Origin of the sequence: Colwellia sp. BRX8-7 (assembly GCF_014077275.1) — a bacterium.
GTDB lineage: Bacteria > Pseudomonadota > Gammaproteobacteria > Enterobacterales > Alteromonadaceae > Colwellia_A.
The window spans coordinates 57,672-115,342 of sequence record NZ_JACGVP010000012.1 but is presented as its reverse complement, the minus strand read 5'-3'; the positions used below and the strand labels follow the sequence as shown (position 1 = coordinate 115,342).

The 57,671-nt window shown below is 38.9% G+C and carries 35 protein-coding genes (2 of these 35 cut by a window edge); 8 read left to right on the top strand and 27 right to left on the bottom strand.

Annotated elements, in window-relative coordinates; translation table 11 throughout:
• The 7 genes from H4J57_RS13115 to H4J57_RS13085 all read right to left on the bottom strand — a co-directional run.
• Nucleotides 1–210 carry the 5' end (the start) of an exo 1,3/1,4-beta-D-glucan glucohydrolase gene (locus H4J57_RS13115; RefSeq protein WP_182243258.1) on the bottom strand. It extends 2,367 nt beyond the left edge of the window, so the window shows 210 of its 2,577 coding nt (coding positions 1–210); it begins with the start codon at nucleotides 208–210; its stop codon lies off the left edge, out of view.
• A 14-nt stretch (nucleotides 211–224) separates the two neighbouring features.
• Nucleotides 225–1,496: a sugar MFS transporter gene (locus H4J57_RS13110; RefSeq protein ID WP_182243257.1), complete on the bottom strand. Its 1,272-nt coding sequence runs from the start codon at nucleotides 1,494–1,496 to the stop codon at nucleotides 225–227.
• Between the two features lie 393 nt (nucleotides 1,497–1,889).
• Complete coding sequence (locus H4J57_RS13105; protein WP_182214931.1) at nucleotides 1,890–2,402, bottom strand: tyrosine-protein phosphatase; 513 nt, start codon at nucleotides 2,400–2,402, stop codon at nucleotides 1,890–1,892.
• Between the two features lie 48 nt (nucleotides 2,403–2,450).
• Entirely contained in the window at nucleotides 2,451–4,073 is a 1,623-nt protein-coding gene (locus tag H4J57_RS13100; RefSeq protein WP_259366858.1) for a glycoside hydrolase family 30 beta sandwich domain-containing protein, read from the bottom strand.
• 156 nt (nucleotides 4,074–4,229) lie between these two features.
• Entirely contained in the window at nucleotides 4,230–4,997 is a 768-nt protein-coding gene (locus tag H4J57_RS13095) for a sugar-binding protein (RefSeq protein WP_182243254.1), read from the bottom strand.
• A gap of 200 nt (nucleotides 4,998–5,197) precedes the next feature.
• The gene (locus tag H4J57_RS13090; RefSeq protein ID WP_182214926.1) at nucleotides 5,198–6,019 is read right to left on the bottom strand and encodes a LytTR family DNA-binding domain-containing protein; all 822 of its coding nucleotides are present in this window, start codon (nucleotides 6,017–6,019) and stop codon (nucleotides 5,198–5,200) included.
• A 15-nt stretch (nucleotides 6,020–6,034) separates the two neighbouring features.
• Nucleotides 6,035–7,201 (bottom strand): sensor histidine kinase, encoded by a 1,167-nt coding sequence (locus H4J57_RS13085; protein WP_182214924.1) that lies wholly within the window; start codon nucleotides 7,199–7,201, stop codon nucleotides 6,035–6,037.
• A 409-nt stretch (nucleotides 7,202–7,610) separates the two neighbouring features.
• Between H4J57_RS13085 and H4J57_RS13080 the strand changes: the two genes are divergently transcribed.
• Complete coding sequence (locus H4J57_RS13080) at nucleotides 7,611–9,521, top strand: methyl-accepting chemotaxis protein (protein ID WP_182243252.1); 1,911 nt, start codon at nucleotides 7,611–7,613, stop codon at nucleotides 9,519–9,521.
• Between the two features lie 153 nt (nucleotides 9,522–9,674).
• Here H4J57_RS13080 and H4J57_RS13075 read toward each other — a convergent pair whose 3' ends face one another.
• The 7 genes from H4J57_RS13075 to H4J57_RS13045 all read right to left on the bottom strand — a co-directional run bounded on the left by H4J57_RS13075 (nucleotide 9,675) and on the right by H4J57_RS13045 (nucleotide 23,939).
• Complete coding sequence (locus H4J57_RS13075) at nucleotides 9,675–10,667, bottom strand: glycosyl hydrolase family 17 protein (RefSeq protein WP_220465246.1); 993 nt, start codon at nucleotides 10,665–10,667, stop codon at nucleotides 9,675–9,677.
• Nucleotides 10,660–11,547 carry a glycosyl hydrolase family 17 protein gene (locus tag H4J57_RS13070; protein WP_182243250.1) on the bottom strand — a complete coding sequence of 296 codons (888 nt, stop codon included), beginning with the start codon at nucleotides 11,545–11,547 and terminating at the stop codon, nucleotides 10,660–10,662. Before H4J57_RS13070 ends, H4J57_RS13075 begins: the two co-directional genes overlap by 8 nt.
• 93 nt (nucleotides 11,548–11,640) lie before the next feature.
• Nucleotides 11,641–15,087 carry a hypothetical protein gene (locus H4J57_RS13065; protein WP_182243248.1) on the bottom strand — a complete coding sequence of 1,149 codons (3,447 nt, stop codon included), beginning with the start codon at nucleotides 15,085–15,087 and terminating at the stop codon, nucleotides 11,641–11,643.
• A 99-nt stretch (nucleotides 15,088–15,186) separates the two neighbouring features.
• On the bottom strand, nucleotides 15,187–16,599 hold the full coding sequence (locus tag H4J57_RS13060; RefSeq protein WP_182243247.1) for a malectin domain-containing carbohydrate-binding protein: 1,413 nt from the start codon (nucleotides 16,597–16,599) through the stop codon (nucleotides 15,187–15,189).
• 156 nt (nucleotides 16,600–16,755) lie between these two features.
• Nucleotides 16,756–18,084: a glycoside-pentoside-hexuronide (GPH):cation symporter gene (locus tag H4J57_RS13055; protein ID WP_182221601.1), complete on the bottom strand. Its 1,329-nt coding sequence runs from the start codon at nucleotides 18,082–18,084 to the stop codon at nucleotides 16,756–16,758.
• A gap of 124 nt (nucleotides 18,085–18,208) precedes the next feature.
• On the bottom strand, nucleotides 18,209–21,193 hold the full coding sequence (locus tag H4J57_RS13050) for a TonB-dependent receptor (RefSeq protein WP_182243245.1): 2,985 nt from the start codon (nucleotides 21,191–21,193) through the stop codon (nucleotides 18,209–18,211).
• A 76-nt stretch (nucleotides 21,194–21,269) separates the two neighbouring features.
• Complete coding sequence (locus tag H4J57_RS13045; protein WP_182214912.1) at nucleotides 21,270–23,939, bottom strand: glycoside hydrolase family 16 protein; 2,670 nt, start codon at nucleotides 23,937–23,939, stop codon at nucleotides 21,270–21,272.
• Between the two features lie 897 nt (nucleotides 23,940–24,836).
• Between H4J57_RS13045 and H4J57_RS13040 the strand changes: the two genes are divergently transcribed.
• Nucleotides 24,837–26,990 carry a putative Ig domain-containing protein gene (locus tag H4J57_RS13040; RefSeq protein ID WP_182243243.1) on the top strand — a complete coding sequence of 718 codons (2,154 nt, stop codon included), beginning with the start codon at nucleotides 24,837–24,839 and terminating at the stop codon, nucleotides 26,988–26,990.
• Between the two features lie 901 nt (nucleotides 26,991–27,891).
• On the opposite strand, the gene H4J57_RS13035 is transcribed toward H4J57_RS13040, so the two are convergent.
• Together H4J57_RS13035 and H4J57_RS13030 are read right to left on the bottom strand one after the other, a co-directional pair.
• The gene (locus H4J57_RS13035) at nucleotides 27,892–28,653 is read right to left on the bottom strand and encodes an ABC transporter permease (protein WP_070374125.1); all 762 of its coding nucleotides are present in this window, start codon (nucleotides 28,651–28,653) and stop codon (nucleotides 27,892–27,894) included.
• Nucleotides 28,650–29,576 carry an ABC transporter ATP-binding protein gene (locus H4J57_RS13030; protein ID WP_182214908.1) on the bottom strand — a complete coding sequence of 309 codons (927 nt, stop codon included), beginning with the start codon at nucleotides 29,574–29,576 and terminating at the stop codon, nucleotides 28,650–28,652. Before H4J57_RS13030 ends, H4J57_RS13035 begins: the two co-directional genes overlap by 4 nt.
• Before the next feature lie 341 nt (nucleotides 29,577–29,917).
• Here H4J57_RS13030 and H4J57_RS13025 point away from each other — a divergent pair, with 341 nt between their 5' ends.
• Nucleotides 29,918–31,834: a S9 family peptidase gene (locus H4J57_RS13025; RefSeq protein WP_182243241.1), complete on the top strand. Its 1,917-nt coding sequence runs from the start codon at nucleotides 29,918–29,920 to the stop codon at nucleotides 31,832–31,834.
• A 130-nt stretch (nucleotides 31,835–31,964) separates the two neighbouring features.
• Here H4J57_RS13025 and katG read toward each other — a convergent pair whose 3' ends face one another.
• Nucleotides 31,965–34,187, bottom strand: a complete 2,223-nt coding sequence (gene katG / locus H4J57_RS13020) for a catalase/peroxidase HPI (RefSeq protein WP_182243239.1) — start codon at nucleotides 34,185–34,187, stop codon at nucleotides 31,965–31,967.
• 231 nt (nucleotides 34,188–34,418) lie between these two features.
• Here katG and H4J57_RS20105 point away from each other — a divergent pair, with 231 nt between their 5' ends.
• The 3 genes from H4J57_RS20105 (at nucleotide 34,419) to H4J57_RS13010 (ending at nucleotide 36,137) form a co-directional block, all read left to right on the top strand.
• The gene (locus tag H4J57_RS20105; RefSeq protein ID WP_259366857.1) at nucleotides 34,419–34,556 is read left to right on the top strand and encodes a hypothetical protein; all 138 of its coding nucleotides are present in this window, start codon (nucleotides 34,419–34,421) and stop codon (nucleotides 34,554–34,556) included.
• 26 nt (nucleotides 34,557–34,582) lie between these two features.
• Complete coding sequence (locus H4J57_RS20100) at nucleotides 34,583–34,861, top strand: LysR substrate-binding domain-containing protein (protein WP_259366856.1); 279 nt, start codon at nucleotides 34,583–34,585, stop codon at nucleotides 34,859–34,861.
• A 97-nt stretch (nucleotides 34,862–34,958) separates the two neighbouring features.
• Nucleotides 34,959–36,137 (top strand): multidrug effflux MFS transporter, encoded by a 1,179-nt coding sequence (locus tag H4J57_RS13010; RefSeq protein WP_182243237.1) that lies wholly within the window; start codon nucleotides 34,959–34,961, stop codon nucleotides 36,135–36,137.
• 215 nt (nucleotides 36,138–36,352) lie between these two features.
• Here the strand turns inward: H4J57_RS13010 and H4J57_RS13005 are convergent, their stop codons facing one another.
• The 6 genes from H4J57_RS13005 to H4J57_RS12980 form a co-directional block, all read right to left on the bottom strand.
• Entirely contained in the window at nucleotides 36,353–39,958 is a 3,606-nt protein-coding gene (locus H4J57_RS13005) for a response regulator (protein WP_182243235.1), read from the bottom strand.
• Between the two features lie 347 nt (nucleotides 39,959–40,305).
• The gene (locus H4J57_RS13000; RefSeq protein ID WP_182243233.1) at nucleotides 40,306–40,884 is read right to left on the bottom strand and encodes a DNA-J related domain-containing protein; all 579 of its coding nucleotides are present in this window, start codon (nucleotides 40,882–40,884) and stop codon (nucleotides 40,306–40,308) included.
• Between the two features lie 404 nt (nucleotides 40,885–41,288).
• A complete protein-coding gene (locus H4J57_RS12995) occupies nucleotides 41,289–42,236 on the bottom strand; it encodes a class I SAM-dependent methyltransferase (RefSeq protein ID WP_182243231.1) in 948 nt (315 codons plus the stop codon).
• A 237-nt stretch (nucleotides 42,237–42,473) separates the two neighbouring features.
• Nucleotides 42,474–43,931: a glycoside hydrolase family 16 protein gene (locus H4J57_RS12990; RefSeq protein ID WP_259366855.1), complete on the bottom strand. Its 1,458-nt coding sequence runs from the start codon at nucleotides 43,929–43,931 to the stop codon at nucleotides 42,474–42,476.
• A 68-nt stretch (nucleotides 43,932–43,999) separates the two neighbouring features.
• Nucleotides 44,000–47,251, bottom strand: coding sequence for a di-heme oxidoredictase family protein (locus H4J57_RS12985; RefSeq protein ID WP_182243230.1), 3,252 nt, complete (start codon nucleotides 47,249–47,251; stop codon nucleotides 44,000–44,002).
• Between the two features lie 467 nt (nucleotides 47,252–47,718).
• Nucleotides 47,719–49,227 (bottom strand): MFS transporter, encoded by a 1,509-nt coding sequence (locus H4J57_RS12980; RefSeq protein ID WP_182214893.1) that lies wholly within the window; start codon nucleotides 49,225–49,227, stop codon nucleotides 47,719–47,721.
• 536 nt (nucleotides 49,228–49,763) lie between these two features.
• On the opposite strand from H4J57_RS12980, the gene H4J57_RS12975 reads away from it, so the two are divergent.
• Nucleotides 49,764–51,590 (top strand): glycoside hydrolase family 3 protein, encoded by a 1,827-nt coding sequence (locus H4J57_RS12975; RefSeq protein ID WP_182243228.1) that lies wholly within the window; start codon nucleotides 49,764–49,766, stop codon nucleotides 51,588–51,590.
• 67 nt (nucleotides 51,591–51,657) lie between these two features.
• On the opposite strand, the gene H4J57_RS12970 is transcribed toward H4J57_RS12975, so the two are convergent.
• The 3 genes from H4J57_RS12970 to mgtE all read right to left on the bottom strand — a co-directional run bounded on the left by H4J57_RS12970 (nucleotide 51,658) and on the right by mgtE (nucleotide 56,122).
• Entirely contained in the window at nucleotides 51,658–53,397 is a 1,740-nt protein-coding gene (locus H4J57_RS12970) for a nitrilase-related carbon-nitrogen hydrolase (protein WP_182243226.1), read from the bottom strand.
• A 178-nt stretch (nucleotides 53,398–53,575) separates the two neighbouring features.
• Complete coding sequence (locus H4J57_RS12965; protein ID WP_182243224.1) at nucleotides 53,576–54,418, bottom strand: phospholipase A; 843 nt, start codon at nucleotides 54,416–54,418, stop codon at nucleotides 53,576–53,578.
• A gap of 348 nt (nucleotides 54,419–54,766) precedes the next feature.
• Nucleotides 54,767–56,122 carry a magnesium transporter gene (gene mgtE, locus H4J57_RS12960; RefSeq protein WP_182243222.1) on the bottom strand — a complete coding sequence of 452 codons (1,356 nt, stop codon included), beginning with the start codon at nucleotides 56,120–56,122 and terminating at the stop codon, nucleotides 54,767–54,769.
• A 725-nt stretch (nucleotides 56,123–56,847) separates the two neighbouring features.
• Here mgtE and H4J57_RS12955 point away from each other — a divergent pair.
• A complete protein-coding gene (locus H4J57_RS12955) occupies nucleotides 56,848–57,549 on the top strand; it encodes a hypothetical protein (protein ID WP_182243220.1) in 702 nt (233 codons plus the stop codon).
• 25 nt (nucleotides 57,550–57,574) lie between these two features.
• On the opposite strand, the gene H4J57_RS12950 is transcribed toward H4J57_RS12955, so the two are convergent.
• Nucleotides 57,575–57,671: the end of an alpha/beta fold hydrolase gene (locus H4J57_RS12950; RefSeq protein ID WP_220465247.1), read on the bottom strand. It continues 860 nt past the right edge of the window; the window shows 97 of its 957 coding nt (coding positions 861–957); the start codon falls outside the window, past its right edge; the stop codon is at nucleotides 57,575–57,577.

Sequence of the window (57,671 nt, the reverse complement as noted above, 5' to 3'; positions counted from 1 at the left end):
AGCGAGTAAGTCAGCTACTCTTTGCTCGACTTGCGCATCTTTTTTAACGTCACTTTCAAGTTGAGGCCAAATCTTATCAGCTTTATTGCTATCAATAGCTTGTGTCTCTTGCCCCGTTAACGTCGAATTTTCAGCAGGGCTGCAACCAAAGATTAATAACGAAAGCGTGATAAGAAACCAATTTTTTTTGTTAAATTTTAAGTATTTCATTGCGTTCATATTCATTATTTTTCTGTGACTACCTTGCTACCCTTCAAACCGTAAAAGACGATATAGACGTAACAAAACAAAGGTAGGATAAAAGCAAACTGCACACTGACACTATCCGCTAACAGGCCTTGTAATACGGGGAGGATTGCGCCACCGACAATAGCTAAGCAAAGGATGCCAGCTCCCTGACTGGTGTGCTTTTTAAGCCCACTTAACGCCAAACTAAAAATCGTTGGAAACATAATAGAGTTAAATAACCCTACTAATAAAATTGCCCACATCGCTATGGTGCCAGAGCTTAAAATAGTGATGGCAATTAAAATCACTGAACAAAGCGCATTAAAGGCTAAGGTTTTACCCGCATCTATTTTTTGCATAACTGCAGCGCCAATAAAGCGCCCAACCATAGCTCCGCCCCAATAATAAGTAAGGTACTTTGCCGCTTGAGTTTCTTCTAAACCGGCGATATCAGTTTCGCCTAAAAAGCTCACCAAAAAGCTGCCAATTGACACTTCAGCGCCAACATAAACAAAAATACCGATAGCACCTAAAACTAGATGGCGATAATGCCATGCCGACCCTTCAATTTTTTCGCCATCAACCACCTCAGCACTTTCAATATGTGGAAGTTTTAAGAAAGCAAAAATAGCAGCAAGGACTAACAAGGCCGCCATCAGTCCTAAATAAGGCAGTTGTACCGATTCAGCACTATTTGCTGACATTGAATCAGTGACTTCGTTTAAAATTAATAACGCGCCAAAATAAGGTGCGATAGTTGTGCCTAAAGAATTAAACGCTTGGGTCATGGTTAATCGTGACGAAGCGGTTTCTTTCTTACCCAGTAAGGTCACATAAGGATTTGCAGAAACTTGCAAAACGGTAATGCCACTAGCTAAAACGAATAAAGCCGCCAAAAAAACAGGATAACTATGTAAAGAAGCGGCGGGATAAAACATTAAACAACCCAAAGCCGCAATCACTAAACCGACCACAATACCTTTTTGATAGCCCATTTTTTCGACAAACCACCCTGCAGGCAGAGAAACCAAAAAGTAAGCACCAAAAAAGCAAAATTGCACTAGCATAGACTGTGCATAACTTAACGAAAAAATGGCCTTTAAATGGGGGATCAAAATGTCATTTAAACAGGTAATAAATCCCCACATAAAAAACAATGATGTCAGTGAAATTAACGCAAAGCGAGTAGAGTTATCTCCACCAAATCCATTAGATGAATTCGCTTGTGAGGTTTTGCTTTGATCTAAAGTAAAAGATGTTCCAGCCATTGTGGTGAGGTCCTATTGCTTAAAAATAAACACAAAGAATTTAGCTACTTCAAGTAGCAAGTTTATTCTTTATATCGCTTAAAATTGGTGTTGTTAATAACAAACCTATATCAGGCTTTATTATTTATCTATTTTTATTATAATTTGGCAGTAAAACCGCGAGACCACGGCTTACTGTCATTAATTTATCTTGAGTGATACAACAAATAGTTGCAATTTAAATGAGGTGTAGTGGGTAATCAATGCGTTAAAAGCGAATTTAAATAACACCGTAAGTTGAATTAACCCGATAGCAGACAAAATTAAATCGTTAAAGGGTTTAACTAATTACCTCTGAACTAAGTTAACATGAAATCAGTACTCTTCTGGCTGCAAAGTGGCTTTATATTGTTATCAAAACAGTGTCTCGGCTTTTGTTAACTGACGATTCAAATAATCTCGTTGTTTTTTAATTTTCAAAGCTTTAGGTTTCACTTTTTGTACTTCTGTAACAATTTTATCGACTGGCCAACCTAGTGCTAATAGTAAAAGAGCAATAACAGTTCCCGTTCGGCCTGTGCCGCCTTTACAATGAATAGCCACCGTACCTTTATTCTTCAATTCATCGACTATGGTCGTTTTATTTATTGCCCATTGCGCTTCAAAAGCAGTACTCGGCGCTTCATCATCAATAATTGGCAATTGTAGCCAACTAAGCTGATACTGGCGACAGAGTTCAGGTAAAGAAAGTACCTTGTTACTTGCCATTTCTTCATCAAACATTAATGTGATCAGCATTGAAACACCCTCTTGCTTCAACTGCTTAAGTGATTGTTCAAGGCTAACTAATTTAGTGCCAGGACAAGGGGTAAATATCAGCTTAGCACCGTTATCCAGCGCTATAACTTCAAAGGGATGTTTATTCACTTAATCTTTACTCTTATTAATTATATGGCTTGTTAAAACGATTAAAAACTAAAGCTTAACACGTACTGTTTGCACGGCATTAGCGGCAATAGTTACTTGCGCATATTGACTACCAATTTGTAATGAATAATTTATTGGTGCTTTAGTGGTATTAAGTAACTGTACACTGACCAAACCATTGTCATTAATCGCAGCGCTGGCGTGTAAAGCATCTTTGTCTAAGCCTTCTAACTGCTGATTAACCTGTAATGCCGTATCACCTGGTCGAATGGTTTTACTAAATTGTGCTAATACATAATAAATCGGGGTGTAATAAACCTCACCTGTCTCAGTATCAATCATGATAGGTGCACCACAAAAGTTACCTACGTGATTAGGCCCACCATGCTTATCGAGTACGATATTCCAATCTATCCAGCCCTCTAACCAATGATCTAAACTAACAATAATATTACGTGCATAACGATGAACGGGGGTGTATATAGGATGATCCTCAGGTTTAGGTGCCCAAGTTGCGGTGTACGCCCAGTCGGTCGCATTTTCGTTCCACCAAAAATCATCATTATTGAACCAGTTACTTTCTTTAAAGCGGACAGGATCTAAGATACCTGCTGGTGCATCTTTACCTAGATCATCAATCGTGCCTTCGGTATGTATAATTGAAAACTCTGGAAATTTTTCATGAACCCGGTCAAACACATCTTCATTAACTTGATTACTGCTTTCGTACCAATGAACGGCTGTACCATAAACATACTCAGACGTTTCTTTATCCCCGAGTATTTCATCAGTCCAATGCTCCATTTCATCACGATTTTGGTCATAAATAAGTAATTTAACCGCTTTGTGCGCACTCGCTTTTAATTTTGGTCCTAAATGGTCCTTAATAAAAGTATTTTGGCTTTTAGGCGTAAAATGCATACTTTCCCATTGACCACTGTTGCCATGCGGTTCATTTACTGGCGTTAGTGCCCAGAGTTCAATACCTTCTTGATGATATGCATCGAGGTACTTAATAAGATAGTCTGCATAAGTAGCGACGTACTGTGGTTTTAATTCGCCGCCCGTGCCTTGGTGATTATTTTCAGGTGTTGGCTTAACATAATAGTCTTCAATCGTTTTCATCCAAGGTGGCGCAGTCCATGCGGAAGCGACAATTTTTAAATCTTTATCGACTTGCTGATTTTTTATCGCGTAAGCTTCTTTTATCATTGGCAACAAATCAAATTGCTCATCTTTAATACCAGGGTAATCTTGAGCGCTAAAACCATCGCTATCTAGCGCGATACTGAATGATGTTAAGTTAGTGTCATCTTTACGTTCTGCATATGAATAGCGACCGTCCACGGCAAAGTCTGTTGCGCCAATATGCGTGCGTGCTATTGAAAAATTAGCGCCCTTTTCGCCATAAATATTTTCCATCACCTCTGCTCGCTTATCTTTAGTTAAGTGTGCAAGCACAAAAGCGGAAGATTCAGTGAACGATGTACCAATACCAACAATCTTTTGTTTTTTAATATCTGGCCTTACAACAATAACCTTGCCCGTAGCTGTACCTTGTTGAAAGGTTAAATTCTGCTGTGGCGCTATTTTATCACCGGCTTCGCTAGTCAGTAATATTTCTTGGGTCATTGAAAGCTGGTAATTAATATCGGTGGTGTCTTTATTCATTTGAGTTGCCTGATTTACCGGTGCACAACTCATTATGGTGAGAGAAGTGATTGTTATAACAAATAACTTATGGATGAATTTTTTTTCAATATTGTTCATTTTATAATGCTCATGTCTAGGAGAGGGAAAAGAAAAACTTAACGCTTATCTAAGCGATTATTTAGCCAAGATAAGCTTACCGAACATACCCGCATCTATCCAACCACGATCGGGCGCTCCACCCTCTGCAGACTCAGAGCCAATAAAATTTTCACGTAGTTCACTGCCGTCGTTATCACAATAAGCCACCATGAGTCCCATCACTTTGCCAGCAAACAAGGCGACTGGTTTGTTAATACTGCTTGAGTCTGTTGTGGTATCTTGATATTCATCGTTATAAATATCGATGCTTAGTTCCCAAATAACCGTATTGCCTTGTTGTTTCCAGTTGCTTTGAACATGATGTGAATAGTTCTGCGGCTTTTTGTTGGTACCTATATCTATGGCTTGGTTATCAAGAGACATGTGGTAGGCAAGTGCATTATGGTTATATTGGTGATCACCGCCAGAGAAATCTTCATCTATAAAAATCTCTAAGCAATCGTCATCCCAATATTGGCTCAAGGGGTCGCGATGGGTATCAATGAGAATGTCATCAATAATTTCAGCCATAATATATAATTTAGCTTGCGTCCAAACCACCTTGTATCGGCCTTGAAAGTCTTCTTTTGAAAATTCTGGACCTAACCAACGTTGATCTAAATTTTGCCACGGTGCCAATTGCCAAACACTTTCATTGGCAATACCATCAACACTTGGTGCTTTTTCAGCATGTGGTGCATAATAATTAAGTCGATTAGCCGCGTGACTATCGGCTGCATAGCAAGGCACTATTAATGCCATAGAAAAAATGGACGCAATAATTATCTGTTTAATACTTAACATTTAATATCCCTTAATTAACAATGACTGTTTACCCAAGTGAGTAACATCTACAGTTATATCAATCATCTAATGAGCGGCTTTTTATAACAACCGTATTACGATAAAGGGGATTTTAGAAGCGGTAGGCTGGTCAATATAAGGCAATAACAAGATCACTTAGATAAAAAATGGCATATTGACCACGAGTCGTCGTCAATATACTACATGTCAGTTAAAAAACTCTTGATCACTTCTCGATAATTACGGCTCACTTTAACTTGGTCATATTCACCTAATTTAAGAAAAAACTCACCTTTAGTATGCGGGATCACTTTTTGAATATAATTAAGATTAACAATCGTTGAACGGTGCACACGTTTAAACATTTCAGAGTCTAAATCTTCTAGCAAATTTTTCAAGGTGCAGCGTTTAATATGAGTAACGCCTTGCGCATGAACACAAACATAATCTCCTGCTGCGTCAACCCATTCAATATCGGTTTGTTTTAACAAGGTTATATCGTCTCGGTCTTTAATGACGATTTTACGCTCAACTTTGTCGGTATTAAGCTTAGGAAGGCTGATACTCTGCGAAGAAGCATTATCAGGATTTTCCATTTCATTGATTGAGTCTATCGCACTAATAATGCGAGATTTATTTAAAGTGTCTTCATCACTTTCACAACGAACCAACGCACGCTGAATGGCCCGCTGAATTCGTTCGTCATCAATAGGTTTAAGAATATAGTCAACGGCATGCACATCAAACGCATCTAAAGCATATTGCTCAAATGCGGTCGTGAAAACCACCATAGGAACAATATCAGATTGTAATTTTTTAATAACGCCAAAACCATCAACACCTGGCATCTGTATATCTAAAAAGAGTAAATCAGGTGCTAAGGCCATCGTCGCTTCAATCGCTTCACGGCCATTTTTACATTCTGCAATAATTTCTATTTCAGGAATTTTATTTAACTTTGCACGCAAGAGATTAAGCGCTAAAGGCTCATCATCAACAATAATTGTTCTTAACTTATTCATAAATTTAACTCACCGTCATTGAGTTTGGTACTGGCTAGCAGGTGTTATTTCATCAAGCGTTTCAAAAGGCAGCTTAATGATAGTTTTTAAACCACCTGATGGGATAATATTAAGGTTAAATACGTAGTCATCTGTATATAACACTTTAAGTCTTTCATCGATATTACGCAAGCCGACACCTCGACTCCTTTTTCCTTTCATTTTACTACCGTCAACCGCGGTTCCAGAACCGGTATCACTTAACTCTAACACCAACATTTTATCAACAACGTCAGCCCATAGACTAATAGTGCCACCCTCTTCATTTTGCGCGATAACATGTTTCATTGAGTTTTCAATAATAGGTTGTATTAATAAACTCGGTATTAAAGCTAACTTTGCTTTATCAGAAATTTTAAAATCTAATTTAAGTCGCTCGCCAAAACGGGTTTTCTCTATTTCTAAATATAAATTAAGTGCGATAATTTCAAATTCTAACGCAATTTTAGTATCAGGGTTATTGTCTAATGAATAACGTAAAAACTTACTTAATTGAACGGTCATCCGCTGAGCTTTCTCTGGAGCTTCACATTCGATTAGAGAATTAATGGCATTGAGGGTATTACAAAGAAAATGAGGGTTGAGTTGGTAACGTAACATTTTTATTTTTGCATCTCGGGCTACCGATTGCGCGTTCACTCTTTTTAATTGCTCTTCTTTAGCTTCCGCTGCCTTTGAAAGCAACATTTTATGCTCAAATTGCAACAATTGATAATAGCGAATACCATGAAAAAAACCGGTCCAACAAAAGAAAATAAAAATACTACTAAAATACCAGCCGCCAAACTCGTCCCAATTACCGGCAGAGCTGGTCAGTTCTATATAAAGTTTGACTCGAATAAGTGTCCAAATAAAGGAAATACAAATCACTGAAACGATGGTTATCAGTACGCGGGTAAAAATAGGTGAGTGCCAACACCTCATGAAAATCCAATACAGTGGCAATGAACAAAATATCCCCACAACAGACTGCCAAAAAGTGTGATTAAGGTGCTCGACATCGATTTGGACATACCAAAGTGTCAGTGATATCAGGCTAATTAATGAAACGAAAGACCAAAAGCAGATTTGTAAAACCCAAAATAGATACTCTGGCTTTTTTGAAATAAATTTATTGAAACGTAATAGTGGGTTGTCAGACATATTTGCTCCGAAATCATCTGATATTATACTACCCCTTCCGCCACTGATGGTCGAATAAAAATTTCCTTACTATCGTTGCTAAAGACCGTTTCATCTCATTAAGGTAAAAATAGCTTAACTTAACTTAACTTACTGAGTAGGTAAGTCAGTAAGTTAATCGATAGTTCATTGTCATCAAAAAGTATTTTTGGTATTTAAATAAAGTGATTTTATATTTAATCAGCTGAAATAATTAGCTATCTTGAAAGAAAGTTAAATTGTTGTGGTTTTAAATGGTGCGACTACATGGATATGTTAAGCTCAAGCAAATTGAGAGCGAATCTATTTTAAAACCCTTATAAAAAGGATTTTATGGACAAATCGCCGTAACCGAAAAGTTTGTGGAAAACTTGCAAATAGGATCTATTTAATGAGATTTTTAACCACCCTTTCTATCCGATCTAAGTTAGTCATTGCCATGTTAATGGCCGTTATCATATCTACCAGCATTGTTGGCTTTGTCGGCCACTCAAAAGCCAAAGAACTGCTTATATCCAGACTCCAACAATCAGATTTACCTAATCTCCTGCTGCGCGTTCGTAATGCAGTCGACGGTGAAATTTCTGAAATGAAAGTGTTAACAAAATCTATTGCCACTAACCCTTTTCTACTTGATTGGATAGAGTCTGGTGCCAGCAAAGATAATGAAGCTAACGTTATTAGCATGCTGAGTAACATCGCTAAAGATAACAATTTAAGTAATGCCTCCTTCGCCGATCGAAAAACAGCTAAATATTGGAACCAAGATGGCTTTCTACGTGTTCTCAAAGATGACAGTCTTGATGGTTGGTTTTTTGCATTTACCAATGGTAATAAAGAAGAGTCGGCAAGTACCTACGCTTATCCGAATGGTAATGTAGATGTTTTTATCAACTATCAACAACTTAATGGACGAGGTGTTTCTGGATTATCTAAATCATTTAATGACATGGTTAGTTACCTAAACAGCTTTAAAATTGAAGAGTCAGGTTTAGTGTATCTTGTTGATCATTCGGGGTTGGTAAAAATTCATCAAGATAAAGCAAAAAGTGAAAAGGCGAACCTAACTGATATATATAAAGATATAAATTTTCAAACGCTGTTATCAAAAGAACAATTTTCTTTTCAAGAAACAGAAAGTTTAATCGTGGCGACAAGCTATATCTCAAGCTTGGGTTGGTATGTTGTTGCAGAAGTGCCAAAGGCTGAATTGTACTTAGCGTTGAACGAATCACGAAATTATATGCTAATTTGGTTTGTCATTATTGTCGTAGTGTTTATTTTTATCAGTATCATTTTTGCAAAAAGTTTAACGCAACCTATCAATGACCTAGCTGGATTATTTAAAGCATTGGGTGATGGTGAAGGCGACCTTAGTTACCGACTAAGTGAAAGCGGCAGCGAAGAAGTCTCACGTTTGGCCCATGGTTTTAATACTTTTATCAGTAAAATACACTCGGTAGTTAATGATGTCGCTAAAACATCAAAAGATGTCCGCCAAGCATCGTTAGATGTTTCCCAAGATGCAGAGCAGTCAAAACTCGATGCTGAAGGTCAGCGTGACATCGCCACACAAGTTGCAACGGCTATTAGTGAAATGGGTTCAACCATTACAGAAATTGCAGCAAACGCCGCACATGCGGCTGACTCGACGAGCGAAGCGATAACCCAAGCTAAAAATGCACAAGTTGTTGTTAAAGAATCAACTGAGAATATTTACCAGATGGCACAAAAGATGGATTCTGTGTCTGTTACCATTGAATCTTTAGCGAATAAAAGCAACGCTATTAGCAGTGTGCTTGATGTTATACGAGGAATTTCAGAGCAAACAAATTTACTGGCATTAAATGCCGCGATTGAGGCTGCTCGTGCAGGCGAACAAGGTCGTGGTTTTGCGGTGGTCGCTGATGAAGTTCGTAACTTAGCGAAGCGCACCAGTGAGTCCACTGATGAAATTAATAAAATGATCAACCTTTTGCAATCAGAGTCTCAGCGAGCCGTTGATAGCGTGAGGGAAAGCAAAGTGACCGCCGAAGTTGGCGCAACGGATGCTCAACAGACAACAGAGGCACTTGAGGAAATTGTTGCTAATATTCAGCTCATTTCAGATCTAAATACTCAGGTGGCCACAGCAACAGAAGAGCAAGCAGCCGTTGTCGGTGAAATTAATATTCACGTTCATACGATAAGCGATAGCACAGAAAACAGTGCGCAAATATCAACCCGTATAGCCTCTTCAAGTGAATCACTCACTGCAATGGCGATGAACCTTGATAGCTTGGTCAAACGCTTTAAAATATAAGGGAAAGGTTAATGGCTGGGTGAATAAGGGATTTTCAATCATTTAGTCTTTAATTTGACCAATAAAATAAAACCCAACGACTTTGACCGAGCAATATTTGCTGACAAAATCCTTGGGTTATTACTTTTATTGACAGTTAAACTTTAACGAAAACTAAGCAACAGCATTGTTTTTGTTAATGTTTATAACCTCGTTTGGATAAATATTTTTCATCACTAACTTAGGCGTACGGTCGACTTTAAAGAGTCCCCAATGTTTTTCAGGTTCTAATTTATCAGGAGATCCTTTCCATGGTTCATCAAAGGCTTCAAAGACAAAGGTCAGTATTTTTTCTTCTGTCGTCCAAGCAAGTAGTTGCTGATAATATTCTGCCTGTAGTACTTCGTTAGCATTCCAAGGCTCTATGCCCCGTCCATTTGATGCCGTTGTCCAACCCGCTTCGGTAATTATCACCGGTTTGTCAGGATAATGATGGGCAACACTGTAATAATTTTGTTTGGTATATTCGAGTGCATCTTCCATCGTTCTATATTCCCAGGCAGGGTAAGTATGAATGGAAATAAAATCTAGTTCAGCAACCAAGGGCTCAAGTTTGTATGTCCAAGGGACATAGTTTTCACAAAAAGTTACCGGTTGATGAATTTCTTTTTTAATTTGTTTTACATAGTTTACTAAACTATCAACAGGTACCATATGGTCTGTCCATTCGACACTCGCTTCATTGCCGACAGAAACTGAAAATACGATATCATCATACTTTTTGGTAAGTGCGATCATACTATGAATTTCATCACAATTTTTCTGACGATTAGCATTAATAACTTCTTGGCTAAAATCAGCCCCCCAAGGACAGTTAGGGTTACTCATTTCTGCTGCCATATCGACGCCTAGCATTACTTTGAAATGCAGTTTTTCAGTTTTAATAACATCAAGAACAAGTTCGGCGTGTGGTCCACAATCGTAAAGTCGCAGGTAACTCCAATTTTTTTTCAAAATAAGTAAGTCTTCTTTAACTTCATTATAACTTGGGTAAAGACCTTCTCTTGGATTTTGCCCGTCACGATAGCCAGAATAACAAATAGCATTTTCATGAACTAATTTCATCGAACTAATTGTTGCTACTTTATCACTGTGTTTTTTAAACATACTTTAATTTCCCGTTTTTATCCCAAAGTCCCCAATGCGCGCCAACACCGCCTTCATCTTTAACTTTCCAAACCTCATCAAATGATGAAAAATAGAAGACCGCTATATTCTCTTCTTCTGCCCACTGATAAGTACCTAAAAAGTACTTAATGGCGTTTTCATAAGATGGCACAGCACCCCACTCTGCTGGACCTTCATTCGGCCAGCCAGTTTCAGTGATAATAACTTTTTTACCCTTGCCAGCTTTAATAGCACGGCGATACATGTCTTTCATGTAAAGAATGGAGTACTCAAGGGCACAGCCTTCCCAAAAAGGATAACAATTCGCTAAGATCAAGTCGCAGGCGTCGGTAACCTTGGGATGTTCTTCAAATTCATAGTAAGCGTCAACATAGCCTACTTCGATACCCGGTAATGCTGCTTTTACACGATTAATGTAAGCGATTAATTGTCCTTCACTTAAGTCTTCACGCAGTAGGACTTCATTGCCAACGGCAACAATATCGGCATAACCTTGTTGTGCAACCGCTATCAGGTTGTTGATTTCTTTCTCATTATTTTCTAAATCATCATCTAGCCACGCACCGACTAAGGTTTTTAAACCTTGCTGCTTTGCTATCTTGGGGATATTTTCATTACCATCAGTACAAGAAAAAGAACGGATCCAGTTAATACTAGGAGAAATAATCGCCATACGTGCCGATATCTGTGCCTCGCTTATCTTAGTGCCAGGCCCTTGGCCTTCAGTATAAGGGCTAAAGGAAATACCATGAATTTTATTATCAAGTACCCCATTAACAGCACTTTGTAAGTCGTCTCTAGAAGAATGACCAAGATTCATTCCAGCCAATGACATATGCTTATTGTATTTACTCGACATGCTCGTCTCCGATAACCATCGTTATATATAATTGACGGGGTATTGATACCCCGTCTTTAATCAAACAACCAAAAAAATCATGCTAAATAATGATTAATAGAATAAATTATCAGTTGATATCGTTAAGGTTAATTGCTGTATTTGACCGCTTCTAAGAAACAGATCAGTGCTCTCTTTAGCAGGTAAACTCAACGCTGAAAATGTGTGCTGTTTACCGTCTTTATAAGTCACCATTAACGAAGGTTCAACTTCATCGTTAAGCTGGTAAACAATTGGAACCTGACACCAAGTAAAGGCGAGTCCCATTGCTGGCACCGTTATTTCTTGCCAATTTTTGTTAACATCTAGGTAGCGAAATGGCTTGGCTTGTTGAATAAATTCACATGATTGCAATAAGCTTGGTTCAAACGAGACAACGCCTGCGTTAACGCGAAGACCTAACTCGCCAAAACGTGAAAGTATTTCTTCTTTCACTTGTCCGGTCATACCCGGTTGTTGCGCACCCGAATGTTTAGGGGTATGAGAGTATGGGTCCATTGGAAATGCCCCATATTCAAGTGGCGTTTTGTTAAAACCAATACCGTCACGAACTCGATAGTATAAACTGGCAATTTGTCGCCTTACCTCGTCACTTTCACCTTGATCAACACAGTTAAAAAAGTTTTCTTCTACCGCTAACATCAGCTTAGAAACCATGTGCCAATAGATACAGCCCAATCCTTCAAAACCAAACATACCACCAGAGCGGCCAGTAAAAGCTTGATGATTAAAGGTTTGCTCATAAAGATCAAAAATCGCTGTTTTATCAGTTGTCAGTGCCTGAGGATATTCTTGACTAAGCTCTGTTAATTTATCTTGTAGAACATTGCTATTAGTAATATCAGCATTGAAGCGATATTGACCATCAATATCTTGCAAAATGATACGTTCATCAGCTTGTTTAAGCATCTGTTGCAGCGAAGTGTTTTCTTGTACCTGCTGGGCATCAACACAATTTTTTTCTAAAAAGCTTGGTAGCTTTCTATCGGGGTAAAGCATAAAACTTTTTTGATCGGGGCGATAAACATCACTCGCAAAAAGCGCTTCGAGTACATCAACCACTTGTTTTGGTTTAAGTGCACCAGAACTTAAGGCAGCAACCTGTCCTTCGAGCATTGGGTACAGATTTTTAACCTTGGAGGTCTTATTTTCTAGGCTCAATAAATTATAAGCGTTATATAATCCGTCGGCGCGTTCATTGGTCTCAATCGTATGTTCAATCGCTTGTAGGGCATCACTTAACATCGCACTGATCTGACTAATCTGCTGATGCGTCTTACCACTAAAACCTTCTTGGCTATAGATAGCTTGACGGTAATGGCTTGCTGCCATGCCTAGTTCTGCAGTACTTTGATAGCGTACCTCAGCAGTTACTGGCTCAGGGGTTAACGTTGAAACTAAATGTGTTAATGCGTTTGCCGTATCAGTCAACCATAAGTTAACTTCAATAGACAACTCAACATCTTGTGTTTCATTAGCAATTAACTCTTGGAAAAAACAAACATAACGACGCAAGTAACATAAGGTCACCATAGATAAACCTTGCCCAACTAAAGCATTGTTTGCATCATTCCACTCGGGTCTTTGGGTATTTAACCAAATGCCGCCATCAACCACTAAATTACCCAATTTAGACAATAAGGGCACTAATAATTTTTCCAACAAGTTAACTTGATAAACATCCCCCTTGTCGTCAAGGACCAGTTTGCCATCAGCCCCCATTGTTTTAACACGTTGCTCAATGTTAAGCGCGAGCGACTCATCATAGGTGACGGTGCTTTTAGCATCTTTAACCAAGTCATCAAATGACTTAATGCGATAAGGCACATTGGCATAACTGAAAAGTGTTTGGCGCAGCATCGCAGTCAATTTTTCTGGGTGAAATTGCTTCGACAGCTCAAGCATCTTTTGTAAGTAAATTATTTGATGATCACCCCAATAGCCAATATAGCTCCACGGGTCATCAGGTTCTTCTACTTCCCAGTCGATGCCTTCTTTGGTAATTCTATAAGGATTATAACCATCCATCGTCGAAGCATTAACAAACTTGGCAACAACACTTTCAATAAATTGCGGGTAGCTATACGTCAATGCCTCCCAGTTTTGAAAAATATCTCGCCAATTTCCTTGGTAAGTTAACAAACGCTTATTGTTTTCATCCACTAATTTAATAGCGAACTGGTTCCATGGACGACTCGGATCGCCATGACGACGACCAAATGATATAGGTAAATATTCAGAAGCTAAGCGCTCAAGTTGGCTATCGCCAGACGTTTTAATTTCTGTCAGTAATTCCACAAAATCTAACTTTTCCGGCAAGCTGTCTAACAGCGCTTGATTGCGTTGATAAACCTTATGGTTAAATAAATTAATCGTCTTGGTAAAGTCATCTGCAGAGATCTGATACTGATCGTCAAAAATACCACCACGCAAGGCATTAAATAAAACATTAGCATAGTGATGCTCGGCAACACTCTCTTCACCCGTTAATTGAAAACCATCAACAGAAGCCATAATACGTGCTAGTTCATCAGAGCCATTCGCTATAGAATCGTTGATATTTTCGTCGAGTTTATTTCGTTCGCCTAGCTGACGACGCAAGACAACAGATTGACTTTGAGTCTGCTCAATATTAGCAATAAATTGCCATTTTTTATCACTGTGCGGCTTAAGTTCAAGGGTAGTATTCACTAAATATGCGCCACGAATACCTCGCTTTGTTGTTTCCTGTTCAACCTGTTCGCCACGTCGAAAAGCACTTAACTGCTCAGATGAGAGTAAGATATTAGTGTTATCTAAACCAAGGCAAAAAACCGTATTGGCTTTTAATGACTCACAAGGCTCTGCTCTATCGGTGATGCCCGAAAACAAAGTAAAAAAGGCAAGACCTGAACTTTCATCTAACTCGGTCCACTTATAGGCATCCACTAAATTGCTTGAATTTGTTTGCGTAAAGCGCGGTGTACCTGCAGGTAAAACATTCTGAAAACCATCAATAATTTCAACACTTAAAGGTTTATCTGATAAGTTCTCTAATTCACACTTCCTTACAAAACCATAAGTGTCGCTCGTTGCCCAGGTATAGCGAAAGGCTAACTGCAAATCATTATGAATTTCTTCAAAACACAGTTTATTGCCTAAAACGTTCTTGTATAAGTTTCTGGTGATATTAAAACGAAGTTCATGCTCACGATTAAAGGGTTCCCAATCAACCTTTTCACTACCCGTATTAACACGTAGTAGGGTTTTACACCCCGTATTTAACTCACTTTCATGAATTTTGTCTACGGTAATATAAGGAAATAAAGGCGTCTCTGGCGATACACGCCCCGCGGTTAATCCACCCGTTGATGAAACGAATAGCCAATGGTCACTATTAGAAATAACGCTAACAAAAAAAGGAGCCATCTTATTAACATTGTTAATGGCATAAAAACGTTCGTCAGCGATAGTGACAAATTCACCGGTCACTTGATTGTTGTGGGTATTACATATTTTCATTTTTAATTCCTACCTAAACTCAAGGTACTTTACTGTTCTAAATAATTGAATAAATTGATAGATAAACGTTTAAATTCATCTATTTCTAAAATTTACGGTTTACTGATTTAAGGGTTTAAATATTCTGACAAAGTCAACTTCCATTGATACCGGAAAAATACTGTCATCTATCGGGCCACCTGCTTTGCCCCACATACCACCAATCGCGAGATTTAAAATAACGTGGTAAGGATGATCGTAAGGCCAAGCGCGCCAGCCGCTAGATTCATTGCTATAAAAGAAATAAGGCACATTATCAAACAATACGGTAATACTCTCTGGCGTCCACTCAACGGAGTAAAGATGAAAGGCTTTTTCAACATCTTGACCTTCGATACTGCCCTTTCGTTGTTCCCAATTCGCCCAATAATAAGCTTTATTATGTACGGTGCCATGAATGGTTTGCATGTCGTAACCAACGTGTTCCATGATGTCTATTTCACCCGAGTTGGGCCAAGCATCACAGGTTGCACTGCCTTGCCAATCGTCGTTTTCTTGACAGGTGCTTGAATATTTAAAAGGATTACTAGGCAACATCCAAATAGCTGACCAAGTGCCTTGCCCTGCCGGTAACTTAGCTCGAACGTCGACACGTCCGTAAAGAAAGTCGCCTTTACCTTGTGAGTGAATACGGCCAGAGGTATATTTTGCATCATCTAAATTTTCTTTGTAGGCGGTGATCACTAAATTACCGTCTTTTACATGGACATTTTTGAGGTTATCGGTATAAGTTTGATCTTCACTGTTCACCTTACGAGCAGGCCAAATATCATAACTCCATTTATTTGGATCTGGCTTACCTTGATAATTAAATTCATCACTCCAAACTAATTGCCATTGCTTTGACTCAATTTCTTTTTTACGGACAATTAGGGCACTAAGGATTGGCTGCCCGTTGATCGCTTCAAAGTTTATATCTAGCTGTCCATCGGTCACTTCAACATTATAAACAGCTCGTGCTAAGGCCGAGATATGCTTACCATCTCGAGCAAGCCTGACATTTAAATCGCTAATAACCAGCTTGTCCTCAGCAAAAACATTGAAGACTCGGGCATCCATAGCAGTATCTTCAGGTTCAGCAAATTTAAAAATGATATCGTATTGGCCATTTTCCATGGGTTGCTTAATGCCAATATTACCAAAGCGAAAAGATTGATAAATAAAACTATCTTGTGAGCCTTTGATATTTTCAATCGTACCTATATCACCGGAAATTATCGATTGATCTGCTTGATAGCTTATACCGTCAACACCAACATATTCACTGCCACCAACATTAATTGCCCAAACTACCGTGTTATTTTTTTCACTATGATCACTTTGCTTGTCGCCCTGATGAGCAGAAGCTAAATGAGCATCATCGGACTGATAACTTTCATCGTCGCTTATCAGTGCTCGGCCAATAAGTAATACAGGGATCAAGATTAAAACCAAGACCAGCAATGATTTTTTGTTACTTTGTTTATTCTTCATGGTATTGAAGCTCCAAATTCATAACGCCATCTCAGCTACGTAGCATTATTTATTAGCAATATTGAGAGCAACAATAAGGGAACTAGAATGTATCGCAATCAAAACAAGGCAAGATGGACTAGCCTTGCGGTAAAAACGACACTTCTGACATAGCGGCTAAGCCCCGTGAGTCTTTAAGGCTAAATGTATTTGTTCAACTTTTTCTTTGTTAAGCACATACTTTCGCATGACCCAAGCAACAAGTATTGAACCTAATGCAGGGTAAACAGTGAATGATAGTAAAATACCCTCTTTAGCTGTTTCTGTTTGTTCAACGTCTGCTTGATAGCCATAATAAGCCAGTAACCAACCGGCGAAAGCGCCACCAAAAGCGACACCTAATTTGATAAAAAACACCACCGAAGAATAGACCATGCCGGTTATGCGAACACCCGTTTTCCAATGACCATAATCAATGGTGTCAGCCATCTTTGCCCACAACAAAGGCGTTGCCATTTGTAAAAAGAAGCTCCATAAAAAAAACAAAGCAAAGGCTGTGGTCACTTGATCTTTGGGGACAAAATAACTGATCACACAGATAAAAGCGGCGATGAGCTGTAAACTAATATAAGCCTTAATCTTGCAGACTCTTTTCGCAAGAGCTTGAGCACAAGCGCAGCCTAAAATACTACCAATCATGCCCAGCGACATAAATAAAGTAATTTGCGCTTCGAGACCGAGCACATATTTCACATAATATATCGCTAATGTGGCTCTTAATACTTGGCCTGTTAATAAAAATAAACCTGCCAGCGACAATATTCGCCATTGATCATTTTGCCACAGTGCTTTTAAATCGTCGAAAAAGGATGTTTGCTGATTTTCAGGTACGCAAACACGTTCTTTAGTACCACTAAAACATAATAGAAACATCGCCACGCCTAAAAGGCTCATCGCGACCATAGTTAGCTGATACCCTTTGGCTTTATCACCATCACCAAAATACTCAACTAAAGGCAAAGTGCCTGCGGCAACAATTAATCCACCGAGCATCCCTAAAACGAATCGATAAGTTTGCACTGATACGCGTTCAGCAGGCTGCGTCGTTAAAACACCACCTAACGCAGAATATGGGATATTAATTGCGGTATAGACCATCATTAACAAGGTATAAGTAACAAAGGCATATATAACCTTAGCGTTACCCGTCAAGTCTGGCGTAGTAAATGCCATAATAGAAATAATGCCAAACGGCACAGCGAGCCAAAGTAGATAAGGTCGAAATTGTCCAAAACGTGTTCTAGTACGGTCAGCAAGTGCCCCCATCAGCGGATCAGTTATCGCGTCAAATAAACGCACCACTAAAAACATAGTGCCAACAACAGCTGGCGAAATACCCACCACATCAGTATAAAAAATTAACAGAAACATCATTACCGTTTGGAAAATAATATTACTGGCGGTATCCCCCAAGCCATAAGCAATTTTTTCGCGAATTGTTAACATAAAACGTCTCTTTTGATTATTGACTCGACTAACGAGCTTATAGATATAAGGTTATAAAATAAAAAAAAGGCCTATATCGCAAAACAATATAGGCCTATTAGTTGAAACTCACTAGATTACAGGTTTACTTAAAGCTGTAACGAACACCTACAGTATATCTAGTACCGTATTGTCTAGCGGATAAAAACTGCTCTTCGTAACGACCAAAAGATTGCTCGGTTTCGTTATTCAGATTTAACCCTTCAACAAATACCGTAAAGTTTTCATCAATGTCGTAGTTAATACTCATATCTACTTGACCAAACTCTTTAGCAAATTGTGGTGGCGCATCAGAAGAACCTTGAGCTTGTCCTACACCAATAAGGTATTCGTCACGCCAAGCGTAAGTGACTTTTACTGACAAACCTTCTTTTTCATAAAACAATTGAAAGTTAGCCGAATCACTTAAACCGGTTAGTGGTGTTTGCGGTTCTAAATCAGCAACACTATCAACTTTAGTTATGTCATCAACATCAAATTTAACATCACCATCAACAAACGTCGCATTAGCACCGAAACCAAAACCACTCTCGCCAAAAAAATGTTGAACAGCGACTTCTATGCCGTCAACCATCTTGTCATCAGGGGCATTGAATGGACGGGTAATATCCCATTGCATTAAAGGATCATCACCTGCTGGTTCAATAAAGCCTTGAGCGTTTAATGTCGCTCCGTTAGCTTGCATTTGTGCAAAAATTTCATCACTGGTTGGCGTGCCACCGAGGTCAGATACCGCTTGATTCCAACGTGGTCCCTGATAAATGTCACGCATATCATCAACTGATGTCGTTATTGTTTGGCTACTAATAAAGTTCTTTACATCTTTTCTAAAGTAACCAATAGCAGCATAACTGCCTTCTGCGTAATAATATTCTAAAGAAATATCAAGGTTAGTAGACTCATAAGGGTCAAGATTAGTGTTACCTTCACCACCTATACGAGAGTTAGGACGCGTACTTGCCCCTAATGAACGGCCACCAGCTAAGCTGCCTAAAGGAGCACGAGCTATCGTTTTCCCCCATGATGCACGGGCAACAAGTTCCTCGCTAAGATCAATTTTGGCGTCAATCATAGGTAAAAAGACATCATGCTCACCTTCAAGCGATAAAATAGTATTTTCACCTGGTTGATATTGAGTAAGCCACTCACTGCCACCTTTCCACCAAACTTCGGTAGGTATAGGTTGCAAGACATTACTAGTTACATCGGTTTGCTCATATCTAAAACCAACATTCACCTGCACGGGTAATTCAGCAACTTCAAATTCAAATAAAGACGACGCATAAACACTCGTTGTATCTTCATCTACTGAAGATTGTGATTGAACACTACCAGGGCGGTAAGCATCGGTACTAAAAAAGTCGTCGCCTAATACATCACTGTTTAAATAAGACGTTGAACGAGCAACCGCTTCATCAAAGTCAAAACTATAATAGTATCCAGCACCCATAGGGTTGTCGCCATTTGAAAATTCATCCAAAAAGCCATCGGTTGTATTGTACTCAAACATGCCATCAGGAAATGCCGCTGAATAATTGGGGTTAAACAAGAAACCACCAATCAAACCACTCCATGAACGTGAGCCACCCATGGTTTGCTCAGTACGAGCAACACCAAACTTAGCTGACTTTAATGGCGAGTCATCTGGATTTTCCCATGAACCATCGATTTGCAGTTGATCAATTTCAGACTTTCCAGGAGTATGCTCAAATTGGCTAAAATGTGAATCCATTTCACTAGGTGCAAGCGTTGTAGAGCCATTTTTCCAGAAGATTGTCCCTTGTGGAATATCACCTTGTCTGAAGTCATAATGTTTATTAACTAATTGATCTGAACCAAAAACTAATGATCCCGTGCCATTCATGCCTTTATCTTTGCCATTATCAGCTTTATTTTCTGAACTATGGTAATCGACTGAAAAAACAAAGTCATCTGACGGTCGCCATTCAACATTAAAACCTAATGAGCTTTCATTCGTTTCAGTTGTATTTCGATTGGCCGTATAAGAACCATCGTTACCAGACAAGTCGGCAAAAATAACTGTACCATTTTCATCTAATTCGTAAGCATCAATGTTGCCACCAAAATCGTGCCATTGACCCCAACCAATAGAATTAGTGCCCGTGGTTGACTCTCCCATCGTATAATCAAGTGTCATAATCACACTTTCAATAGGCGCATATTGAAAAGTAACATTGGCATTAGTTCTTTCACGCTCAACATTAGCAATACCATAGTTCATATCACGAGGGAAAAAAGCACCCGCTGCCGCATTTGCATCACGATTATCAATGACTTTGTCATCATCTAAAGTCGGAAGCTGTGCGTCTGGCTGAAACTGCCAACCTTGAATATTTGCCGATTGTTGTTGAAAGTCACGTTGTTGATGAGAGAACGACAAAGCAAAACCAAAGGTGTCATCAGCAAAAGTATTACTGTATAAGCCTGAAAATTCTGGTGTTACATCATCACCTTCAACATTAGACGAGTCATAAATGCCTTTTCCTGAAAGAACAAATTTCTCACCTGGGCTAGCAAAAGGCTTCATGGTAATAATATTAACTGTCGCGCCAAGACCACCACTTGGGTTTTCTGCACGCGCAGTTTTATGTACTTCGATAGCACTAACACCATCAGAAGATAAATTTTCTAAACTGTATGAACGTGAATTACCCGTACCCGGCATTTGACGACCGTTAAGTGTAATTAGGTTAAACTCTGGACCAAAACCACGCACGGTGATCTGGCTGCCTTCGCCATTAGAACGACTGACCGAAACACCGGTAATACGTTGTAATGACTCGGCTAAGTTAGTGTCTGGAAATTTACCCATATCTTCAGCAGATATGACGTCGACAACGCCAGAAGCGTTTCTTTTTACTGACATAGAGCGAGACAAACTGCTCATGATACCAGTTACTTGAATAACTTCTATCGCAGCGTCTTTTTCACTATTATTGACTTTATCTGTTACTGCTTCTTCGGCATAAAGCTGACTGCTCAAACCGGTTGCTAAAACCGCTGATATACAAACGGCTAGGCGCTTTTTATTAAAAATTGAATGTTTCATGGTTACCCTACTTTCTTAAAATTAGTTTTAATGACGGCGGCTGTTTAAAGCCGCTCAACCTTTGCTAATATCGTGGTTACAGTGCCGTTATCATCACATTGTCAAGACGAAAAACAGCCCCTTCTCCAGTTCCCCAAGCAGGGAAAATCATTAATACATCTATCTGACTAATATCCAAACCCGCATCAAATAATGTTTGTAGTGGGAATGTGTAGGTTTGCCATTCACCCGTAGTCGGTGCTTTTCCTTCTGTGCTGCCTGTTAAAGGAAGCTCTGCAAAAGTTTCGGCTTTATTTGACTCGATTTTAAACATCCAAACACTTGCCGCATCATTTGGTGGTGTAACAACTTTAACATCAAATTTCACCACACCGTTGGCTAAGATAGCTGATGCATCAACAAAAACGCCATCTTCAGCATCAAGCCCAACAACCGTTGGCTGTGAACCAATAACATATTCAGCCGTTACGCCATGCGCGGTATCATCGTTTTCAAGTGTTGGTGTTGTGCCACCACAACAATCCCACATTGACCAACCTGTAGCAGGTGCATCAGCAAATAAAACATCATTGTTGACAGTTGTTGCTGTTGGGTCATAAATTTTAACGTTATCTAAACGGTAAATAGCACCTTCGCCAGCACCCCATGCAGGGAAAACCATTAAGACATCAATCGCACTGACATCTAAACCAGCATTTGCTAAGTCAGATAAGTTAAAAGTATAGGTTTGCCATTGGTCTAGAGCAGGTGAAACACCTTCAACAGAGTCAGTTAACGGAAGTTCTGCGAAGGTCGCATTATTGTCTGCTTCAACTTTAAACATCCAAGCCGCATCACCAGGCATAGCCGTTACTTTCATTTCAAATTGAATTACACCGTTAGAAAGAATCGCAGAGGCATCAAATGGCGCAGGTGAATCTGTGTTATCAGCTCTTGAAATAAAGCCCATTACAGTTGGCTGACCACCGATAGAAAATTCAGCTACGTTACCGTGAGCATCATCGTCTAACTCAACAGTAGGCATAGAACCGCCACAACAATCCCACATTGGCCAGCTTGGATTTTCGTCATCGGTAAAGACCACTAATTCAGGCGCTCCACCAACGTCACCTTCAATCGCGATATTAGTAATTAAGTATTCAGCACCTTCGCCTGTTTGCCAAGCTGGGAATATCATCACAACATCAATTGCACTAAGATCTAGACCTGCGTCTTGTAAGACTGATAATGGGAATGTATAAGTTTGCCATTGACCAACAACAGGATCTGCACCTTCATTACTGGTGTTAAGCGCAACATCGCCAGTATTAGGTCCGCCGTCACCGGCTTCGACTTTTAATAACCAAGTAGTCGCAGAAGATGGCGGGGTAACCACTTTCATTTCAAATGACAAAGTACCATTTAAATCAACTAATGGTGATGCATCAAAAGGGCTAGACTCACCAGAAAAATCATCGCCAAAATGTCCGCCTCGCGTTGAAAAACCTAATACGGTGCCATTGTTATCATTAATATTAAATTGAACAGCATCGCCTTTATCGGCATCAGCGATAATTGCAGGAGAAGTACCACCACAGCAATCCCAAGCAATCCAGTTAGCATTTAAAGTACCGTTAAAAATATCTAGGTTTTTAGCAACACCATCACTTGGAGGCAATGGAACTGGCGCTTTACCTTCTATTAGACCATCTTCTAAACTATCGTAACCAGGTCTTACTGTTTCACAGCCTTTACCGGTATCAATATTTTGCTGACATTGGTAAACACGTACATAGTCAATTTCAAATTTGTTATCTGCACCAAAAGCTGTTGCATCAACACCTAAGTTATTAACATTTTCAGGCCAAGTGCCACCAACAGCAAAGTTAAGTACTAAATAAAATTCTTTGTCGTAAGGAGCCTTGCTCCAATAGGTTTTTAATTCACCCGATAATTGGTCGTAGTATTCAGTAAACCAACCTCGATGTGCTAAGCCTACTGCTTCATCTTTAGAGTTGTAGCGAATTTTGGATTGTCGCTGTGTTGCATATAAATGGTCATCCATGTACCAACGAATTTCACCTTCTTGCCACTCAATGGCGTAAGTGTGGAAATCATCAGCTGGGTTAGCGCCACTTGCTAGGCTATAAGCTTGTCCTGATTGAGAATTGTTAGGCCAGCTCTTACCATAATGAAGTGTTCCGTAAACATGGTTTTCTGCGGTACCGTCTTCTCTCGCGACACCTAAGTTAACTGATTCAAAGATATCAATTTCACCCGAACGTGGCCATTCGCCATATTCTTCATCGGTAGGCATCATCCAAAATGCGGGCCAGCTTCCTTGTCCTGAAGGCGCTTTAGCACGCATTTCCATACGTCCATATTTAAAATCGGCTTTGTAACGCGTCATCATGCGTGCCGATGTGTAAGGTAAAGCGGCGCCCTCGGCTGCGGGTAAGGCTACAATGTTTAATATACCATCTTGTATATATGAGTTTTCAGCGCTGTCGGTGTAACATTGTTTCTCTTGGTTACCACCACCGTCACAGTTAACTTCATGCGTCCAGTTTTGACTGTTTATTGTGCTTGCATCAAACTCATCATTCCACACCATTTTCCAATCAGAGACAGGTTGTTGTGGATCAATAATATCTGGTTTAGTTTCGGTGGCTGCACCACCACAGCCAGCAAGTCCTAACGTAACCGTTAGCCCTATTAACGCGGCCAAGCCTTGTGTTTTAAATTTAACACTGCTTTTAGTTTTCATGTCTTCTCCCCTAGAGATATCCAAATCAAATATTTATAATCATTTTTATAATGTCTATACGCTACTTTTATCTACAAAGTTCACGTGAATACAAATACAATCGTAAACAAAATACTGTTATTAACTGCATATCTTTTAGCACAACGATTTACTAATTAGCATTTAAATACGGTCAGATGGGATAGTGCAAAGTTGAAATGGACAAAACAGGGTCAAACGACGTTTTTTGATGATCTTTTTGGCTTTTATAATTACCGCTTTACTTGGGTTTTGTATTAAGAGGCTGATACAACTTTAAAGCAAGGTGAGTCATCATCTATATAATATGATGAAGACTAAGCTCAGTACTCTCTTTACCTATTAGCTTTTAAGAATTAACACAAAAAAACACCCAATTGATAAGTGTTAAACCTTAGCCTCTGCCATCACACTAATAAATACTCCGCATTATTTTAAGGGGTTATTGCCCGATAAGATAGCCCATCACGTGCAAAAAACCGCTAACAATTAGTGGATAAAATCTATTATTTATCTCCCTATCACTAACAACTTTGTACATTTTAAACCCAAAGCGCTTAACAAAAGCACGATTTCAGTACAAATTTAATAAAAACCCACTTGACCATGAAATTAGGGACGACTCACCGTTTCCTGATTGTTTGTATCACTTTTTACTGTAGTTTATTTTTGGCTTTTCTACGATTAATCTCAGTTAAATTTAACTAGAAATGCATCATAAAATAATAAAAGAAGAACAAGTTTGGCTATTTAATTAGCCAAGTGAGTACCTTCAACTAAGCAGCACGGCACTATATACAAACCTAAGTATAACGACACAAGCTTGGTTTTATATTTCAAATAATCAAATGACAATTGAACAGTTTATAGGGGATCTAAATGACTAATATAAAAAATAAAAAAAGCTTCAACAAAAACATAATCGTCCTAAGCCTAGGTTTAGCTTTATCTGCATGTGGGGGAAGTTCAAGCGATGATAAAGTTGCTGACGTTATAGAAGTTAACTCCGCACCAACTATTAGCAGCACAGCGGTCACAACAATTGAATCAGGTTCAACTTATAGCTACTCACTAGTCGCTGCCGATGCCGATGGTGATACTTTAACAATGTCAGCCACAAATTTACCCGCTTGGCTAACTTTTGATAGTGCAACCGGAAGCTTAACGGGTACGCCAGCGGATAGTGATGCCGGAGATACGGCAATTACCTTAACCGTAAGTGATGGCACTGATGAGATAACTCAATCCTTTACTGTTTCAGTCACTGTTGCAGCACAAGCTAACAATGCTGCTGTTATTACAAGTACTGGCGTTACAAGTGCTACTGTTGGTGAGTCTTACTCCTACACGCTTACAGCAACCGATGCTGACAGCGATACACTGACAATGTCAACGACTGTCCCTGGCGCGCTTTCTTGGTTAACGTTTGATGACAGTACAGGCCTATTGTCAGGCACACCTGCATCGGGTGATGTTGCTGCTACAGAAATCACCTTAACAGTGAATGATGGCACTGTAGATACAATGCAAACCTTTACCATTACCGTTGCTGCAGTTGAAAACACCCGTAATATGGTTGCTTTTGAAGGTGCTGCAGAGACCTATGCTTTCAATAATTTTGATGGAGGCATGTCAACTGTGATGGCTAATCCACAAGCAATGGGCATAAATACCAGCAACCAAGTCGTAGAAATGCAAAAATTGGCTGGACAACCTTGGGGAGGCAGTACATTAACCTTGCCTACAGCATTAACCTTGGCTGCGGAAGATAACACCTTCACAATGAAAGTTTGGTCGGCGCGTGCAGTACCTGTGTTATTTAAACTTGAAGGCATTAATAAAGAAATATCAATGGATCATGCAGGCACTGGCTGGGAAAATCTTAGTTACGATTTTGCAGATGATGTAACAGGCGCCTTAGACAGCGTTACGGTAATATTTGATTTAGGCACTATGGGCGACGCAGAAGGAAACGCGGCAGATTGGACCTTTTATTATGACGAAATAACAACACCTGCAACCGCTGAAGAAGAAGTCGTAGGTGGTGGCTCTACAAGTACCACTGATTTTGAAGCTGATCCACAAAGCTACACCTTTAATGATTTTGATGGAGGCGCAGCCGTTGTGCTAGCCAACCCAGATGCAACGGGTATTAATACCAGCGATCAAGTGGGTCAAATGACAAAATCTGCGGGGCAAACTTGGGGTGGTTCAACAATGACATTGGCTACACCGGCGGCAATTCCAGCTAATAGCATGATTACCATGAAAGTTTGGGCTTCGCGTGCTGTACCCGTTTTAGTTAAATTTGACGATATGGATGCAGAAAGAACAGCAAACCATACTGGTTCAGGATGGGAAGAGTTGAACTTTGATTTTACTGGCGCGACCAGTACAAGTGAAACCAGACTTACCCTAATTTTTGATAATGGCGTGATGGGCGATGCCGCGAGCGATGCCGCTAACTGGACTTTCTACTTTGATGATTTTACCACCCCTGCTGCTGAAGAAGTCTCTGCAGGTAACTTTGTTGCCGTTGGAACTCCATATGACTTTGAAGCCACAGGTTTAGGCAGTGATTTTGTTTGGGCGGTATTTGAAAATGATGATAACCCTGCACTCGAATTTGTTGCTAACCCGGCTTCATCAACAGTGAATGACTCAGCAACAGTTGCTATGTTTACCGCTAGAATGGCAGGTCAGCCATGGGCTGGTACTGAAACAACGGCGGCCAATACCACACCATTTACGATGGACGCAACCAATAGCATTGTTAAAATAATGGTTTATAAGTCTGTTATCAGTGATGTGGCATTAAAGTTCTCTGTAGGCGCTGCGGCACAAGCAGAAATCAAGGTACCTAATACTAAAATCAATGAATGGGAAGAGCTTACTTTTGACTTTTCTAGCCGTATTGGTATGGCTGAAACCATTAATATTGACTCGGTGATAGTTTTCCCTGAATTTACTGACGGCAGAGCTGCCGATACCGTAAGCTATTTTGATAATATTACTTTCGGTCATAATGAATAGTGTTGATAAAAAAATAAAACTTAGCTTGTGTTTTAATTAGCTAAGTTTTACATTAATTGTTAGTAAAATAAAAAGGGTTCTGGTTTACATTGCTAAGCCCTTTTATCTCGTTTTAATAGACTTATTTGAATAAGCGGAGAGGTTTTATGAAAATATCAAAAATGTTACTCAAGAGTGAACTCGTGTTGAATATAGGATTTGGCTTAACCGTATTGTTAATTGGCAAAGTAACCCTATATTTTATCGCCTAAGAAAAGCACTAAAGGTCGTACATAATGGACAAAGCCTTTAGTAACTTTTAAATAACCCCTTTTAATCCCCACAAAAAAACAGAATCTAGCGATGTAAAAATCTTTCAGCGATGATGACTCTTCCCAAAATAGACAGTAAACCCAATATTTTTACCGTCAGCTAAGATATAAAATTCATTACCTTATTAACAGATAACAGCTTAAATATTATTGACTCGTCTTTATCGCCCAATGAATATTAAGTGAAACTATAGCATTTATCAGCAAGTAGTCAGCGTTAGGCATTTAATGAAAGACTGACTTAATCAGTTCACATTATCTCATCATTAATTTATTTAGTTTTAATTGAAAGTAAACCATCACCCAACACATCCCGTACTACTTAATAATAACTTCTCGACACTATTTCTTAATAATAATTAATGTTGAGGAGAGAATAAAGTTATTCGAATAAGTGGAGAGATTTTATGAAAACACTAAAAATGTTACTCAAGAGTGAACTCGTGTTGAATATAGGATTTGGCTTAACCGTATTGTTAATTGGCAAAGTAACTCTATATTTTATCGCCTAAACAAAGCACTAAAGGTCGTACATAATGGACAAAACCTTTAGTAACTTTTTGCTTAAATAGCGTAAACAGCCATCTCTTTTATTGTTTTATCTGATAACCACTTTTAAATATCCAAGTAACCGCTAATAAGCAAAAAGCTAAAAAGCCACTCATCACAAAAAAGCTTGTTAGTAAACTTACGTCAGCCACTTCATAAAAACTCCATCGAAAGCCACTAATCAAATAAAAAACTGGGTTAAATTGCGTTACTGTTTGCCAAAACGGCGGCAGCATACTGACAGAATAAAAAGTGCCCCCTAAGAAAACCAAAGGCGTAATAACAATAAGTGGGATCACTTGTAGTTTCTCAAAATTATCTGCCCAGATGCCAATAATAAAACCAAACAAACTAAAGGTTATAGCGGTCATCACTAAAAAGAACAACATCCAAAATGGATGGGCTATTTCCAGAGGCACAAAGAAATGTGCTGTTGCGAGAATAATCAATGCTAGCAAAATGGATTTTGTCGCCGCCGCACCGACATAACCGAGCAGCACCTCAAAGGAAGATACTGGCGCAGAAAGTAGTTCATAAATAGTACCGGTAAATTTAGGAAAATAAATACCAAATGAGGCGTTGGAAATACTTTGTGTTAACAGCGAGAGCATAATTAACCCAGGAACAATAAAAGCACCGTAGCTCACGCCATCTATTTCAGTAATTCGAGAGCCAATGGCAGAACCAAAAACAACAAAATAAAGTGACGTCGAAATCACTGGAGAAATAATACTTTGAAAAATAGTACGTTTAGTCCTGGCCATTTCAAATTTGTAAATAGCCGCAACAGCATAACGATTCATGTTTTTTCCCTTACTAATGAAACAAATATATCTTCTAACGAACTTTGATCTGTTTTGATATCTTTAAAAGCAATACCCGCTAAAGACAATTGTTGAAGTAAAGCAGATATTCCTGTGTGTTCATTGGTGGTGTCGTAACTATAAATTAATTGCATCCCTTCATTTTGTAGCTGTAAATTAAAATCAGTCAATTGCGCAGGCATTTCAATTAACGGTTCTTTTAAATCGAGGATCAATTGCTTTTTACCCAATTGATTCATTAACGCTATTTTATCTTCAACTAAAATGAGCTGGCCGTTTTTGATCACACCAATACGGTCTGCTATTTCCTCAGCCTCTTCAATATAGTGTGTCGTTAAAATAATGGTGACACCGTCGTTGCGTAATTCTCTAACCAGTTGCCACATATCTTTGCGCAGCTCTACATCGACACCTGCGGTTGGTTCATCTAAAAACAAAATAGCAGGTTCATGAGAGAGCGCTTTAGCTATCATCACTCGTCGTTTCATACCACCGGATAACTCAATCATCTTGTTATCTTTTTTATCCCAAAGTGATAATGATTTTAGCGTTTTTTCTATAAAAGCTGGATTCGGTTTTTTGCCGAATAAACCTCGACTAAATGAAACTGTTGTCCATACTGTTTCAAAGGCGTCAGTGGTTAACTCTTGTGGTACTAAGCCAATAAGACTTCGGGTATGTCGGTAACCGGTGACGATATCTTTGCCATCAACGGTGATTTGCCCAGACGTGGCATCAACTATGCCGCAAATAGCACTGATCAGTGTAGTTTTACCTGCGCCGTTTGGTCCTAGCAAGGCAAAGATTTCAGCAGGTTTTATTGATAAGTTAATATTATTAAGTGCTTGAAAACCACCCGCATATACTTTGTTAACATCTGTGATTTTAATAATGGGTTGCAAGGTTATTTCTCATCAGTATTTGAATACTACTAAGGTATACGACATACCCTATTGATGGCTAGGAAAATCAATAAATTAGTTGCCCCGTTTTTGTATTAGCTGTATTCAGGTCTTGTTTGGCATAGCTAATATCGAACGCTTGGTTAGGTGTTACGCTAAAACGGGTTAAATAAAGTGAAATTTATATGAATAAATGTCGCTTGTTAACGTTTATATTTTTACTACTTTGTCATCATTGATTAACGTATCTGTAATCTTTATTTTATGCACTATACTGGTATAGAACAAAAAACAAGCAACTGACTTAGTTTCTTGATCATCGCAACAAAAGGATTTCACCCATGATAAAGTTTCCGCTATTGATTACAATAATTTGCACAGGACTATTACTCTTTGCCTGTTCTAAACCCGCCGAAGAAGTAGCTAAACAAGCCGTTATCGAAGAAAAAAAACCTGTCTTTGAGACCTATAGCGCAGAAGAGTTCTTTAAAACAACCTCAGTCTCTGGCTCATCAATTAATGCTGATGCCAGTGCGGTTTTGATCAGTAATGATAAAACAGGTATTTTTAATGCCTACAAAATGCCACTTGATGGCTCAGCCCCAATACAATTAACTCAGTCAACAGTTGACTCTGCTTTTGCAGTAAGTTGGTTTCCTAAAGACGACAGAATTCTTTATACCGCAGACAAGGGCGGTGACGAATTAGATCATTTATATGTAAGAGAATTATCAGGCAGCATAAAAGACCTTACCCCAGGTAAAGACTTAAAAGCTTATTTTGTTGGTTGGCATGAAGATAATAAACAGTTTTTTGTTGCCTCTAATGAAAGGGACCCTAAGTTTTTTGATGTATACCGTTATCAAAATGATGATTATTCAAGGGATCTTATTTATCAAAATTCTGCCGGCTATTCAGTCGAAACTATCAGCCCAAATGGTCAGTATATTGCTTTGAGCAAAACGAATAGCAATGCAGACTCCAATTTATATTTAGCCGACTTAAATAAAGCAGACGAGTTAACTGCACTTATAACTGAGCATCAAGGTGATGTTGAACACAGTGCCTACACTTTTACTCGTGATAGTAAGCGGCTGATATATTCAACAGACGAATTTGGCGAATATAAACAGGCTTGGGCTTATGATATAAAAGCAAAAACACAAGCACTAAACTACGCTGCAGATTGGGACGTTAGTTTCACTTACTTCTCTAAAGATGGCCGTTATCAAGTCACTGGTGTTAATGCCGATGCGCAAACTAAAATAGAAATTATCGACCTGAAAATAAAGCAACCGTTAACACTTCCTAAATTGCCCAGTGGCGATTTACGTGGCGTAAACTTTTCAGCTGATGCCAGTTTAGTTATTTTTTATATCAATTCAGATACGTCGCCTTCTAACCTCTATGTTCATCAATTAGGATCAAAGCGTATTAAGCGCTTAACTAACACAGGTAATCCTAATATTATTGAAGAGAACTTAGTTGTTGGCGAAATTGTCCGCTTTAAAAGTTTTGATGGTTTAGAAATTCCTGGGATTTTATATAAACCCAAACAAGCCGCTACACAAAAAGTCCCTGCTTTAGTATGGATACATGGAGGCCCAGGAGGTCAAAGTCGTAAGGGTTATTCCGCTACCATTCAGCATTTGGTCAATAACGGCTACGCTATTTTTAGAATAAATAACCGTGGTTCAAGTGGCTATGGTAAAACCTTCTTTCATTTAGATGATAAGAAGCACGGTGACCATGATTTAAAAGATGTTGTCTATAATAAATATTATTTACAGACTTTAGATTGGGTCGACAAAGATAGAATAGGGGTTATTGGCGGAAGTTACGGTGGCTATTTAACCATGGCCGCAATGGCATTTACCGATGAGTTTACTGTCGGTGTCAATATCTTTGGTGTCACTAATTGGGTCAGAACGCTAGAAAGTATTCCACCCTACTGGGAGGCCTTTAGACAGTCTCTTTATGATGAGTTAGGTGATCCCAGTACAGATAGAGAACGTTTACGCAGTATTTCTCCAGTATTCTTCGGTGATAAAGTCAAAAGTCCGGTACTTGTTGTACAAGGTAAAAATGACCCTAGAGTATTAAAAATTGAAAGTGATGAAATGGTTGAGTCTATTCGAAGCGGTGGAACTTTCGTTGACTATTTGGTCTTTGACGATGAAGGTCACGGCTTTAGTAAAAAAGCTAATCGCATTGAAGCATCTAATAAGTACTTAAGCTTTTTAAAAACCTACTTATAGTCTGTTAACCTAAAACTCGTATGTAAAGATAAAGTCTGTTGTAGACTTTACCTTTTTTATAAGATGTTATTGCTAAAAAAGCTAATACAGCCTTAGCCGTATTAGCGATATAGTTTAAAAATAAACAAGCTTACTTTAAATCAAAGCGGTCTAATTGCATCACTTTAACCCAGGCTTTAATAAAGTCATTAATAAACTTTTTGTCAGCATCATCTGAGGCATACACTTCGGCAATGGCTCTTAATTCAGAGCTCGAGCCAAAGATAAGATCAACCGGTGTCGCTTGCCACTTTACCTTGCCTGAAGCGCGGTCAGCACCGATATAAATTCCAGCTGTAGATTCATCTTTAGTCCACACGGTAGACATATCTAATAAATTTACAAAGAAATCATTCGTTAAGACACCAGGAGTATTTGTGAACACCCCAAAAGATGAACCATCATAGTTTGCATCAAGTGCTCGCATACCGCCAACCAACACGGTCATTTCAGGGACATTTAAACCAAGAGAATTGGCTTTATCCACTAACATCTCTGTTGGCGATAGGTAACTTTCATCCGTATAAAAATTACGAAAGCCATCCGCTTTTGGTGCTAAATAATTAAATGATTTAACATCAGTTTGTGCTTGTGTTGCATCAGCACGGCCAGGCATAAAGGGTACAGCTACTGTTGTGCCTGCTTTTTTGGCTGCACTTTCAATAGCTGCTGCGCCACCTAATACGATTAAGTCTGCTAGTGATACTTGCCTTTTAGCTGATTGCTTATTGTATTTAGCTTGAATAACTTCAAGTGTTGTTAATACTTTATTAAGTTCGGCTGGATTATTAACCGTCCAACTATTTTGTGGCTCTAGTTTAATGCGAGCACCATTAGCACCGCCGCGCATATCGGTGACACGATGACTCGATGCTGAAGCCCAAGCCGTTCTCACTAACTCAGCAGTGGTTAAATCTGACTGTGTAATTTGCTTTTTCAGCTCAGCAATATCTTGCTTGGTAATCAGTTGATAGTTGACCGCAGGAATAGGGTCTTGCCATGTTAGCACTTCACTCGGCACTTCACTGCCCACGTATCTTGCACGAGGTCCCATATCACGATGTGTTAATTTAAACCAAGCTCGAGCAAAAGCTTTTTCAAATGCTTGAGGCTCTGCTCTAAAACGTTCAACAATTTTACGAAACTCAGGGTCTTCTTTTAGAGCAAGATCTGTAGTAAACATAATGGGTGCATTACGTTTATTAGGGATATGGGCATCCGGTACTAAGTTAACCGCAGCTTTGTTTTCAGGTGTCCACTGTTTAGCTCCAGCAGGGCTTTTCGTTAGAACCCAGTTGAAGTTCATTAGGTTATCTAAGTAATTCGTTGACCATTGTGTTGGCGTCGTTGTCCAAGCACCTTCTAAGCCACTGGTTATCGTATCTGCGCCAACACCGCTGTCACATTTGTTTTTCCAGCCTAAACCCTGTGCTTCAATATCAGCGGCTGCGGGCTCTGCACCAACACAATCACTGGGTTTTTTCGCTCCATGTGCCTTACCAAAAGTATGACCACCAGCGCTTAAAGCAACAATTTCTTCATCATTCATCGCCATACGACCAAATGACATTCTGATGTCTTGGGCAGCTAAGAGAGGATCAGGTTTACCATGGGGCCCTTCTGGATTAACATAAATCAAGCCCATTTCTACTGCAGCAAGAGGACCTTTCAATTTACCCTTTTTATCGCGACGTTTATCAGTAAGCATGGTCGTTTCAGATCCCCAATAAACTAAATCAGGTTCCCAATCATCCGTTCTGCCACCAGCAAAACCAAAGGTTTTAAAACCCATCGATTCTAGCGCTACATTGCCCGAAAGCACCATCAAATCAGCCCAAGAAATTTTACGACCATATTTTTGTTTAACCGGCCATAATAATCGACGCGCTTTATCTAAGTTAGCATTATCAGGCCAGCTATTAAGGGGTTCAAAACGTTGTTGCCCACCCGACGAACCGCCGCGCCCGTCATGTACTCTATACACACCAGCACTGTGCCAAGCCATGCGGATCATTAATGGGCCGTAATGCCCCCAATCTGCAGGCCACCAAGATTTTGAGTCAGTCAGTGTGGTTTGAATATCTTTTTTAAGTTGGGTTAAATCAAGACTGGCAAATTCTTCAGCATAATTGAATTGTTCGCCGTATGGATTAGATTCAGCGCTATGCTGGCGTAAGGGGCTAAGATTTAACATATCTGGCCACCAAAACTGATTGGTTTTTGCTTCATTGGCCGCGAATGCAGTTGTAGGTATTACCATTGCAGATAAAGCAACAGAGATTGCCGCAGCAATCGGAAGGGTTTTATTAAACATGTGCAGTCCTTTTTTATAATAATGGGTTTATAAAATGTCATCGTTAGCATAAGAACAATAAGGAGAATTGAATAGTTGATTAAATTGAAGATAATGTTCTATTTTACATAATGACTGGTTTAATATTTTCAATTAAAAATTATTGAAGACCTATCACATAGACTTGTTGAAAAGGTACCTGCCAGTGAAATTGATGCCGATATTCTTGCATTACCCTACTCTATTGAGGGATTGATCAGTTTCAATTTTTGGCAAGAAGGCTTTTATTGGGTCTGTCATAAAGATGAGTGTCCAAATAAAGTTCAGGGAATTACCAGTGAAGCGTTAGAAATTGATAAGCTGATGTTTTTAAAAGAAGGCATTGCTTAAAAGGTCATGCCATAGCAGCTTATCGCTTGCAGCCTTCACACAAAAAGCAAGACACTGATGTTGACTCGGCGAGTCCTCATACTTTGATACAAATGGTTGCAGGAAAACTTGGTACAACACTTTTGCCACAGATAGCCTTAGAGCCATTGACCTTGAACGAGTCAGAACTTCGGGCGATTCATGTAAATGAACCCGGGCCACACCGCACCATTGTCTTAATCATTAGACTTAACTATGTCCGAACTAATGAATTAACGCTACTTAAAGATATTTTCACCAAACAATTAACTAACAAGTATAGTTAAAGCGAAATGCTGTTTAGTTTCATTAAATTAACGATAATTCGCTTCTGCTAATAACGCCAATATCTTATACTAGGCAGTCATCATTATTGAGACTGAAATGACAAATAGACAACTTTTACCACTGCTGATTTTAATGGTTATTTTTAGCCCTTTAGCCATAGATATATTTTTACCCGCTTTACCCATTATGGCTGAAGAACTTCTTGTTCCCATGAAGGAAATTCAATGGAGCATAACGATATTCATTCTAAGTATGGGCTTTGGTCAACTGATAAGTGGCCCACTCGCTGATAGATATGGTCGTCGCCCCGTTGCGATGGCTGGTATAATTATTTATGGCTTGGCTTCTCTTCTTTGTGCTTATGCAGATAACTTAACGTTTTTTCTCCTTAGTCGTTTAGTACAAGGCTTTGGTGCTTGCGCCATTGTTGTAGCCGCCTTTGCCAGTGTCCGTGATAAATACAACGCAATAGAAAGTGGCGTGATGTACTCTTATTTAAACAGTGCTATATGCTGTATTCCTGCGCTTGCACCATTACTGGGTAATGTTTTAACCGAGTATTTTGGCTGGCGAAGTAACTTTCAATTTATGACAGGATATGCTGTTTTTGCCGGTTTTATTTTGTTTTTTACCCTCAAAGAAACCAGGCCCACGCATACCATACCCTCTAAAAACCTTATCAGCTTGGCGCATTTTATTACGGTGGCGAAACACCCTGTCTTTCTTTTTAATGCTTTGGTGGTGATGTTATCAATGGCAATTATTATTGCCTACGTAACGAGTTCTCCTGCTTGGTTAATGGTGAGATTGGGGTTAGATCAGCAGAGTTTTGTTTATTGGTTTAGTCTCAATGCTGTCATTAATATTGTCGCTTGTTTTTTGGCTCCTCAGGTTTTAGTTAAATTTGGTGCGCGGGTAACCATAGGTTTTGGTATGGTTTTGCTGATTGTGGCCGGATTGTTAATGTTAACGTTATTAGCTTGGCAAACGCCTGCCGCTTTTATGTTACCAATAATGATCAGTTCACTTGGTTTTTCATTACTGATGGGAGCTTGTGCAGGACAAGCTCTAGCACCTTTTGGTGAAAAGGCAGGTTCAGCTTCAGCGCTGTTAGGATTTGTACAAATGAGTGGTTCAGCAGTTATTGTATATTTATTACAACTATTGCCACTCAATGAAGCTGAGCAATTGGTGTTATTAATGTTGTCAATAATTCCAGTGTACTTCATCTGGAAGTTGCCTCAAGTAAAAGCCCGTATCATGTTAGATGGTTAGCAATTGGTGGTGATTTTTGATTTATTACCACGATTACCACTAAATTTAGATAATGAAGATATACGTGACTTGAGACTCTGGCACAAAAAAGTGTAATCGCTGACAAGTATTGTATTTTCGGTCAATATCAATATTTCACAGAGTAGATTAATTTTGACTTTGATAAATATAAACTAACCTTTCTTTTTATTTTTAACTACTTGCATAACGAACGCTTAATATTCGGGTAGCCAGCGTTTCAATGCCTCTTGTAGCTTGTTAGGGTTCACAGGTTTAGCAATAAAGTCGTCCATTCCTACGGCTAAGCACTTCTCTCGGTCACCTTGCATTGAGTTGGCAGTCATGGCGATTATCGGAATATTGCTATTAAGTACCTTAGATTGAGGAAGACGAATTTTTTTAGTCGCTTCATAGCCATCCATTACGGGCATTTGACAATCCATAAAGACTAAATCAAAAGGTAAGTTTTGTAACGAATTTAGTGCTTCTTCACCGTTAGCCGCTAGGTCAACTTGCACACCAAATTTTCTCAACAAACCTTGTGCGACTCTTTGATTGATAGCATTGTCTTCTACAACAAGAACCCTTGCTTTGAACTGCGGAAGTGCACGAGCGCTAAACGCCGTGATCAAAGGTTGCTGTTGGGAATTAACGCCAGCAATGGTCATTAAGGTATTGTAGAGAATCGACTGATCAACAGGTTTGTTTAGATATCCGTTAAAACCAGCCGCTTTTAATCTTTCAGCATCGCCACGTTGCCCTTGTGAGGTCAACATTAATAAACGTGTTGTTGAAAAAATATCGCTATCGGCTTTAATCTTAGTTGCTAGTTGAAGCCCATCCATTTCAGGCATTTGCATATCCAAAATAGCAATATGGTAAGGAGTTCCTTGTATTCTAGCTTGGGTCAGTTTTTCTAATGCCTTATCTCCACTATCTACTAGGGTATGCTCGACTTGCCACTTGGTCAGTAATAAACCTAACAAAGTCCGGTTAGTTAAATTATCATCAACCACCAGTATCTTTTGATTCTGTAAATTGTCATAAATTTTCTTGGGTCGCATGTTATCAGCATTAGCAATATTTATACTAAACCAAAATGTAGAGCCTTCTCCGTCAACACTTTTCAGTCCGATCTCGCCGCCCATCAATTCAACTAATTGTTTACTTATAGATAGTCCCAATCCGGTGCCACCATATTTACGGGTCGTTGAACCATCGGCCTGGCTAAAACGTTCAAATAGCTTGTTTTGATCCGCTAACGTTAGACCAATGCCAGTATCAGATATCTCAAAGAGGAATTTAGTGTGCTGCTTAGTCTGCTCTTGTACTTTGCAATGGACTGAAACCTCGCCTTGCTCTGTAAACTTTATCGCATTACCGATAAGATTATTGAGTATTTGACGAATACGCCCAGAGTCTGCAATAAATGACTGAGCGGGTAAAACATTAGCCGGACAAATTAGCTCTAAACCCTTGTTATGTGCTTGAAAAGCGAGACTGGTAGCAAGGTCGTGGAGCAATACTTCTAAATCAAATTCAAGTGGTTCAAGCGCTAACATTCCCGCTTCAACTTTTGAATAATCAAGAATATCGTTAATAATACACAGTAATGACTCGGCACTATTTTTTACTGTTTTCGCAAAATTGTGTTGTTCTGGATTTAGAGCCGTATCAAGTAAGAGGCTAGTCATGCCGATGACGCCATTCATCGGTGTGCGGATTTCATGACTCATGTTAGCTAAAAAAGCGGTTTTTGATTCATTAGCAACATCAGCTTGTTTTTTGGCTTCAGCTAAGCGAATAATCGTCTCTTTTTGATGGCTAATATCAGTACTGATATAAGTATAACCACTGAGTAATTTATTTTTATCGTAAAGTGGTACAATCGTAGTGTCTACCCAATAGCATTGTCCCTCTTTAGCTTTAATACGCACCTCATCATGCCAATATTTCCCCTTAGAAATCGCCGCAAAAATCTTATGCCAATAATATTTTGACTGGTTATTAGCATTTAGAATATTATGATTTTTACCGATGAGTTCTTTACGGTTGTAGCCAATAATGGCGCAAAACTTATCATTGGCGTAGCTAATAATACCGTTAATATCGATGACAAGGACCAGCGAATGTTCATCCATCGCTTGTTTTTGTGCAGCCAAATCTTGTTGGGCGGTAATGCGTTTTTCTTCATTGATCACTCGTGCATCAATTTCTATTTTGAGTTTTTTATTCATGCGAAAAAACACTAAAATAATCAAAATGAACAATGAGGTTATCGGTAATGCCCAGACGAGAATGGTTGATAATTCAGTACCCGATTGAACGTGTACCGATAACCAATTATTTGCGATAGCAGAACGTTTTTTTTCATTCATCGCAGCAAAGGTTTTATTTAAAATAGGAATAAGGGGTTCAAGCCCTTTTCTTACCGCCATCGATAATTCAAGTGTATAAGGGGTAAAGGAGGTAATAATCAGGTCATTAATTTTATTTTTGTTTATTTCATAATTAATCGCGGCAATAGAATCAACAAAAGCGTCAATTTCCCCTGACTGTAATTTTTTAAGTCCGTCTTCAACCGAAAAAACATCTACAATTTTAATACTGGGGTGATCTCGACTAATCAATTCATTATAAACATAGCCTTTAATTAGACCTAACCTCCTGCCTTGTAATGACGATAAACTTTCAGCATAAAAAGCGTTTTTCTTGCTAACAATGACGAGAGAAATTTCAAAGTAGGGTTCAGTAAAATTTATATATTCAGCTCTTTCTTTTGTATAAAAAATTGAAGACATGACATCAATTTTGCCAAGTTTAAATTCCTCTAGCGCTTCCCCCCAACTCTTACCTACTGTTGGTGTTAAATTTATTTGCAGTTGTTGTTTTGCATACAACATGTAATCTGCTGATATTCCGCTATGTTCACCCAATTCATCATTAAATTCAAAAGGAGGAAATGCAGAGTCAGTCCCCAAACTAAAAGAATTATTTTCTGACAGCCATTTTTTTTCGTTATCCGTTAAACTAGCAACAGATGATGATTTTTGAAAAAATGGTTTTAAGGTGGGTAGCCACTGTTTTTCTAATTCAATAATGTTATTAACGGGAATGTTTTCAATACCAGCATTAATTTTAGCTAATAATTCAGGTTGACCTTTTGCTATCACCCCAAAGACATTATTAGAAACAATAATTTCTTCAGAAATAGTGAATACTCCAGTTAAGCCTTTTTTCGCTATTTGTGCAAAGGCATTAGGTAACTCAGCAACAACAGCCTGAACCTCATTATCTAATAACTTCTCGAGAGCATCATCAAAGTTTTTATACGTTGATTGCTCAAAGCTAGCAAAATTTTCCTTAAGGTAGGACTCTTGAAAGCTAAAATATTGACTGGTTATTTTAATATCACTTAATTCTCTTAGCTTAGATTTTTTGTCAATTGAGCGATTATAAATGATACCGGTTTGTACATTATGGATAGGTAAGGAAAAATCAGCCCACTGTTGTCGTTGCTGATTCTGAAAGAGCCCAACATGTAAGGTATTCTTTTGTTTGAGCAACGCTATACTTTCTTCAAAGGGCAATAAAACAAAGCGAATAGGAATATTGTTAGTTTTAGACCAGAGCTGCCAAAACTCAACATAAAGCCCACTAGGATTGCCATTGGGAAGCTTAAAACTAAAGGGCAAGTTATCTTCAGTGGCAACAACAGTAATAACACCTAACGGCTCATTGCCCAGCTCTTGTGAAACTGATGGAAAACTATGAATAAATGCAAAAGTTAATAGCAGATAAAAGGTAATTCTTAATTTCATATTATTAATTTTTATTCTTCATGTCGTGAGTATAAGTTAAGTATTATCTTGAATATCTTACCGGGAAATTAATAAATCTCAGTCAATAGCATTACCCGTAATATATCCATAATAGAGTCGTGTGTTGAGAACACATTTCATTAACTGATGATTAGAAGGCTTATCGTTATACAAGCGCATTCTATCAACAAAACTTAGCACTAAGTCGCTTTAAAATCAATCAGCACTAACATCCCTCTCCGTCTAAAATGTGCGCTTTGGCTATCCAACTACAGATATTAAAAACTATTTTTGCAATTCAACACATATCAGTTTATTCACGTCGTTTAATATCACCAACCGTAAAATTAGTCTTTGCGATGATAGCGCCAACTTAATACCTCATAAGCTTGACGAATTTCGATAAAATCGGCCGCGCAGCCACCTTTATCGGGATGAGTAATGGCAACTTTCTTCTGATAGGCCCGACGTATCCCAAACCAATCAATATTTTTATCTACCCCTAACGTCGTCAGAGCAGCAGAAACCTTATCTACTGCGCGGTATCTTTGCCAAAAACGGGAAAAGAGTAACTCCACTTCTGCAAGGGTAATGTTATTTAAGTTAGACCAGTTTAAATAGTAATGGGCTAGATCAGTATCGCGCATAGCCAAGTTAGCTTTAGCTGCAGCATGATTTGGCACTAAACAAATTTCTAATGGGAAAATAGTCAGTAAAAAACCCTCACTTTTAATATCTCGTTGAATTTGATAAAGCGCATTCATAACAAAAAAATTCTTTTGAAATATGGCAATTTGAGGGTCAACATCCTTTTTTATCAGTAGCAAGAAATCCTGTTGGCAAAGATTGACTAAATCAATTATGGAACAAGCACTGTTTTGTTTTTTTAAATATCCCAGTATGTTAATAATCAAAGGATTGGTCATAGGTTCATTCCTTGTTGATTTAATACTTTTAAGCCAGTAGATAAATTAAAAGCTAACGTTAAACGGTTGTCTTCTGATGACAAGTACCTTAACGGCTAAGCGATCACTCGCGGGTAAGTTTAGTAACACACCTGCAATTGAAGACATAAACTATTTTCATCTCTTTTCAAGAAAATAAGTAATAGCTCACATGTAACGTCAAAAAATAATAACTAAAATTAATGATGAGCGCGTTAAACTGATTTGTTGATATTATTGATTCTACTAGACAGCAAAAATCCACAAAACTTTCTGCATACCTTGTTCACCAAAGGTCTGCAATTTATTATTGTACAGCAGCAAAGTATTAAACAAGTCATTACCTCTCAAATATGAGGAGTAATGACTTGTTAGTATTATCTATCTTAAATTTTTTCGAATACAGTCACTCTTAACTTGCGGTCAACATTATCATCGGGAAAATCACACTCACTGGTAAAGCGTTCTGACATTTTCAAACTATGGCCAGATGATTCAATAATCTCGGCATCTGACTCATCCCACGTTGCATCATAACGATGAAATAAACAAATCAACCAACCGCCCTGACTTAAAAGCTTTGAACACATACTCACCAATTTAGAAAAATCTTGCCCTTTAGGCTGATGCTCTGCATAAGGTGATTTATAAACGGTTGGCGGTGGATCTAAAATAATGCCTTCGAACTGCTGACCACTTTTTATTGCCTTAGGTAAATGCTTATAGATATCACCCTTTATAAAACTGCGAGTGCCAAAGTCCATAGCATTTTTTTCGTAACTTTTTTCAATACGCGGTAATAACGCTTTCGATCTGTCCAGGTGAATTGCGGCCTTCGCGTTCCCCTTTAAAGCCGCTATACCCAAACTGCCCGTGAATGAAAATAAATTCAATACACGACGGCCTTCACTATTATTAGCTAACCACTTACGAACGGGACGTGCATCCAGATATAAACCACAATTATGCATCGTATCGGCAAGCAAACTATAATAGACCCCGTATTCCTTGGTAAATTCTGGCGCATCAGCAATATCGCCATGAAGCGAGAACATTCTATTCTTCAAGCGTAACCCGAGAGTTTGATCACCTTTTGCCATAATAAGCGTGAAGGGAAAACACTGTAATAGTGCATCTTTGATTACATCAAGGTCCTCACGAATATCGTCTTTAAATTCGACCAAGGCCATAGTGCCAAATTTTTCAATAACTACACCCGGCGCTCCTTCGGTGTAACCATGGAAAACACGCCAAGAATCAAATTCATCTGATTCATTTAAGATTTTTCTATCATTCCATGCTTTTTCGATGAGATCTTGCCACTTTATAGTCAAATCTATGTCCTGCCCTTAGGTATATTTCTAGTGTGGATTGTCTATATTCGTTAGATAATAAGTTAACAAAGAACACACTATCGCTTAAAACTTGTCAGCACGAGTTACTTTGAAAGCAGAACATCAAATAAATAAAATAATGCTGCATCAGCAACTTATTCAATCAATATTATAACTAACCACTGCCGGTGTTAATACTGATATCCTAATAAATCAACCTTGTTATTAAAAGTTCTCCTAATTGAACATATTTTGTTTAAGATACTTCTGCCTAAATACTATCAACATCAGCAGTAGTAAATAACTGAATAAACCACCACTACTTTTCCCCCTCTCATCATCATCGCCAGCGTCAAGCGGCATGTTGTTAACGCTAAATTTAATAGTGCTGCTTACTGAAAGTCTTGGGTTACCGTTGTCAGTTACGGTCAAGTCTACTTGATATGAATTCCCGCCGGCCATAGAAGAGGGATCAAAACTAACAAGACCACCGTCGATAATAGGTGATGGAATAGTACCGGATATAAGCCAAACATAAGAAAGGATATCGTCAGCATTTTCATCGGTGGCGTTAGCAGATATTGTGACTAAACCTCCGCTAATATCAACTGATGACACCGCCACATTATTCTGTGTTATCGACAAAGAAACTTCAGGAGATATATTAACTATCTCTTCGAAACAGCCCTTTTCATCAACACTTTCTCCTGATGGAGTATTTGGACACTGATCAAGGCTATTCTCTATGCCGTCGTTATCATCATCAGCATAAACAGCGGGCGTATTTTCATTACAGCGCTGGGCATTATTTTGATTGGTAGCACTACAATGCGCTAAATAATCCACTTCCATGGTTACTTTGCGCAGACTTGGGTCTATCGCCCCACCTAGATTTCCCCCCATAGCAACGTTGAGTAAAACAAACATCGGTTCTTTATATTGTGGACAATTCGATACATTATGCGCAGTGACTAAGGTATCATCCATATAAAATGATATGTTGTTTTCATCCCATTCAATGGCGTAATCATGCCAATCGAGTACATCATTAGCGCCATTTGGATAAGCAAATCTCACTTCACTACCACAAGATCCCCCACCGGTATTAAAAAAGTTAGTTATATAAGTGCTAGGACTATTGGCAAACCATTCCCAGACATCAATCTCGCCAGCACCTGGGTTGGGCCAGTTAACAAAGTCATCATCATTTTTACGGGGGCTTTCAGCAATACGATTCTCTAACATCCAAAACGCCGGCCAAGAACCCCTTTCAAGGTTATGAAAACGAATTCTTGACTCTATTCTGCCATAGAGAAACTCACGTTTATCTTTACCGTTAATTCGACCGGAGGTCCAATCTCTAGATTGATTATTCAAGCCTACACAATTAGTTTGCTGTTTTCTGGCGATTATTTTTAAGGTGCCATCAGAGACATCAAAGTTCTTATCAATGGAACTATCATCATCGGTATAACATTGAACTTCGTTATTAAAATTAGCATCGACTTGGGCCGTCCAATTTTGCCAATTAACACTGTCTCCTGAAAAAGTATCTATATAGTTAACTTCCCAACCTGCCATAGTAGGTGTCGTTATTAACAAACTCAGCAAACTCATTAGAAACAGTCGACTTTTAAAGCTGATATTCTTTAGCATTGAATTAACATTGCACGGATAAACTGAATATTGGTTCATTATTATTCTCTTTTTTCTTAAAAGAACTTATTAAATCAATCGATAATCAATTTAATAAGCTGCTGATTTTATAGTGATTTTAAAAAGGCTATTAATGAAGCTTCGTCAGCATCAGAAAGTGCTTCATACTTAACTTTAGAAGCTGCTGATTCCCCACCGTGCCAGAGAATTGCTTCATCAATCGTTCTCGCCCGTCCATCATGCAAATAACTATGCTCGGGCGTACAAACTTCATTACCTTGGCCGCCAACGGGGTTTTCTACACCTCCAGTAACGCAAGCCGACAAACCTATGCCCCATAGCGGTGTTGTTCGCCATTCAGCCCCTGTAGCGTTGCCCTCACCTAAGTTGTCAGCAAGACCTTCACCCATATCATGTAACAGTAAGTCGGTATAAGGATGAATAGTTTGATCTCTTAGTTCTGTAAACGGATGATAAATACTGGTTTGCAGTGTTGCGGTATGACAATCCACACAACCAATACTTGAGAATAACGCTTGTCCTTGTTGTACCTGAGGATCATCAAGGCCACGTTGCGCTCGTACACCCAACAATGCGATGTATTTCACTAAATTGTTCAAGTGCTGGTCGCTTATTTCAGATTGGTCATGACCACATTCATTTCTTTCTTGTTGAGCAGAACCACAATCTGGTGATGGTAGTACAGAGGTCATCACCCCCATATCAGTATTAAACGCTGCCGCAATTTGATGCTTTATGCTTGATGTAGCGGCTTTCCAACCAAAACGTCCAAGGCGAATATCTTGGGTTTCGGGATCGATAGCACTTTGCGCTTTACCTGAAATACCAAAGGGAGCAAATTCATCATTGACATCAGCCATCGCTAAAATAGTTTCTTCAGGAATTGCTTCTAATAATCCTAGGCCAACGAGTTGAGGTGCAATGCGTGCTGAGAATTTTTCTGGCGTACCCGTTGAAAACTTATAATTAGGTGAACGTAAACCATTCACCTCAGTCCATGATTCAATAGCTACCGTTCCTTCACTTTGTACGCTTCCCGTATTCGATGGCTGTAAAACATCGCCACGCTGGGCATCGGGTTCACCATCAGCATCAGCAATTTTAAAGACCCATTTGTCTAATGCCTCGCCAATTGGTGCCGGAGCTGCCCTACCATTACGTTCATGACAACTTGCGCAACTATGATTAACAAAATGTGTACCTGACTTACCTACCATTTCTGAAAAAACACCATTGGCTGGGTCTTCATCATGTTTACCATCAACAAAAGAGGTATGATGAATACGTCTTCCTAAAACGAACGCTTGCCCATTTAAACTTGATAAATTAGTCGCCATTTGCATGAAGTGGTCATTAGGTTCATTAGTATATTGATAAGGTAATGTGGTATCACCGCCTAACCAACCTTGTTTAGCGATAGGATGTGAGTTTTCACGCTCTGATGATTTATCATCAAAATCTCCGACTGTTTTCCAAGGAGCCATGCCACCTTTACCGACTTGGTAAAGGTAAGTTGTGCCGTAATAATTTGACCGCCCCTCAGGAACGCCCAATAAAAACTGACTAACTTCAATTTCCATATGTTGGCCAATACTGAGGGTTTCTGTGCTGCCATTAAGTCCGCGAAACTCATTAATGGTTACTGAATATTTATATTGATCGCCGCTAGTACTTGTTTGCACAAGGTCGTCATCGTAACTACCGTGACCGACCGTCACAACGTTAGGCTCATAATTACCATGGTATTCAGCAACCGTATTCATTCCTGAGTACCATGCCCTAAATTCTAATGCCTCAAGCTGCCATTGTGTTACCCATTCAATTAAAATAGATGAGCCGCCTTTAGCCACATAATCGGTGAATTTATAGCGCGCTGTTCTATGGGTCCAATAATGAGAAAGGTAATGATCGTATTGCTGAAATTGATCTTCTTTAGCATGACGATCACGTCCTCTGTCAGCGAACTTGGTGACCACAGCATCATTAGTTTCATAAATTAAAGCATGTTCTTGTGCCGTGCTAGAGGTATAAAGTGGCACGATATCACCAAAAAGTCCGTATTCTTGAAGGTTCCAACCCGCTATAGCCGCACCTTCAGTGGTTCCTTTTTCGGTGTCACCTTTATAAAAGTATAACGGTTTACCCTGATAGGCAGCTTGTGTTGTGCCATCATTTCGATTAATGATTGATAAATTTGGCACACCAGAAGCGACACCATCAGCCACTAAAAGCGGAGGCCAATTAACCGCACAACCGTCGTTGCAATTACTGCCGTCAGATCCAATGTCATTATCAAAGGTATATAAACTAAAACCTGGCTTTTGGCTGTCTTCACCACCAACAAGGATATCGTTGTTAAACGCCACTTCAATTAACTGTTCTACGGCTTCACAGCCGAGAAAATCGACAAAGGTCCCGATAGGTGTATCTGGACAATTATCCAGATTATTAAATACGCCATCACCATCTGAGTCAGCGCACCCGACCTCATTAATTTCTGCATTTTCAAGCGTATCAGGACACAAATCTAGGTCGTTACCAATACCATCTAAATCATCATCAATAACCGCTGTTATTTGCAGCCAATTAATATTGAATGAACCTGCGTTTATCGCTAATCGTAAGGTAAAAGTACCGCTTGTCGTTAAAAACGAATTAACCACATGGGTTTCAAAGGTTTGCCATCCCCCCGTGCTAGCAACATTGTCACTACCAATTGTATTGCCATTTATCGACAGCGTATAATTACCACCGCCTGAATCTGAAGCCACGCGGCTGCTAATGGTATAAGTCCCAGCACTTAAGGTTACCGGGTATTCTAGCCATTCTGTTGCTTGGGTATAACCAATATTGTAACCGCCGCCCACATCAGTGGTAACTTCGATATCTACAGCGTCATTACGGTAACTTGCTCCGCCTTCATTGCTCGCCGTGGTATCAAAATAGCTGATGTAATCTTCTGCTTGAACAAGCACATCAGCAACCTCTTCAATGACCGCACAGCCAGAGCTGTCTACCCTTGTATTGTCTGGAGTTTCAGGACATCTATCCTCGGCATCTTTAACACCATCATTATCACTGTCCGTATCGACACTAACAATAATGATTTCGCAACCACTCGCGTCTACATTGGTATTGGCTAATGTATTAGGACACGAATCGACTTGGTCGAATACCCCATCATTATCAGTATCTACATTGATAGTCTCTTTTTCTGTTGGAGTTGACCCACCTCCACAACTTATTAGCGTACTGAGTAATAACAATGAAAGCATTTTTTTTGAAAAAACACTTAAAGCTCCTGTTAGTGCGCTAAGATTTAATGTTAATTTGCTCATTATTTTATTATTCTTCTCTTAAAATATTCAATTAAGTCAATGATTAACCAGCTTAATGAATAATTTGGTTTATAACGATCCCAAAAGATAAACAGTACTGCTGCACTTATATCAATAAGCGCTAACTCTGCATTTTTGAATTATCTTACTGTCTAGCATCCTATAAATAGTCATGTTCAGACTTGACTATTTTTAGCACAATTATTGGCCAAACAGCATCGAAATACGGTCAAAGGGGGGGTAGAAAAAGTTGAAGTGGATAAAGGAAATGAACGAGTATTAATGATAAACTTTTGTTATCACCCTCACAAAAGCTTGCTTTGTTTTCATTTAAAACAATAACTTAAAAACTTTTACATTTATTTTATTTCGTACTCATATTTAATAAAAGTATAAAGATCTCACGAAAATAAAGCTCATTGTATATCTACATAGTTAACTATGTAGATATACAATTTATAAGTGCCTTAGGCAGGCGTAACACCGTCAGTACTGTCATCTAAGTCATTCACTTCAGCCGCCATTTTTCCTCGACGTGCCTCAAGTTTACTGCGGGTATCATGAGCCATTTTCTCAGTAATCGGGTAAGTAGCGACCATCCAAATAGCAACCACCGAACAAAGTACAGGCACAAGTACATCAGCTAAGCGCATATAAAACAGTGTATCAGCAGATTGGGCTCCAGCTAACGCGACATCAAAACCTGTTGCATGAAGTAAAAATCCGCCAGCTGCCATCGCCGCTGCCAAGCCTAATTTAACAACCCACCAATAAATTGAGCCAAACATACCTTCACGTCGCTCACCGGTTTCCAATTCATCAAGATCACAGACATCCGCAACCATAGATCCCATTAAGGTGAACAAACCGCCTAAACCAAAAGAGAAAAATATTGGTGGAATAATCACTAGCATTGGATTATCCGGTGTAAAACAAATCCATTTAAGTGCATAACCAAAGATAGAAATGGCAATGGTTATGAAAAAAGCATTTCGCTTCCCTAACCAGCTTGATAATTTAGTAACAATAAAAATAGCACAAGACGTTGAAATAAATGACACCGTACCCGCCCAACCGACATATTCAGCACCTAATGCTTGATCGCCGCCAAAGACATAATAAATAATCACGTAACTTTGGAAAGCTGAAACCATCATAAAGCCGTTGAACACTAAAAAGGTTGCGCCACATAAACTAAGGAAAGGCTTAAATTTAAGTGTAATTAAAAAGCCCTTAAAGAAATCAGTAACGGCATAACTCAAGCTTCTTGGTTTTACTGGTGGTGCATTCGGGTCAATAATTGTTTTTGAAGTTGCTATGGGTGTAAAGCGTTCAGTAAGAAATATTGCCGGTAAAATACCAACAATAATAGTAAATAGCCCAATAATTACGGCCAACCAACTGGCGCCTTCAATCATATCGCTAAACAGCGATTCATTTTGCATAAACAGTAAGAACCAAGGTGCAAATAACCACGCAAATTGGCCCATAAAATTCTGCACAGCCATGATGCTGGTACGTTCATGATAATCAGGCGTTAATTCATAGCCTAATGCGACCCAAGGTGTTGCAAAAATAGTATAGGCTAGATAAAAAATGATAGAACCAATTAAAAAGAACCAAAAGTAAAATTCTTCACTCTGGCCTCTCGGTAATTGCCATAACAAGGCAAAAGTAATACCTGCGACAATAGCGCCCCAAAATATATAAGGTCTGCGTCGACCCCACTTTGATCTTGTGTGATCGGAAATATACCCCATTAGCGGATCGGTAAAGGCATCGACCAAACGAGGTAATGCACCTAACAAACCCACTAAAGCTGGATTCATACCTAAACCCAAGTTAAGCACTATGGTCATAGTACCAATTGCCGCACCTAATAAGTTATTTACGAAAGCGCCGAAGCCATAGATAATTTTTCTTAGTGTGGAAATTTTATCTTCAGTCGCGGTTTGATAATGTTCTTGCGTACTCATAAAGCGCTATTCCGTTAAAATGATTATTGAATGAAACTTTAGCCTAATTAAAATTTAGTGAAAGGTTTCAATTATAAATGTCATTTGACACTATATAATTGTAAATCTTAAACAATATAAAAACGATGAGTCGGTCATTGTGGGGCGATGAAATGGTCACAATGAGCTTTTTAAATTGATATAATTTTTTCTACTAGCTCAATAGTCCAATAAAAGTATTTACTGAAAAATTGATAAAATCCCAATAACCTCGAAATAAGTCCACCCTACCGTATTTTAGTTGTATCAATTTACATTCGTAATAGTCTGTTAAAGTAAACTAATTTATAAATAATATGGCTAAGGTTAATTAACCGTTTAAATTTATATTTTTAATTTCATTTGAGAGATGTAATACCTGTAAATATTTGTCAGCAACTAAGCAACGCTAAGGATGTAGATATAGCGTTTTACATGCCTGCTTAGCTCACTCAAATGACATTAAAATAAAATTGGCAAAATGAAGAAATTAAATAATGTCAGGATAACTCAATACTATGCAGCCACTACTTAGTCAGCCGTCAATAAAGGAACAAGTTGATGAGCTAATGTCAAAAATGACATTAGCACAAAAAATTGGACAAATGACCCAAGCTGAACGACTGAGCTGTACGCCCGATGATGTCAGAAAGTACCATTTAGGTTCGGTATTGAGTGGCGCAGGTTCATTACCCGAAAATAATGATCTTAACAGTTGGCTAAAAACAACCGATAGCTATTGGCAAGCATCAATGGTTAGTGACGAAAATCATTTAGCAATCCCCTTACTCTATGGTGTTGATGCCATACATGGTCACAATAATCTTAAGGGAGCAACAATTTTCCCACACAATATCGGTTTAGGTGCTGCCGCCGATGCTGATTTAATAGCACGTATTGCACAAGTAACACGAAAAGAGGTATTAGCGAGTGGCGTCGATTGGGTCTTTGCACCCAACCTAGCTGTTGCACAAAATATTCAATGGGGTCGCAGCTATGAAAGCTACGCTCAAACGCCAGAATTAATCAATCAATACGCAAGTGAAATTATCAACGGCCTTCATGGAAAGCTCGCGGGTGAAGGCGTTATCGCTTGTGTGAAACATTGGGTTGGCGATGGAGCTACAACGCATGGCATTGACCAAGGTGATGCTAATATTTCTTGGCAAGAACTCAACAATACTCATATTAGCCCCTACATAAGCGCTTTAAAAGCGGGGGCAATGACAGTTATGGCGTCATTTAATAGTTGGAATGGCAACAAGTGCCATGGTCATAAGTATCTGCTCACGGATGTACTAAAACAACAATTGAATTTTTCTGGTTTCATTGTTTCTGACATGAATGGTATTGATTACCTCTGTGATGATTTTTATCTCTCGGTTGCTCAAGGCGTTAATGCCGGCATCGATATGTTTATGCTCCCCGAAAACTGGCAGCAATTTATTCACCATCTGCATAATCATGTTGAATTAGGAACTGTGCCTATCTCAAGAATAAATGACGCCGTCCGTCGGATATTGTCAGTAAAGTTTGCCAGCGGCTTATTTAATTCGCCTCGCCCCAGTGAAAGGATTTGGGCTAATGATGTTAGTTTTGGTGCTAGTGCGCATAGGAATATTGCACGAGAAGCTGTCAGAAAGTCACTTGTGCTGTTAAAAAACAAAAAAAACATACTGCCTTTAAAAAAGCAGGCTCGCATTTTAGTTACGGGTAAGAATGCTGATAATATCGGTCATCAGTGCGGAGGGTTTACCATTGATTGGCAAGGTGTATCAGGAAACGATCAATTTGAAGGAGCCACTTCTGTCTGGCAAGGTATTTCAGCGATTGCGCCCAATGCGGTATTAAGGCGTGATAATGATGTTTCAGCAATATCGGCAAAAGATCATGATATCGCTGTGGTGGTGATCGGTGAGTACCCTTATGCAGAAGGCCATGGTGATATCAGAGATTGTGAAAATCTTATTATAGAGGCAGGATCACAAATAAACGGTCAAGTAAATATTTCAGCGCCCTATGGCAACTCACTAGCATTAAAACAGTTACACCCAGAAGACTATCTATTAATAAAGAATATTAGTGATAAGGGCATCCCTCTGGTTGTTATTTTGATCTCAGGGAGAACATTAATCATTAATGACGAATTAGATAAGTCAACAGCATTCATTGCTGCTTGGCTTCCGGGTTCAGAAGGTCAAGGTGTTAGTGATATGCTCTTTGGCGAGTTTAACTTCCAGGGAAAACTGTCTTTTTCTTGGCCCAAAAAAACCTCAACAGAAAAGAAGAAAAACAACACTAAACCACTCTTCCCCATCGGCTATGGTTTACGTTACAAAAAATAAAATAATGATATTTACTGGCAATAAATACTGCAATGATAGCACACCCAAAATTAGTAAGCACTTACCACTATTTAGAGCAACTGGAAATAGGATGGACTAATGCTTTAGTGATTTTTCCCTGTTGGTGTTTAACCAGTGGTTGATTAATATAGCCAGTAAATTTAGCTGACTTACGTTCAGATATTAAGGTAGCACCTGAGCTTAAATTGGCAATAAACCCCGTAGACTTTTGTAGTTTATCCTTCTTTTTATTGGCATTTTTATTGGCGTTATCACTAAGTAAATCAACCGATAAGCAGCCCGCAGCGAAGCTCTGTTCACGACTCGCCGCAAGAATACAAATTCTATGTTCTGCCGCACGCGATAACAAGCAATATTCAACTTCACCTGGCTCTTGAATTTCAAAAGGCACCAGTAATAAGTGAACCTGATTCAACGCCGCTACGTTAACTATTTCAGGTATGGTTGCATCATCAGCTGTTAGCATAACAAGCTTGATATTACCTTGCTCTAACGGTAATTCTACAAGAGTTAACGCATCTCCAAGTGGTGTCCACTGGTATCGTTGGCAAAAGTGTAATTGCTGCTGTTTTGCCAATAAACCCTGTTCGCTTATTAACACCGCCTGATGTGCGCCATCAATCACTAAACTAGTACACACATATTGAAAAGGTCTCAGTACTGAGCTGATTTGTATAATGAGTTGTTTACTCAAAGAGGCTATATCGGCGAGTTGCTCAGCATTATTCGTTATGGTTTTATCTGCAATAAAAAATAACTCAGGCAATTGAATAATATCACTGAGGTTGTTTTCAATGTAAAAACAAACATCTTCAATGGCTTGTTCATTAGACTTATAGGTTGCAAATATTGCGACATTCGCCGTTTCGGGAACCTTGTCATTATTCATATGCTTAGCCACCTTTTTTATCGGTAATGTTAGCGCTTGATAAAGTTCAGGGCGTCGTTGCATAAAGACATCGCTGCCATCAGGTCGGCATTTGTTATTGGGTGCTATCGCAGAGTTTTCTAAATCAAGATCAGCAAACACAAAACCTGCTTCATTATGGTTCATTTTAGCGAGTACTTTACCCTCAGGAGAAACTATTTGGCTTTGGCCTGCGCCACTTAGAGATCCCGTTGCTGACAATCGACCAATTTTATTTGCTGTGGCCAAAAATACTTTATTTTCACACGCTCGAGCTGGGTCATGTAAGTGACTTTGATCGTAGGAAAATGTGCTTATTGAATTACAGAATAATTGCCCACCTTGCAAAGCTAATTCACGAGAGGTGTTAAAGGTCATCGTGTCATTACCCATTAACAGTCCAATTTTTGCTAGCGGCGTTAAAGTTAACGTAGACGCCTGACTTGCATTAATAAAAAAATCATTTTCATGACCTTCTAATTTTTGTTTATCGACTTGGTCAAGGCGTTGCCCAAACGGCGAAAATAAACAAGTGGTTATACTAACACCTGCTTTAATCGCATCCTTTTTTTGTTCAGGTGACCAGCTACTTGCAGCATATCGCCTTAAAGTAACGTTTATGACGATGTAGCAGTGATGCTTTTTGGCTTGTTCTGCAATAGCCAGTAAAAAAGGACCGTCAATGTCTAAAGCTTGATGCCAAGCCTGACTACGGTCCTTGTACCCTGGTTCGGTATGGCAAAAAAGTGTATTACAAAATTGAGGTAACACTATGAGTGCTGGCTGACAGACGGCCGCCTCATTTATCATACGCAGGCAGGTTACTTTATTTTCTTGAACATCCAAAGTGGTGGCAAATTGAGAAACGGCGACTCGCATGATATATTTTTCCAGATAATGGGCTGGTGCAGTGATGCAAGCTTAAAGTTACAACTTTAAGCGAGGGGATACTATACTGTTATAACATTGCAGCCCAAACTTTCAATAAACTTAAGGGTGGGCTAACAATTAACGGTTTAGCAAGAGTAGGCAATTACACCTAATGGCGTTGCATTACTTATAAAAATTTCATTTGCATGCCTAAACTAATGCGTTGTTGATGACGGTCATAGTCGATAAGTGAATCCCCATAACCATTAAAGTACTGTATCAAGAAGTCATAACCTTCAGTGAATGAATAAGAAAGATTTAGTTCGACACTACCTTTATTATCACTCAATTTAAGATTATTTCGCACCGCAGTGAAAAGGTTGAATTTGCCTAGCTGAGTACCAACACCAAATTCCATATGCCCAAGATAGTCTGTAATATCTGGATTGTCATCACCAATCACAGAAAGTGGTGTTTCTTTTTCATCTTCAGCTAGTCGATGCCAAGCTTTTATATAATAAAAAGCACTTTCGTCACTAAACACTAACGACGCAAAAACTCGGTTCCAACTGCGCGATGAAAGACCACTTTGACCATTGGATTGATGATTGATGCCAAACTGAACTTGATTAAACTCAAAGCCTAATATGCTGTGATTCTGTTGCCAACTGTAAAATAATTCAGGTTCGTAATTTGTTTCTCGAAAAGGTTTAGATGCCTCACTGTTGTACAGTTGCCAATACGATACTGCGGTAAAACCAAAGTACAGACCTGAAGCATCAGTCGTTGGTAAATATATAGGAAACTTGATGCTAATTTGATATTTAGCCTCTACATTATCAACATTATCATTAGTTAACTCTTCAACCGTACGGGTACCTGGCTTACTAATATAGGAGACTGGCAGTAGGTAATTTAATCTATGTTGCGAAATAGCAAAGGGGTTAGCGGTTGTTTTCAAAAGCGCTTGTTCTCTTTTCTCTAGAATAGATTTTTCTTTTTTTGCAGCGACACTTACTTCTTCAGCCATTAATAACTGAGGTAAAAAAAGCAGGATTAAGCATAAGGTTTTAGTTATAACTGTTGGTATATGGACGTTGTTCAAGTGTTATTTCTCATAAAAATTTAGTATAGGATCGACTTATCAATCAATGTTTAAAGGCATTGTGATAATCGCTCGGTTTATTTTTCGTCATTCACTGTTTTGTTATTAAGTACTTAAACAGGGGTTGATTAAGTACATTGTTAACTAGAGTTAATAATAGCGATAATAACAGGTAAATCCAATTGGGTCAGTCAAACTTATTTGTAAAAGTAGTTTATATAAGCACCAGGGTAAGGCTTATTGGCCTTCTGCTGATGATTAAAGTAAGGCTAATTAAATCAAAATATAAGTCGCAGTCCCTAAAAAGATTAAAAAACCAACCGCATCGGTTATGGTTGTTAAAATAACACCGCCAGCAATGGCTGGGTCTACACCCAGTTTTTTCAATATTATAGGAATAAGCGCACCTGAAAGCGTGCCAGTAAGGCTCACAACAAAAAGAGCCAGCGCAAAAACGCCCCCTAACTGCCAATCGTCATACCATAAAATAGTAATTAAAAAGACCACTGCAGCCCATAATATGCCATTAATAAAAGAGACTTTTAATTCATGAATGGTCAGCGAAACAATATTGGCACTACTGACTAAATCACGCGCAATACCACGAGTAACGACAGTTAACGTTTGGCTACCTGTAACGCCCCCCATGCTTGCCACTACGGGCATGAGTACCGCGAGCGCGACAAGTTGCTCTATTGATGCTTCAAAAAAGCCAATGACCCAAGCGGCCACAAAGGCGGTGATTAAATTGGTGCCCAGCCAAATAGCTCGATTAAAAGAAATATGAGAAACAGGGGCAAACATATCAAGCTCTTCGTTAAGGCCGGCGGAGGCCAATAAACGCTGCTCTGAATTATGTTTTAGCACGTCGATAACATCATCAACCGTTATTCGACCCAACAAAAAATTATTTTCATCTACAACTGGCGCAGAGATTAAATCATGGTCTTCGAAAATTTGTGCAACCTGAATGGCCGATTGTAACGAGTCAATCAAGGGCACATCGTTTTTCATTACGTCGCCAACCGATAAGCTATTGTCCATTGAAACCAAGTCACTAAGATATAAGGTTCCTTGTACCTTGTTATTTCTGTCAACAACAACCAGTTGGTCAAGTTGTTCGGGCAACATACCTTCTTTTTTTCTTAGCTTACACAAATACCGATAGACGGCTTTAAGACTAACATCCTTTCTGACCGCCGTAGCGTCAACATCCATCATACCGCCGGCTGTATTATCAGGAAAAGAGGCCACTGTTTGGTAACGCTCTTTTCGCTGACTATCCATGGCCTCAACCATAGCGCTTACTACAGGTAATGGTAAATCAGCATCAATGTCGGCTAACTCATCCATTTGAAGCGTCGATAAACATTTAAGTAAATCAGCTTCGCTGGTCTTTTTAATCAGAAATTGGCGCAGTTCGCGGTGTACAGAGAGTAAGACTTCACCCTTGTAATTTACCGGGATCAAACTCCAAAAATCATCGCGATATTTATTGGGTAGTGATTCGAGTAATCGGCCCAATTTAGCCGGATGGTATTTCTCTATTGAAATCAACAGCTCTTGATCGTCTTCTTGCTCTAATGAATGCGTTAATTGGCTAACAAGTTTGGTAAAAGTATTGCTCATAGGATCCACTTATAGTGATTAATTCAATATTTACTGGAAAAGGCGTGCTTAGCAAGTTGCTTGAGCGTAACTTAGTCGCAATCACCACTGACATCAAGGCTTATTAACAGGTCAAGCTATTGCTTGAAAAGCCCGGCTAAATTTATGTAAATAAAACACTTACTTTAGGCGCTTAACAATAAGTCATTGCTAAAAGCGTGAGCCAGTCATTAGGCATTAAAATAGCGAGGATAAAAATAATTTTAATAATATGCATATAATAATGTAAACAAAGTAGCCCATTGACCGGATAAAAGTCAGGGTATTTTACATTATTTACTTAGATAAGGCGGTAAATTTACTTGATAGATTATATATCGACTATGCACCACCTGTTTTAGCTAGATATGGCGAAAAACAGCTGTTCAACTTCCATTGTAAATTAATAAAAAAAACAAAGAGTATTGAAGAATAATAAAAGTAAGGTTTTCTCTATTCCGTGTGATAAAAGCCTCAATGTAAACACTGAGTGCAGATTATGCTAACCAGTAAACTAACCGGTTAGCTAATGCCTAAAAACCGTCAATAAGCCTATTGATAATAACGCTTAAACATCGCCTGAGGTTTTTAATAACTTGGCTTACCAAGCGATAATAGCTGCAACAATTTTATTATTTAAAAATACCACACAACAAAACAATTAGAGTATACACTGAGCCAATTATTTGTATTAAACAAGGGTTACAATGAAGGAAAATATGCAGACATTCATCGCTTTATTGTCAGCAGATGACGATAATGATTTACGCCAACATTATTTAGCTTCAAGTGAGTCGGAAAATATCATTCAATTAGCTTATCTATTTCAACAAGGAATAGCGCAAGTCGCATCGTTTGATTTTTATCAACAATTAACCACAACATTAATAGCCAGTAAAATTTTACCTGTTGCGCTTATCGCACAAATTAAAACCAACGACACATTGAGTTTTTTTACCCCTGCCCTTCAGGTACAAGACAACTTTACAAAAACAGATCGCAGACAGCGCAATGCTTTACATTATTTATTCGCTGGCAATAAAGTAGTCGCCAGTACCCCACCCTTTATTTATTTACGTTCAATGATGTTATTTGGCAGCAATAATACCTTACGTGATGCGCTCTGCCAGCGTGACCACGAAAACTTAACTCCCATTGAAGTTTATTTATCGACTAATCAAAATTTAATTTTGCTAGCGCCGCACGAACTTACCGCATTATTGGCCTTAATAGAAATTGAAAGTAAACAACAGCCCTTAGCCACAACCAACTACTCAAAGGTAATTAAAGTGCTTGCTGAATTATGTTCTCGTCAAGATAAGCGCTTTGACAGTGAGCTACAACGTCTTATCTTGGTCGCCATCTACTACAAAAAAGCCATTAACGATATCGTTAATGGCTTACACTAAATTCCAGTTGGCGTTATCGCAATGATTATTGAGACTTGTTATCTTGTAAAAATTGTTTAACAACTAATACTGTTGCCTGAGGGTTTTCTTCGTGAGGTACATGCCCTAAATCATCAAAGACA

What these genes read in the sequence shown, in the direction of transcription:
- H4J57_RS13000 (WP_182243233.1), bottom strand. Translation starts at nt 40,884, where the DNA reads ATGACCAATCCTTTGATTATTAACATACTGGGATATTTAAAAAAACAA.
- H4J57_RS13060 (WP_182243247.1), bottom strand. Translation starts at nt 16,599, where the DNA reads ATGAAGAATAAACAAAGTAACAAAAAATCATTGCTGGTCTTGGTTTTA.
- H4J57_RS13085 (WP_182214924.1), bottom strand. Translation starts at nt 7,201, where the DNA reads ATGTCTGACAACCCACTATTACGTTTCAATAAATTTATTTCAAAAAAG.
- H4J57_RS13010 (WP_182243237.1), top strand. Translation starts at nt 34,959, where the DNA reads ATGACAAATAGACAACTTTTACCACTGCTGATTTTAATGGTTATTTTT.
- H4J57_RS13025 (WP_182243241.1), top strand. Translation starts at nt 29,918, where the DNA reads ATGATAAAGTTTCCGCTATTGATTACAATAATTTGCACAGGACTATTA.
- H4J57_RS13035 (WP_070374125.1), bottom strand. Translation starts at nt 28,653, where the DNA reads ATGAATCGTTATGCTGTTGCGGCTATTTACAAATTTGAAATGGCCAGG.
- mgtE (WP_182243222.1), bottom strand. Translation starts at nt 56,122, where the DNA reads ATGAGCAATACTTTTACCAAACTTGTTAGCCAATTAACGCATTCATTA.
- H4J57_RS13065 (WP_182243248.1), bottom strand. Translation starts at nt 15,087, where the DNA reads ATGAAAATATGTAATACCCACAACAATCAAGTGACCGGTGAATTTGTC.
- H4J57_RS13095 (WP_182243254.1), bottom strand. Translation starts at nt 4,997, where the DNA reads ATGTTAAGTATTAAACAGATAATTATTGCGTCCATTTTTTCTATGGCA.
- H4J57_RS12990 (WP_259366855.1), bottom strand. Translation starts at nt 43,931, where the DNA reads ATGAACCAATATTCAGTTTATCCGTGCAATGTTAATTCAATGCTAAAG.
- H4J57_RS13080 (WP_182243252.1), top strand. Translation starts at nt 7,611, where the DNA reads ATGAGATTTTTAACCACCCTTTCTATCCGATCTAAGTTAGTCATTGCC.
- H4J57_RS13055 (WP_182221601.1), bottom strand. Translation starts at nt 18,084, where the DNA reads ATGTTAACAATTCGCGAAAAAATTGCTTATGGCTTGGGGGATACCGCC.
- H4J57_RS13005 (WP_182243235.1), bottom strand. Translation starts at nt 39,958, where the DNA reads ATGAAATTAAGAATTACCTTTTATCTGCTATTAACTTTTGCATTTATT.
- H4J57_RS12970 (WP_182243226.1), bottom strand. Translation starts at nt 53,397, where the DNA reads ATGCGAGTCGCCGTTTCTCAATTTGCCACCACTTTGGATGTTCAAGAA.
- H4J57_RS13070 (WP_182243250.1), bottom strand. Translation starts at nt 11,547, where the DNA reads ATGTCGAGTAAATACAATAAGCATATGTCATTGGCTGGAATGAATCTT.
- H4J57_RS12980 (WP_182214893.1), bottom strand. Translation starts at nt 49,227, where the DNA reads ATGAGTACGCAAGAACATTATCAAACCGCGACTGAAGATAAAATTTCC.
- H4J57_RS12975 (WP_182243228.1), top strand. Translation starts at nt 49,764, where the DNA reads ATGCAGCCACTACTTAGTCAGCCGTCAATAAAGGAACAAGTTGATGAG.
- H4J57_RS12955 (WP_182243220.1), top strand. Translation starts at nt 56,848, where the DNA reads ATGAAGGAAAATATGCAGACATTCATCGCTTTATTGTCAGCAGATGAC.
- H4J57_RS13075 (WP_220465246.1), bottom strand. Translation starts at nt 10,667, where the DNA reads ATGTTTAAAAAACACAGTGATAAAGTAGCAACAATTAGTTCGATGAAA.
- H4J57_RS13110 (WP_182243257.1), bottom strand. Translation starts at nt 1,496, where the DNA reads ATGGCTGGAACATCTTTTACTTTAGATCAAAGCAAAACCTCACAAGCG.
- H4J57_RS13045 (WP_182214912.1), bottom strand. Translation starts at nt 23,939, where the DNA reads ATGAAAACTAAAAGCAGTGTTAAATTTAAAACACAAGGCTTGGCCGCG.
- H4J57_RS13090 (WP_182214926.1), bottom strand. Translation starts at nt 6,019, where the DNA reads ATGAATAAGTTAAGAACAATTATTGTTGATGATGAGCCTTTAGCGCTT.
- H4J57_RS12985 (WP_182243230.1), bottom strand. Translation starts at nt 47,251, where the DNA reads ATGAGCAAATTAACATTAAATCTTAGCGCACTAACAGGAGCTTTAAGT.
- H4J57_RS13100 (WP_259366858.1), bottom strand. Translation starts at nt 4,073, where the DNA reads ATGAATAAAGACACCACCGATATTAATTACCAGCTTTCAATGACCCAA.
- H4J57_RS12965 (WP_182243224.1), bottom strand. Translation starts at nt 54,418, where the DNA reads ATGGCTGAAGAAGTAAGTGTCGCTGCAAAAAAAGAAAAATCTATTCTA.
- katG (WP_182243239.1), bottom strand. Translation starts at nt 34,187, where the DNA reads ATGTTTAATAAAACCCTTCCGATTGCTGCGGCAATCTCTGTTGCTTTA.
- H4J57_RS13050 (WP_182243245.1), bottom strand. Translation starts at nt 21,193, where the DNA reads ATGAAACATTCAATTTTTAATAAAAAGCGCCTAGCCGTTTGTATATCA.
- H4J57_RS13040 (WP_182243243.1), top strand. Translation starts at nt 24,837, where the DNA reads ATGACTAATATAAAAAATAAAAAAAGCTTCAACAAAAACATAATCGTC.